Source organism: Filifactor villosus (assembly GCF_042652965.1).
GTDB lineage: Bacteria > Bacillota > Clostridia > Peptostreptococcales > Filifactoraceae > Filifactor > Filifactor villosus.
The window spans coordinates 1-45420 of record NZ_JBHSHL010000023.1 but is presented as its reverse complement, the minus strand read 5'-3'; the positions used below and the strand labels follow the sequence as shown (position 1 = coordinate 45420).

Annotated in this window: 30 protein-coding genes and 2 pseudogenes; 8 read left to right on the top strand and 24 right to left on the bottom strand. The window is 43.3% G+C overall.

The genetic code is table 11. The features are described from left to right. The 18 genes and pseudogenes from ACFO4R_RS06950 to ACFO4R_RS06865 form a co-directional block, all read right to left on the bottom strand. Positions 1-271: SipW-dependent-type signal peptide-containing protein (locus tag ACFO4R_RS06950; RefSeq protein ID WP_379788339.1), on the bottom strand; the 271-nt coding region annotated here is incomplete at its 3' end. A gap of 370 nt (positions 272-641) precedes the next feature. After that, positions 642-1136 carry an imm68 putative immunity domain-containing protein gene (locus ACFO4R_RS06945; protein WP_379788338.1) on the bottom strand — a complete coding sequence of 165 codons (495 nt, stop codon included), beginning with the start codon at positions 1134-1136 and terminating at the stop codon, positions 642-644. A 61-nt stretch (positions 1137-1197) separates the two neighbouring features. Beyond that, on the bottom strand, positions 1198-1701 hold the full coding sequence (locus tag ACFO4R_RS06940) for a GNAT family N-acetyltransferase (protein WP_379788337.1): 504 nt from the start codon (positions 1699-1701) through the stop codon (positions 1198-1200). Between the two features lie 224 nt (positions 1702-1925). Beyond that, positions 1926-3227: a TIGR02679 domain-containing protein gene (locus tag ACFO4R_RS06935; RefSeq protein ID WP_379788336.1), complete on the bottom strand. Its 1302-nt coding sequence runs from the start codon at positions 3225-3227 to the stop codon at positions 1926-1928. Next, on the bottom strand, positions 3220-7305 hold the full coding sequence (locus tag ACFO4R_RS06930) for a TIGR02680 family protein (RefSeq protein WP_379788335.1): 4086 nt from the start codon (positions 7303-7305) through the stop codon (positions 3220-3222). The genes ACFO4R_RS06935 and ACFO4R_RS06930 overlap by 8 nt, the downstream gene beginning before the upstream one ends. Continuing rightward, positions 7306-8436 carry a TIGR02678 family protein gene (locus ACFO4R_RS06925; protein ID WP_379788334.1) on the bottom strand — a complete coding sequence of 377 codons (1131 nt, stop codon included), beginning with the start codon at positions 8434-8436 and terminating at the stop codon, positions 7306-7308. Beyond that, a complete protein-coding gene (locus ACFO4R_RS06920; protein ID WP_379788333.1) occupies positions 8429-9934 on the bottom strand; it encodes a TIGR02677 family protein in 1506 nt (501 codons plus the stop codon). Before ACFO4R_RS06920 ends, ACFO4R_RS06925 begins: the two co-directional genes overlap by 8 nt. Positions 9935-10644: 710 nt before the next feature. After that, positions 10645-11577: a hypothetical protein gene (locus ACFO4R_RS06915; protein ID WP_379788332.1), complete on the bottom strand. Its 933-nt coding sequence runs from the start codon at positions 11575-11577 to the stop codon at positions 10645-10647. Positions 11578-11589: 12 nt separating this feature from the next. Then, positions 11590-12471 carry a hypothetical protein gene (locus ACFO4R_RS06910; RefSeq protein ID WP_379788331.1) on the bottom strand — a complete coding sequence of 294 codons (882 nt, stop codon included), beginning with the start codon at positions 12469-12471 and terminating at the stop codon, positions 11590-11592. A gap of 1249 nt (positions 12472-13720) precedes the next feature. Beyond that, on the bottom strand, positions 13721-15496 hold the full coding sequence (locus ACFO4R_RS06905; protein WP_379788330.1) for an NACHT domain-containing protein: 1776 nt from the start codon (positions 15494-15496) through the stop codon (positions 13721-13723). Between the two features lie 2531 nt (positions 15497-18027). Further along, a complete protein-coding gene (locus tag ACFO4R_RS06900; RefSeq protein WP_379788328.1) occupies positions 18028-19797 on the bottom strand; it encodes an NACHT domain-containing protein in 1770 nt (589 codons plus the stop codon). A 116-nt stretch (positions 19798-19913) separates the two neighbouring features. Next, positions 19914-20588, bottom strand: coding sequence for a hypothetical protein (locus tag ACFO4R_RS06895; RefSeq protein ID WP_379788327.1), 675 nt, complete (start codon positions 20586-20588; stop codon positions 19914-19916). A gap of 1316 nt (positions 20589-21904) precedes the next feature. After that, positions 21905-22150: a hypothetical protein gene (locus ACFO4R_RS06890; protein WP_379788326.1), complete on the bottom strand. Its 246-nt coding sequence runs from the start codon at positions 22148-22150 to the stop codon at positions 21905-21907. A 162-nt stretch (positions 22151-22312) separates the two neighbouring features. Next, complete coding sequence (locus tag ACFO4R_RS06885) at positions 22313-23458, bottom strand: CD0519/CD1768 family membrane protein (RefSeq protein WP_379788325.1); 1146 nt, start codon at positions 23456-23458, stop codon at positions 22313-22315. Positions 23459-24180: 722 nt separating this feature from the next. After that, positions 24181-25371 carry a YcjF family protein gene (locus ACFO4R_RS06880; protein ID WP_379788324.1) on the bottom strand — a complete coding sequence of 397 codons (1191 nt, stop codon included), beginning with the start codon at positions 25369-25371 and terminating at the stop codon, positions 24181-24183. 402 nt (positions 25372-25773) lie between these two features. Beyond that, complete coding sequence (locus ACFO4R_RS06875) at positions 25774-26013, bottom strand: hypothetical protein (protein WP_379788323.1); 240 nt, start codon at positions 26011-26013, stop codon at positions 25774-25776. Next, on the bottom strand, positions 26010-26621 hold the full coding sequence (locus tag ACFO4R_RS06870; RefSeq protein WP_379788340.1) for a hypothetical protein: 612 nt from the start codon (positions 26619-26621) through the stop codon (positions 26010-26012). The genes ACFO4R_RS06875 and ACFO4R_RS06870 overlap by 4 nt, the downstream gene beginning before the upstream one ends. Positions 26622-26708: 87 nt before the next feature. After that, positions 26709-26771, bottom strand: a pseudogene (locus ACFO4R_RS06865) (hypothetical protein); the annotation flags it as partial. Between the two features lie 9 nt (positions 26772-26780). On the opposite strand from ACFO4R_RS06865, the gene ACFO4R_RS06860 reads away from it, so the two are divergent. The 8 genes and pseudogenes from ACFO4R_RS06860 to ACFO4R_RS06825 all read left to right on the top strand — a co-directional run bounded on the left by ACFO4R_RS06860 (position 26781) and on the right by ACFO4R_RS06825 (position 32389). Beyond that, entirely contained in the window at positions 26781-27959 is a 1179-nt protein-coding gene (locus ACFO4R_RS06860; protein ID WP_465254260.1) for a DUF4368 domain-containing protein, read from the top strand. A 79-nt stretch (positions 27960-28038) separates the two neighbouring features. Beyond that, on the top strand, positions 28039-28230 hold the full coding sequence (locus tag ACFO4R_RS06855) for a hypothetical protein (protein ID WP_379788322.1): 192 nt from the start codon (positions 28039-28041) through the stop codon (positions 28228-28230). 87 nt (positions 28231-28317) lie between these two features. Continuing rightward, positions 28318-28578 (top strand): hypothetical protein, encoded by a 261-nt coding sequence (locus tag ACFO4R_RS06850; protein ID WP_379788321.1) that lies wholly within the window; start codon positions 28318-28320, stop codon positions 28576-28578. A gap of 115 nt (positions 28579-28693) precedes the next feature. Continuing rightward, the gene (locus ACFO4R_RS11970; RefSeq protein ID WP_465254259.1) at positions 28694-29332 is read left to right on the top strand and encodes a DUF3847 domain-containing protein; all 639 of its coding nucleotides are present in this window, start codon (positions 28694-28696) and stop codon (positions 29330-29332) included. A 127-nt stretch (positions 29333-29459) separates the two neighbouring features. After that, positions 29460-29948 (top strand): annotated as a pseudogene (locus tag ACFO4R_RS06840) (MobQ family relaxase); the annotation flags it as partial. A gap of 133 nt (positions 29949-30081) precedes the next feature. Continuing rightward, on the top strand, positions 30082-30846 hold the full coding sequence (locus ACFO4R_RS06835) for a class I SAM-dependent methyltransferase (protein WP_008694117.1): 765 nt from the start codon (positions 30082-30084) through the stop codon (positions 30844-30846). Positions 30847-30956: 110 nt separating this feature from the next. Then, positions 30957-31484 (top strand): GNAT family N-acetyltransferase, encoded by a 528-nt coding sequence (locus ACFO4R_RS06830; RefSeq protein WP_379788320.1) that lies wholly within the window; start codon positions 30957-30959, stop codon positions 31482-31484. Between the two features lie 530 nt (positions 31485-32014). Beyond that, complete coding sequence (locus tag ACFO4R_RS06825; protein ID WP_379788319.1) at positions 32015-32389, top strand: hypothetical protein; 375 nt, start codon at positions 32015-32017, stop codon at positions 32387-32389. A gap of 444 nt (positions 32390-32833) precedes the next feature. On the opposite strand, the gene ACFO4R_RS06820 is transcribed toward ACFO4R_RS06825, so the two are convergent. The 6 genes from ACFO4R_RS06820 to ACFO4R_RS06795 form a co-directional block, all read right to left on the bottom strand. Further along, positions 32834-34696, bottom strand: coding sequence for a vWA domain-containing protein (locus tag ACFO4R_RS06820; protein WP_379788318.1), 1863 nt, complete (start codon positions 34694-34696; stop codon positions 32834-32836). Between the two features lie 335 nt (positions 34697-35031). Then, entirely contained in the window at positions 35032-36579 is a 1548-nt protein-coding gene (locus ACFO4R_RS06815; RefSeq protein WP_379788317.1) for an AAA family ATPase, read from the bottom strand. 89 nt (positions 36580-36668) lie between these two features. Continuing rightward, positions 36669-36974, bottom strand: coding sequence for a restriction endonuclease (locus tag ACFO4R_RS06810; RefSeq protein WP_379788316.1), 306 nt, complete (start codon positions 36972-36974; stop codon positions 36669-36671). A 20-nt stretch (positions 36975-36994) separates the two neighbouring features. Further along, the gene (locus tag ACFO4R_RS06805; RefSeq protein ID WP_379788315.1) at positions 36995-38290 is read right to left on the bottom strand and encodes an ATP-binding protein; all 1296 of its coding nucleotides are present in this window, start codon (positions 38288-38290) and stop codon (positions 36995-36997) included. 686 nt (positions 38291-38976) lie between these two features. Then, positions 38977-41877 carry an AAA domain-containing protein gene (locus ACFO4R_RS06800; protein ID WP_379788314.1) on the bottom strand — a complete coding sequence of 967 codons (2901 nt, stop codon included), beginning with the start codon at positions 41875-41877 and terminating at the stop codon, positions 38977-38979. A gap of 568 nt (positions 41878-42445) precedes the next feature. Continuing rightward, positions 42446-44125, bottom strand: coding sequence for a nuclease-related domain-containing DEAD/DEAH box helicase (locus ACFO4R_RS06795; protein ID WP_379788313.1), 1680 nt, complete (start codon positions 44123-44125; stop codon positions 42446-42448). Positions 44126-45420: the final 1295 nt, after the last annotated feature.

The window sequence follows — 45420 nt, the reverse complement described above, 5'->3', positions numbered from 1 at the left end:
CGGTATTTCCTCTCATAAAGAACTCGTCTGCTACAAATCCGTCGTTATCCCCGTGCTTAATTCCGTCTACAATACTCCAGCCGTTTTGCAAGGTTTCGTTGTCATATTGTGCATAGAGTCCGAGATCTGCAAAGGTCACTCCGAAATCTCCTGTTGTAGCCTTTGTGCTGATGCTCAACGTATCTGTCCAATATGCATAACCTGTTCCTGCAAGCACCAAAGATAGTGCCAAGATACTTCCTACTAATGATTTTCCGCCCATTCTTTTCATGGTTTTTCCTCCTTTAATCATTAAATACATTTGGTTTTTGGATACCCGGCCTAAGAACATAAGAGTCTATGACCTCAGGCGATGAATTGAATCAGATTCTTTTTTAAGAGCCCTTGCTTTGTTACAAATAAAGTATAGCTTTTATTCCAAAATTTCAAAACCCTCTTAAGTCTTATTTTCTCTTCTTTTTTGGTTCCATATTTTTTTCTGTTTGACCCTGTACGTTCTCCTCCAAAGTGAATCCGCATTACCCCTACGGTTTAGTCGGCTATGCTTCCAAAGCGGTATATTCGATTTTCCCAAACAATTCTGCCTGTACCTGTGACCAAGTGTTTGCAAAGCACATTTTATATACCGTCACCTATTCGGATCATCGATACCGCCTCAGCTCCTGTGCGATCTCAAAGCATTGGCCTGCGATCTCCTTCATAGTCTCTTCATCACAGAGCTCTGCCAGTTCATAGTCCATATAGGAGCTTGCAAAGTCCTCAAGCACCTCCAGCAGACAATCGAACTCGCCGGGAGTCGGAGTTACCCGGATCTTTTTCTTCTTGCCGATACCGTCATTCAGGTCCTTGAGAGATACTTCTTCGTTGTGCAGACATTCCAAGAGGATGGCTGCAATATCAGTCATCAGGTTGATAACGATATCGATCTCGCTGTAATGCACCCCATCCGCACTCATATAGCGGATATCCGCCGTCGTTCGAAAACTCCCCTTCGCGATCTGTTCCTCAAGATAGAAATCCCGAAAAATCTTGGAGAGAGGATAATCCTTCTCTTCTCCTTCGTTGAAGTAGTCTATCAGGGTGTAGCTGTCTTCACTTTCTCCAAGGTATTCTCCCCACCACTTATCAATATACATTCTTCTTCTCCTTTCATTGAGGTTTCATATGTACTTCGGCAGGTCCTCCTGCCGGATTTTCCTAAGGCCTGAGCAAGCCGTAGATATAGAGGTCATAGACCTTCCCGTCCTTGATGACTCCGTTTCTCTTTATCCCTTCGCGGATAAAACCGTTCTTCTCCAAGACTCTGATAGAGGCAATATTGGGGGAATAGACCAGGGCCGTGATACGAAGGATGTCGAGTTCACGAAAAGCAAGGTCACACAACAGGCCCACCGCTTGCGTCATCACACCCTTGGATGCATATTCGTCCAGAAGAAGATAGCCGATCTCTCCATCACAGTGATATACATCCTCCTTCTTCTCGACCGACATATTGCCGACCACTCTGCCGTCCACTTCGACGGCACGAAAGACCCCTTCACGTCCCTCATGCTCCTGTACGAAGTTCAGCCACCAACTTGCATCTTCCTGTGTGTAGGGAAGGGGCAGGAGCCCCGAAAGATAGGACCTGTCCACCTCATTGCACACCTTGATCAGATCTTCCCTTTGTTCTTCCGACCACGTTTTCAGCTCCACCTTCATCTCAACAACCTCCCTTGTTTGATTTTTCTACGGAGATACCGCACAGTTCAAAAGCATGGCAGGCTCCGTTCGATTACGAAAGATATCATTCTTATACACATTGGGTTCTCAAGATCCCCGTCCTCTATGAAACGATAACAGGATCTTTCTTTGCACCCGCTTCCATTCCTATCTTGAAACTTCGAGTACACGGGCATCCGTTCTTTCCTTCGTTCTTCCTACTCTTATGACCTTGCCCCTTCCTCTTTCAGTATCTCTTCTATCTTGGCACAATAGAGTTCAAAGAGTTCCTCCTGATAGCCGGCGCACCGAAGCTCCTTCATCTTAACCACCGTTCCTTCCAGCTCCTCGGAATCCGTCCCGCCCAACTTTTTGAGCCTTGCATAGTCCAGCTCCTTCTTGGGTGAAGAGAGAAGATAACAGTCCTGCGTCATAAAATCGAGTCGGATCCTTGAAGGATATCTCTTCTTCAAAGTGTTCGCCATCCTCAACCCCTCCGGATCAAAGTCCCCGGTATAGTAGACAAGGCTGTCCCCGTCCAAGTGTTCCATCAGATACCAGAAGGCCTGCTTGAACTGTCCGTGGCTGCAAACCGCCGGAAGATCGGGAAACTTCGATATCAGCATCGAGTAGAGACCCGAGTTTTCGACCACGAAAAGGATCCTCCCCCGATACGGTTGAAACTTCGAGTTCTCGACAAGGTGCTTGAGAGGCACATTCCACGTCAGACGACTCTCACACGCCTGCTTCCAAAAACCGACACCTTCCTCCCCCTGAAAGGCGAGGAGGGCATTTACCGTCACAAAGTTGGAGATATCGTCGGCCAGGAGCCCGAAGTTCAACAACCGTTCGTGGCGTTGTTCCGCCTTGGACTTTCTCTCATAGTTCGCCCTGTCCTCGCCTTGGAGCCGTTCCTCGTATTTGAAGTTCAACAAGCGTTCGAACCACCTGCCCAAGGTGCTCGGACTGTCGAAGGCGTGAGGGTGGCCCGCGACCTGATTGACGTACAGGGGCAGGTAGACGAAATCCTCGAGAGGAAGTCTTGCAACTGCTCTCTCCAGGATCTCAAGTTCCCTGTCCCCGAGTTTGCCCTTGCAGGAGTCCATATAAACCTCATGAAGGATCTCCTTGGAATGGAGGCAGGCAAAAAGGTGCGGATACTCCTTCTCCAAGTTTTGAACATAGGTCTCTTCCCTCTGTTGTTCACGCAATTGAGCCTCCGTCCTCTTGATCAGCTCCGCCTTGGTGATCTCTCTCACGACCTCTCCGAAAGGAACAAAGGCAAATCCCGTTTTTTCATACTGGCGGATCCATGCTTTCAGAGAGATCCTCCTCTTTTCCAGAAGTTTGTAGTCCGCCTCTCCCAAAAAGTCCGCCAGGAGCCGAACCTCATCCTCCGTGTAACTCTCGAGCGAAATACTGCCTCGAAGTTCCCCGAAACTCTCATACTTCTTCAAGCAGGCTTCACAGAACCTTCGGTAGGCTCTCTCCCGCCTGAAAAACTCGATGACCTTCCTCCTATCCACAGTTCTGCTCTTCCTCCCTTCTCTGTCTTCCGTTCCAACGGTATTCACGACTGACCACGATGTCCGAGCCCCTCTCCCTGATCAATTGATAGATCATCAGATCCTTAACAGTCTCGTAGTCTCCCCACAGAGATTGGGAGTTGAGCACATAGTCGAACCCGAGGTCCTCCATCGCCTTGAACAGCTCGGCGATATTTCTCTCATCGACTCCGGCAAAGGCCTCGTCCAAAACGACAAGGTAGGGTGCGTTCTTGGAACCGTCCTCATAACGCGAATAGATGGCGGTAAAGAGGGGCAGGTACATACTGATCGCCTTCTCCCCTCCGCTGAAACGGTTGAAAACATGGTTGGAAAGCTCCTTCGAAGCTTGGTTGTCCTTCTCGTATCGGATCACAAAACGGAACCATCGTCGATAATCGAGGATTTGTTTCATGACATCGTGGAGGGATCTGACGTTCTCATCCTTTTCCATATCGATCTTCGCCTGTTCGATCTTGAGACGGAAGTGATTTACGATTCGCTCAAAATCGTGATCGGTAAGCGTTTCGGAAGGCCGTCTCAAAAGCTCGACCAGTTCCCTCGTGCCCACCTCCCTCTCATCTTCGGCGGTCTTGGGTTTCCACTCGATCAAAAGTTTGAGGCCTCGGTAGTTGTTCTGCCTTTGAAGGACATCGTTCATCTTCTTCGTCCACTTCTCCGCCGAGTTGATCAGTCCCTTGATGATACGCCCCGTCGAATCGAGGAGGATGTGCTCAAAGAGGTTTCGATCCTCCTGCCTGATGTATCTCTCCTGTTCTTCGATCGAGATTTCCAAGGAGCTGACGACGCGGAAGATATCCGTACGCCTGTTCTGTTCGTTGAGAACAGTCAGGAGGTTGCGTTTGGAGTTGCTTCTGAGCACCTCGATCTCGGAGGCGAATTCTCCCTGCACGTCCAATTCCTCCAAAGTCACTGTATCACAGGCGAAGGACTCTATGATTTCGGGACTGTACCCGCTCAATTCATTGGTGTGTTCACGCACGACCGAGCCCAATCTGTTGGTTTTTTTGGCCTCCTTCTCCGCCCGGGAAGGCTCGAAGGTCTTGGCATAGTCTCTGAGCACTTCAACGCTCTCGTCCTCCTCACTGTAGCGACGGTACTCCTTGTCGAAGAGGTCTTCCCATGTTTTGGACAGTTCTTCGAGGAAGACCTCCTTCCTCTCGCTCTCCTCCTGTTTCGCCCTTGTTGTCAAGAGCTGTTCCTCTTTTCGAATAGTTGAGGCATTGAGACGATCCTTCTCCTCGAGAAGGACTTCCTGCCTCGATCTCTTCTCTCGGATCTTGGCACGAACCTCCTCCACATCGGCAAGCTGCAGTCTCTCTTCCAAGGACAGGATTCTCCTGCTCTCGACATCGATGTCCGTCCTGAGTTCTTCGAGCTCGTCCTTGAGAGCGGAAAGAGTCTTCAATGTGATGGAGAGAGTCTGCTCCTTATCGCCCAACCTCCTGTTCCCGCTGACGATCTCCTTGAAGATGTCCCCCATATCATCGAGGACGTCCTTATACTCCCTCATCTTCTTCACGATCTCTTCCACGAGGACGAGGTTGCACTTGAGTTCGTTCTCCCTCTCAAAGATGTAACAAGCCTGCCTGAGTTCGGCGATCTCCTCTTGGAGAAGATTGTACTGACGTTCGTACTCCTGCCTGCGGATCTGCTTGAGCTCCCTCTTGGATACCGCCTCGCGAATACTTTGTCGTATGGTCCTGAGGTCGTCATCCTTGGGAAAATCCTTCAAACGTCTTTGCTCCGCCAAGATCTCTTCCTCTATGGCGGAAACCTCCTCCTCCAACGCGACGATCTCGCCCCGGATCCCTGTAAGAGAGTCTTCGATCTCCTCTATCTTCGTACGGATGTAACGAAGCCTTGCCTCCTTGCCGATGAACTTGGCACGGTGTTTCTTTGTTACCCGACCTTCCACCATTGCGAGAGAATACTCTCCTTCCTTCGTAATGCTGACGGATCCCGCCGTTCTGTCAACGGCAATCGAACTTAGGATCGCCTCGATATAGACCCTGCTCACCTTCTCATTGTCTACCGAAACCAAGTACTTCGAGAGATCATCCCCCATCAAGGGCGCAGAAGGAAAGATCTGTGCCGACTCCTTCAACTCGAGATCTTCCTCCGATACGAGGCAGTCCAAAATACCGCTGTCGATCAACGCTCCCTCGATCCGATCCTTCTCGTCCTCGCTCAGTCCCTCTCTGAAGTCCACGACCTCATACAGGTAGGCGAAGGCCCTTCTTTCTTCTCTCAAAAGACGGTGCTCCTCCAGTTTGTACTCATCACGGGGAGGTTCGGGGACGGTCCTGTTCTTCCACAGTTCAAGCTCTTTCTCGAGTTCCCGCTCCCTGAGACTCAGATTGTGAAGGTCCTGCTCCAACTTGAGTTTCGACCTGTGTTTCTCCTGTTCAAAACGGCTGTACTCCACCTCGACCAGACGTCTGATATCATAGAACTGTGCATCCTCCTCGTAGAGACGAAAGAGGATGGAGTTGATCTCCTGTGTGATCTCCTGCGAAAAAGGATAGGGAGCAAAATTGCACCACTGCTCAATCTTTGTACGAATCTTCTCGCGGTCTTCCGAAAAAGTAACATTCCAGTTTTTGATCTCGTAGTCGAGCTTATCGATCTCCCGGCAGACCTGCCCTATCTCGACCTCCTTCTTGAAGGACTCCTGTTTCTTCTTCTCTTCCTCCTTCAAAGTTCTGCTTATCTCCTCAAGACTTCGAAGATAGGAGGAGGCCTCCTCCTTCCATAGCGAAAGGTTCAGACCTTCTCCTTCTCTACGGTAGTCGATAAAGAAGAGTTCGTTCTTCGTCTGAAAACCCGTTTCGACACACAGACCCTCCAAGTCTTTGAGGGCATGGTCCCTGTCGAGGGCGAGACCCTTGAGATTCTCCTCGATCTCATACTTCTCACGTTCCGCCGTGCTGTAGTCCTTTTCGGTCTCCCTGTACTTCCCGTTCTTATCTTTTTCCTTTCCTTCCATATCCCTCAATTTCTTGCGGGTCTCATCGAGCCTTCTTTCGACGTCGAAGATATCGTGTCTGCGAAGTTCCTCCAATTCGGAGCCTAAGACAACGAGCTCGTTTTCCGCAGACTTAAGAGCTTGCTTCTCCTCTCGGATCTCCTCGCCGAGCCTTGTTATCTCCTCCCTGCGCGATCGGTTCTCCTCTGCGACGCTATCAAACGCACGGAGGGAACTTCGGGTATAGTAGGCGAACTTACTGAGGACGAGGTCGTGGTAGTCCCTGTACCTCTTCTGCACCTCCTTGAGGATCTCATAGTCCTTCTTCGCCGATTCCAGCTGATTTTTTGCCCTGTCGATGTTCTCGAGCGAATCCGATACGGAGATCAGATCCTCGTCCTTGAGGGCGGGGAGGGAGTTCTCCAGGATCGAATAGATCACCGTGGGCGTGAAGTCCTTGGACAGTTTGGGTTTTCGGATCTCAAGCTGGAGCTGGATCATCTCCTCAAAGACGTCGAGATTCTCGAAACGAAACAGGTTCTTGTTGACCCAGGATGCATAGTCCTTCTGTTTGTCCATCACCTCTCCACCCTTGTCGATACGGTTTTCGAGTTCCTTCTTGGAGTAAGGCTGAAACTGCCCCTTACCCAGGTTGTGTTGGAGTTCAAAGTCCATCCCTATCCTTCGGTTATCCGTCAGTACGAAGTACCACTTCTCCATCCCCCTCCCTCGCCTTGCGCGAACTCCAATCCCGGTCGTGAGATAGGTCTCCTGCCCTTCCTGCTTGTACTCCGCAAAAAGATAGCCCGTCCTGTCGTCGATCCCCGTGACCTCTTTTTCACCGAGAAGGTAGTCTTCGAGTTTTCGTGCCGAAGAACCGAAGGGATCCAAGCGGTTGGGCGCCGTATTGCCGTCGAGAAGAACGGGGAAGAGACTCGCCGTAGTAACGGACTTTCCGCTTCCGTTCGCTCCCCGAAACAGGATCTTCCCGTCCGCAAAGTTGAAATACTGCGTGTCGAAGTACCAATAGTTGATAAATCCCGCCCTGTTGATATGCCATTTGCCTTCCATCTACTTCCCTCCTTTATCTTCTCCGTATTTGCCTATACTGCGAACCATCACGGAGTTTACGACGATACCGTCCTCTTGTTCGAAGACGAAGTTCCAGTCCTTGCACCTTTCGAGGACGTCTCTTGAGATCTCTTCCACGCTCTTGACTTCCCTGTACTCCTTCGACCAGCCCTCTCCGTACTCCTCCTTGGTCTTGCGTACCAGCTCTTCCCACTGAAAACGGGTCAAAAAGACGCTGCCCGTTTCCTTCCTCTCGGGATCCTTCTCCCGCAGTGTCGCCGCCAGATGAAGGATGATGTCATCGATACCCAAGGCGGTGGGGAAGAGGTTGAGGTCCTGTTTTCGCTCCGGTGAGGACAGAAACGCCACATCCTTGTAAAGCTCAAAGTTGTAAGGTGTATACCTCTCCACAAAATCGAGGATGCTCTGCCTCTGATTTCTGAGATAGTAGAACTCCTCATCGGAAACCTCAGTCTTTTGGACCGCCGGTTGAAGAAAGAGCCTGCGATAGACTTTGTGGCGAACGAGGTTGGAATCGCTCTCCGACACCGCCTCCTCCTCGAGTAGGTCCCTCCACGTATCGTACTGATAGATGTCCTGCGGATAGGGGCGCATAAAGTAGTCCGAATAGACGGTGGTGCGATAGAGCACCTCGGCCTCCTCATTCTGCTTAAACTGTTCCAGATCTCCGTCCAAGGTCTCCAGCAAGTGGAGGTCAAGCATCTCCTGCATCGCTCGGACAAACGACTTGCGGTGGTTGTAGTTGACCCAGTCCACCCTCGACTCCGGAGGATAGATCAGCTGCACCTCTTCGCAGAGCTGACTGAGCAAAAAATACTCCCCCGCCTCCTTGCCCTCGAGGATGCTGAGCAGACAACTGAACAGGACGTAGTCCATGGTTTGGCTGAAACTGCGGATCCCCATCCAAGGTTCGGGAGAGACCGGTATCTTCTCGAGTTTCACAAACTCGGAGTGCATGGTCAGACGGAAACCGAACTTTTCGTTGATGATCCTACGCAGGTCTTTTTCCGCCTGACGTAGCAGTCTGTAGTGGTCTATCGAGTCCTTCCTAAGTATCCAATACTTCTCAAACAGAAGGATCAATGCCTCTTGAAGTTGTTGTTCACTCACTTGCATAGCCTCGTCCCTCCAATATCTCTACAGCGAAGGAAGACAGCTCCATGCTTCCGTCTTCCGATTCCAACTTTATCTTCTCTTTTTCACTCAGCCTTACCTTGACACGGTAACCGAACTCGGTAAGTACGGTGCCGTCCTCAGTGAGCATCGCCGTCGACATCCACTTGAGCAGAACCTTGCGTACGGAGGTCGAAACCTCCTGACCGTCATGCACAGATATCGTTGCGTCTCGGATGTAGCTGTCGATCTCCTCCTTGAGCCTCCTGTGCTCATCCTGATTGCGACGGATGATCTCCATCTTCTCTTCCATGTTGGAATGGTAGCGTTGAACCTTCGTCTTAGTCTGACCTCCCCTGACCCGCTTGTTGGTCACGATCTCATTGGGGGAAATATTCCAGATCTCCTCATAGATATTGGAGGTTTCGCTCTCCATGGCGTAGTAGTGGGCGGTGTTTTGCAAACCGAAAATCACAGAGGAGATACAATGTGCTTCCTCCATCGTTTCCGCCTCTAAAAACCACTTCGCCACATGGAGGTAGTCCTTCTTGCGACTTAGCTTCTGCCTGTTCCTCTCCCCGATCCTTCGAATGTTCGCCGTTATAGTGCGGATAGTCGCATTGGTCCTCTCCTGGAGGATGCGATACTGCGAGGGATGGCTGCCTGTCTGCACGAACCACTGAACGATGCTGAGCCACAGCTCCTTCAGTTCTTCCGTCTTGGTCTGCACATCCGTCTGCACATCCTCGAACCTCGGAGTAAAGTCGGGCACCCTCGCCAGGTAGTCGAACTTGATTTGGAGCTCGCCCTCCTCCTGTTTTTCCAAAAGTTCTTGGATCTTGACCGCCATCTGATAACTTCCTTGGATAAAATCGCGGAGATAGCTGATAAACTTCTCCTTATAGGCAAAAAAACTCTCCTTCTTCATCATCTCTCCCGCCTTCTCGCTGCTGAGGTAGGCGAGATAGTCCGCCGTGTTTTCGCGGACGGAGGTAAAGATCTCCATCACCCGGTGCCAGTGCTCGATGAGGTTGTCGCTCGGTCCTTCTTCCAAAAAATCTCGCAAGGCGAGGTAGAGTCTTTCAAAAGGTTTTTTGTCCAAAGAACCGCGAAACTCTTCTCCGCTTTTTTCAAGCTGTTCGAGCATCCTCTCGATCTGCACCGTGTAGGAAGTGATCTGATAACGAAAGACCTTGCGGTTGAACTCCGCAATAGTACGGGGGTTTTTGATCTCCTGACCGGGAACGATGTTCTTCCACTCCACCAACTGTTTGAGGTCCTGCGTGAGCTCCTCTTCGCTGTAATTGTCCCGCCCCAAAATGCCCTGCACATGTTCGAGCACATTCTCGGGGTAGATATAATCTCTCATCCTCTCGTGCTCCACGAAGAAATAACGCAGGATCATACGGTAACGCTCCGCATTCTTAGGGGCGACGAGGTAGTTCGCTTCGGTTATTTTTTTGTAATCTTCCACTCGGTTTGAAATTCGTGCCACGGTTCGTCCTTTCTTTCAACCAATTCCTATTCTTGTCTATATGCTTATTTTGCCTTTCCTTCAAAAATAAAAAACAGCTGTCTATGTACCTATCATACCACATAAACAACTGTTTTTTGTATAGAGAAATTTCCTTTTATACGATCGTCCCTGTAAGATTTTTTCCGGTCAGATCGACCTCTTGTGCAATCCGAAGTCTGTGCCTTATGACTGTTCTGCGTTTGAAATAGCATGCAGAACGGATCATTACCTAAAAACAATTTGAATCATCCTATGCTTCAAACGTTCCACCTGTCGACCTCCATAGATAAGGAAGCATTACACAAAGACAAACTTATGATTTTCCTTTGAGTTTGTAAAAGACGAAAGACTGTCAAACTGACACTTTCAAGAATTTCACCCTTTATATAAATCTGATCTTATACTACTATTCTTTTCAATAGCGGATATAAATAATCTGTGACCCATAGAAGACAACATAGTTTTTCGTCATCGAACAATAGATATATCCATACTTCTATTGAAAAACAGTATGAGTTATGGACATAAACGAGCTGTGATCTATAGAAGATAAAACAGTTTTTCGTGGTCGAAAAATAGGTATATCCATACTTTTGGAGAATAGTATTATGCAATATTTCCATAATAGCATAGACCGTTCTTGGCGATCACAGATCCTATTTGTGTAAGATCCCGGTCATATCACAGTCCTATTTCACCTTTAACAAGGGTGTCTCGAAATGCTCGGAATGTTTCGATATTTTTCCGTTTTCTTGCTCGATCTCAAAATCGATCGAGAACTGCGCGTCCAAGGTGCGGATATCTTCTCCCACATTTTTCTCTTCCGCGTCCGATATCAAAAGAGCCATCGCTTCCTTGGTCTTTTGTCCGGGATAAAGAGCAGTAGGGTAGAAACTGACCGTATCCATCGTGATCCCGTTGGCGACCACCTTATTCTCACCGACCCTGATCTTTCTGTCAGTATCGTTCTCGATGATGAACCAAAACTCCGGAGAGACGGTCCTTGCATCGGGAAGAGCTGTTTCCACCGCATAGATCTTGACTCCGTTTTCGTCATAGAGCAGCTCCTTAGCCAAGGTCGCATCCTTCTCCTCCTGCTTGAAGCTTCCATAGTGGTTGGTCTTAATCTCAAAAGGTCCTTCCACGACATGGTCGAAGTCATCCGAATCGGAGGTGAGCAAACTGAACTTGATATCCGTGATCCTATCGATACCCATCTTATTGAGCTCCGATGTGATCGAAAGGCCGACCTTCCTGCTCGAATTCGACTCAATCTTGTCGTGCAGGGCATTTTGTACTGCATAACCGTTGACTTCGACGGTGTCACACATCACTTGCTTCGCTCTGTCCGTCTTGTTTTCCACTTCTAAGACGAGGTCCTCTCCCTTCTTAACGCTTTGATCAAAGCCCTTGAAAGTCACCTTCATCTCCTCATTGTCAAGCAGGACCTGACTCTCCGCCTTGAGTGACTTGTCCGCCCCCTGCACCGCATATTCTTTGTTGTATGTGTTGTACATCGTATAACTGAAAAGCAGAAGGGTCCCCACCGCCAAGGCCGCTCCGAAAACGATGCCGCCGAAGAGGGACAAAAACCAACCCTTACCTAATTTCTGTTTCTCCATGTTGTCCTCCCTCTAGTTCCACTCCAGATCGATCTGTTCTCCGATAACCTCATGTGTCCGATAGTCCATGACCGCCCCGATCGACTTCAACTTGGGATCGCCCTCCTTCAACTCTCCGTCGGGGAGGATCAGGTGAACAACTCCGTACGGCATAACCACCGACTTGGAATGTGCACGAACGGGAATGAGGATCTCGGTCTTCGGTTTCTTGTCCCCGAACTGAAACTCACTCGTATAGAAGTACATATCGCGATCCGAGGTGTTTTCCGCAGTCATCAGGACCTGATGAGACTTGATCGGTTGACCGTCCTGTTTTACAAGGTTGACGACCAGACCTTCCTTCTGCACAAACAATTCTCCCTCCAGATCGAGATCGGGAGTTTGATTCTTACCGAAATAATTGGTGTGTAAGGTGATATCCTGTATCAGGATATGATCGTTCTCTTCGGACGCCTTGTCGATCAGGTAGAGGTCGAGTTTGATCTCTCCCATCTCTTCCCTGTTCAAAAACTCGGAGTAGGCGAGATCTCCCATCGAGAGTCCGACGACCCGTTTCTCCCCGGGCTCTACGATCTTCTTCTCACTCTCGGGAGGAGCCACCATAATGCCGTCCACCGCCATAAAGTAAGGGGTCACCTGATAGGCTGTCTGCGAATTGTTTTCGACCTCAAACTCCAACTGCGTATCGAGCAGCGAATTCACTTCGATGCCGACCGCCTTGACCCTGATATCGTCCTTGTCGTAGACCACCTGTTGCTCCAACTGAAGATCTTCGGGCATCGTCTGCCTCATCCTGTAGATAATGCCGAAAAAAACAGCTGCTACAACGAGGTAGGAACAGATCGTTCCTATCAAAAAAGCCCCTCGTTTTTTTCGAAGTATACCTTGTTTCATAATCCCTCCTGCAACTCTCTTTGATACAAATTTACACAGTTTGGTAATCCTGTTATCCGACAAGAACATCCACTTCAAAACGGCATCCATTCTGATGACACAGCGCACAAAGATAGGAACTTACCCTTCCGTCGTTTCACGGAGCACGAAACCTCTCTCAACTGAACATCTTTGAGAATCTGTATATTCCAAACCGGCTGAAGAAAAAACACTTCTCAATTCAACCTGTTCCTTCTGCCGCTTTGCAGAGTATAGCGATCTTATAAAAAAACTGCTCTCACAAACTTTATTCTTCGTATCGAGCCGTTCTCGCTCCGCCCATTCGAATTGTGCGGATCGCTCCGACAGACTTATTCCGTTGAAAAACAAACTCTATGAGATAGCGCACAATTCAAAAAATCAGCCTAATACTATTCTCCGTTTGAAATGCCTGATATACAGACTTATCACTGCCGAAAAAACAACTTGGATGATCCTATGCTTCGAAACATTCCACCTGTCGATTCCAACAGATAATAGTATAACATCGGTTTTAGAAGAATAAACTTCTTGAAAACCTTGATTTGACAAACCTTCGTGTTCTGCAAACTCATTATTCTTTCAAGTCGTGGATATCAACGATCTGTGACCCATAGAAGACAAAATGATCTTTCACGGTCGAAAATAGATATCCTTCTATTGGAGAATCGTATCAAAAAGAACTCAGCAGTTCGCTTTTGTGCGGTGTTTTCCTGACGCTTCGGATAACAGTGCAAAAACAGGCTTAAGCCCTTGCCGGCAACGAGCTTTGCCGTCCCCGGCACATAAAGGCTGTAGCCTTTTTCAGGATACCATTTTCGGGCAGGGATTTTCACGTAAGAACCTTCGTTATTGTGTGGTTTATTTGTAAAGGAGGACGGCAGTTCTCAACTTCCCTTCCCGACCGCCTTCTTGAGCAGTTCCCCATTCATACCGTTATCCATTCGAACCATTGGTATCAATACTCTTCGTTCCATGAGCGGCAAAATAACACTTCGCACTTAGGAGTGAAGATATAACCATACTTCCATCCGAGAACAGAATCAAATCCGATCACCCTATCATCCGAACTTCCTTCTTCCTTTATACGGTTCAAACCAGCGATGTTTCAACCGTATAATATCATCAAGAACCTCAAACGCACCCTCCTCATCAACTCTGTTTGTAGAAGGACATGACTGAAAAACCTTAACAAACGGATCGCGGGATAGATCTTCATACACAAGTTCCTTTAATCCCCTAACAGTTTGTCCAAGTCCATATCGATCTCCCTATGTTTTTGTTCGATCCTGTTTTTGAGGTCGGACAGCACAGAGATACGCACTCCGATCCACGTCTGCTTGATCCTCTCGTACAAAAGGGCATCTTCCATAACATCCTCGACCGTGATCTCCTTCATCGAGATCCGTTCCGATTCCGAAAGGCAGTCAAAGACCTTGTTTGATCCTTCACCGAATTTCTTGATCTCATATTCGGAGAAGTAGTACCACATAAAGCCGGAGAGGAAACATCTTCTCGTCAGAGGCAGCAGATGGAGGTTTCCTGTATTGGTCCTCTCCACGTCCTTAAATTCGATCAGATCAACGCCTCGAAGACAGTTGCGGAAGTAAAACTCATATCGGTCTCCCTCAAGTTCTTCTTCAAAGTCGTAAATGATCGGCAGAAGGATGTTTCGCTCAAACCTGTTCTCGTCCATATCGTAGAGCATATCGAAGACGCTGTCGTACATCGCCCTATTCATATCCTTGTCGATCAGCTGTCTGCCCGCCTGCTCCATCCTCTCGTCCGATAAGATTTTCAGGAAGAAGGCCGTGAAATACTCCTGAAACAGGCGATGAGTGAAGCGATAGTTTAAGCCGTCCTTATACAGGAGGCATACCGCACTGATCAGATCATCGATATAGTCGTCCATCCGAAAGTCCGACTGTTTGGAGCTCGCCTTCTTGAGATCTTCCTGCAACTCTTCATAAGAGAACTCGAGTTTCCCCTTGGCATAGGTCAGGAAGCAAAACCGTGCAAAGATATCCTTAAACACCTCCCTCGGCAGGTTGCTCCTAAACTCCCTCTTGTAGCCTCCCTTGGTTGCATCGTGCCTGGAATAGAGGGTGTCGAAGGCATCCGAATAGAAGATATGGAGTTTTTTGGGAATCTCCGCATAATTATCGTAGGTCAGGAGCATAATGTTAAGCAGAAGAGGGTTGGAGGCAAAGGATTCGTGCTTTTCGTACAGTCCGTTCTCCAATTCCGTAATAAAGTTCTGCTTGATATCGACATCGAACTTGATCTTGCTCACCAGCGAAATGGCCTGTTGTTTGGTAAGGGGGCAGGCCTTCAGGATGGTAAAACGCTGAAATGCAATAAAGTCGCTACACTCTCTCGAAGAGATCACATAGTGGTTCTCGGGATATCTGTCACAGAACGCATTGACTTCTCTGAAGAACCAATCTTTGCTTTTGCTCAGAATCTCGTCATATCCGTCCAATAAAAAGACAAACTTGCCCGATGCAAGAGCATATTCCAAACTGCTTCGTTCCAGTTCACACCCCAGAGTGTTGAGTTTGCTGAGGATGATGTCTTCAATGCTGCATCTCAGCTCCAGGGAATTGATATCTTTCAGTTCCAAAAACATCGGAATACAACTCTCGCTCTCCAAGCTGCTGATAAAAAGATGCTTCATCAGGGTGGACTTGCCGATACCGCCTGTTCCCTGTATGATGATAAACCTCGATATCTGGAGGACCTTGTTCGCATTGCAGGTCTTGAAGGGTTGGTCTTCTTGTTTTTCCAAGTAGGGAATCTCAAAAAAATCATAAATATACTGAGGTTCAATTCGATATAAAATAGTTTTGATCCTGCTGTATTTTTCACAGGAACGCCTTAAGTACTCGTGAAACGCAGATCCGAAGTCCACCTTGAACTTTTCCCACGCTTCTTTGGAAAACTCTCCCGCCTTGGTCGCAAGAGAATCCACTACCCTCCCCATCAGTGCCGTTATAAGATCGTTCATCGCATTCTCCTTTCATGCTTCCTTTTGATTTTTCCTTTCGGCAACACCTCACAAAGAGATATCTTGTTTTCGCCGTTGTTTTATATGCTACAGAACCCTTGTAACATCAACACCCCTAAAAAGTTTATGTTTGCGTAAAACCTGTTTCATTCTGTTTTTGGGACCTATGCGATATCTTCCTTGCATATCTCCGCAGGTTTAAATTTGATCCAAGAAAACACCGCACCCTTCCAAAAAGCAGAAGAAATTCAGTTTTTCTTGGACAAACACATTTCTGAAACCCCTCACTTTAGAGGTTTTCTATATCCCGAAAACAAAGGGAACATCATTTTGTGTCTTTGCGTGGGACCTCCCTAATACTATCCCAATAGAAGTATGGATATGTCGATTTTTCGACCGCGAAAAATCGTTTTATCTTCTATGGGTCACATATCCACAACTCAAAGGATAATAGTATAAAGCTCCCTTCCTGCTGTTCTCCAACTATACTGCTATCCGTTTGACTCTTGATATCGATGGCTTTGAATTCTTCAGACACGAAATATTTTAGGAAGTACCTCACAAGGATACAAGCTGAGTTCCAAGTTGTTTGAAAAAATGTAGAAATCCTTTCAAGCGAAGCTCTTCGACACAATGTATCCGCCCGAAAAAACCGGAATATTTTTTCAAATTATACACTCTTGTCCCGATTGTCGAAAACAGTTTGAACTGCTCTATATCCCCAACTATACAAGCGATCCGTTGAAGCAGATAAATACGCTTCTCCTGTTCAACTTATCGCCTATACAGTTCAAACTTTAAACCGCCATAGCCCGTATACGGTTCACGTTGACCGGTATGTCGATCGGATGGCGATATAAACGAAACTTGAGAAGTTCAATATGTTTTTACCTCAAAAACTTCCCGTATGCCCCGCTTCGATAGGAAAATGATTTATATTATTAGCTATTAGAATCGACAGGTTGAACACTTTGAATCATCGTCCTCCAAAAAATTGTTTTTTCGGCAATGAAGAGATGTTTCATACCCGGTATTTCAAACGGAGAATAGTATTACAACAATATAAACTTCGAGATCCTAAAACGCTTATGCGGATACAGTTCCGTATAAGCGGACAATCCAAACAGATGGTATTATTTTCTCTCTGAGCGGAACATCTAGAGGAAACGGGAACTATGATCACCGAAAACGGTGTGAACACAACATCCCGACTGAAGACCCGTATTTGAGTGAACATACTATCACTCGTTGGAATTATTGATATCAAGGCCCTTATTCTATCGACGATATAAAACAAATCTTTGTGCTTATAAGTATAGATATAGCTACACTTCTATCGAAGAATAGTATCAACCATCCTCCCCTGCATCTGCAAAAAATATCTCTGATTTTTTAGGGGATGGTTTATATTATACACTTTTTCTGTTCAATTTGTAAAATATTAATGACATATTTATTTAAATTTTTTGTTATTATTGGGATTTTGCATATAGAAAGATCTGATATACTACCGCTATCCGGTCGAAAAGGAGCTCCCTTACAGACAAAAAGAAATCCATCCGTCTAACGGAGGATATCAAGAATTCATACTACTATTCTTTTGAATAGTGGATATAAACAATCTGTGATCCATGGAGGACAATATGGTTTTTCGTCATCGAAAAATAGATATATCCACACTTCTATTGAAAAATAGTATCAAATGGAGGAGGTATCCTGCACAGAGACGATGGTTTTGTTTGATATTAAGGAGACACCGCATAATTCAAAGAATCATTGTAAAATCACTGTATATAAGTACTGAATTTCTCTAAAGTATTGATTTAACAAGGTTTCATTTCTTGCAAATCAATAGGAAAATCAAGATTTCATATTTGTGCGGTATTTTCTTAATACTATTCTCCGTTTGAAATGCCGGGTATGCAGAATATAATCCTATGCTTTCAAAGCATTAAACCTGTCCATTCTAATAGATAATAGTATAAGAAAGCATGAAAAACACCGTACAGAACAACATCCGGATCTTGCTGTTGTTTTATACCGTACAGAAATCTTGTAAAATAACCATTTTAAGCAGCACCTCACAATTAGAAAAATCGGCATAAAATCGACTTTTATACGAAGGATGAACCTCTCAAAAATGTTGATTTGATAAATCCTTACATTATTATAAACCCAAAGAAAAATCGAAATTGCCTCTGTGCGGTATTTCCCAAAGAAAGTACCACACAGAGGTATATCGCGCTTCTATTGTTGAAAAGATAGAGACCTTGTAAAATCAACGTTTCTAAACGTTTTATTTTTCATATGAAACAGAATTTACCGAGATTTTTAGAATTATTCGGTATTTGTTTTGTACCGATATCCGTTCGAGCTGTTTATATCAAGGCCCTCTGTTCCACGGACAACAAAATAAATTCCTGAACTTGCGAGTGTGGATATAATGATGCTTTTATCAAAGAACGGCATAAGGCTTTCTGCTTTTTGTATAAAACCGGTTTCGCTCTATTTTTTAATTATGCAACGTTTCCCTAGCCGTCCAAAAGACTGTCCAGATCCAAGTCCATCTCCCTATGCTTCTGTTCGATCCTGTTCTTCATATCCGACAACACGGAAATCCGAACTCCGATCCATGTCTGCTTTATGCGATCATACAGAACGTTGTCTCCCATAACATCTCCGGCCGGGATCTCCGTCATCGAAACCCGCCTCATATCCGAAAGACAGTCAAACACCTTGTTTGATCCGTCTCCAAACCTCTTAATCTCATAGTCTGAAGAATAGTACCACATAAAACTCGAGAGAAAACACTTTCTCGTCAGGGGAAACACATTGAGATCTCTGAAAGACTCCTGCTCGAGGTCATTAAACTCGATAAAGTCTACGGCTCGAATACAACGCTTAAAGTAAAAGTCGTAGCGGTCTCCTTCCAACTCCCTTTCAAAATCGCGGATGGTCGGGAGTAGAATGTTTCTCTCAAACCTGTGTTCGTCCATGTCATAGAGCATATCGAAGACGCTATCGTACATCGCTCGGTTGATATCTCTTTCGATCAATTGGCTTGCCACCTGATTCATTCTTTCGTCAGGTAAAGTTTTAAGAAAAAAGGCGACAAAGTACTCCTGAAACATCCGATGAGTGAAGCGATAGTTCAAACAGTCTTTATATAGGACGCATACGGCACCGATGAGGTCGTCGACATACTCTTCCAAGTGAAAATCGGTATTCTTGGTGGCCGCCTTGTTCAAATATTCCTGAAGTTTCTCGTAAGAAAACTCCAATTCTCCCTTCGCATAGGTCAAAAAACAAAACCTTGCAAATATCTCCTTGAAACGCTCTCTGGACAGGTTGCTCTTGAACTCTCTTTTGTATCCGCCTTTGGTGGCATCGTGTCTGGAATAGAGAGTATCAAAGGCATCGGAATAGAACACATGTAATTTTTGAGGGATCTCGGCATAGTTGTCATAGGTCAACAACATAATATTGAGCAAGAGCGGATTGGACGCAAACGACTCATGTTTTTCATACAGGCCCCTCTCCATCTCTGTAATAAAGTTCTGTTTGATATCAACATCGAACTTGATCTTACTGACCAACGAGATCGCCTGCTCCCTCGTCAGCGGGCAGGCCTTTAAGACGGTAAAACGCTGAAACGCTACAAAATCACTACACTCTCTCGACGAAATCACATAGAAGTTGTCAGGGTACTTATCACAAAACTTGTTGATTTCCCGAAAAAACCGATCCTTGTTTTTGGTCAGAATCTCATCATAACCGTCCAATAAAAAGAGAAACCTTCCCGACTCCAAGGCATATTCCAAACGCTCCTCATCCAAACCGCAACCCATATCGTTGAGTTTTCGATAGATCATCTCTTCCATCCCGTAGTCGAAGATATTGATGTCCTTGAGTTCCACAAACATCGGAATAAGGACTTCCTCATTCAGAGTGTTGATAAACAGGTGTTTGAGAAGGGTCGATTTTCCAATCCCTCCCGTTCCCTGCACAATGATAAAGTTCGAAATATCCAAAACATCACTGACCTTATTCGCCTTAAACGAGGGTTGTCCGTCTTTTTTCAAATAAGGTACTTCAAAAAAGTCATAGATGTACTGCGGTTCGGTCCGATAGAGGATCGTCTTGATCTTACTGTATTTGTCATAGGAACGTTTGAGATATTCCTGAAAAACCATGCCAAAATCCACCTTGAATCTCTCCCAAGCATCTCTGGACATGTCTCCCGCTCTGCTTGCAATAGATTCCAAAACCTTTCCCACCAAGTCCATTATCATTTCATTCATGCTTCTTCTCCTTTTGACCTAATCGTCTCCTGTAGTTTTCCATCTCCTCATCACGACTCACTCTTTGAATTTTCTTACCGAGATCACGCCAAAACCCGTAATCTCATCTTCTGTATCTATATACAAGACCCTACCTCTTTCAACATCGCAATCATTTCCCTGCACCTTCGCTCACTCTTCGCCTTCCTATCGGCAATGAAGCAAAGTCTGTCACACAGTTGCACCTCCTGCTCCTCACCGATGAGATCTCGCACACACCCTCCTGACATCACTTCTCTATGCAAAACCGATATTGCGACTTCGATATGCGAGAGAGTCAGAGCATCCCGTTTTTTGTCAAGGACCTTAGCAAACATATCCCAAGCCCTCCGGTCTCTGTAGCCCCACAGGAAGGAAGCTGTCGCGATCAAAACCTTCATGTCTTCACTGCGGACATACTCTTCGATCAAAAGTTTTATCTGCTCCTCAAAATACACCCTCCGTGCCGAATCCATAATCTCATCGGTGTTTTTTACAAGGTGTGCAAGTCTGATATATCTGTTACAGAAAGAATGGAGTGCGTAAATATATTCCCAAAGGATGTCGTTTTTGTCCTCCTGCCTGATCGTCTGAACAAGTTCATCCGTATGAGAGATGAACCACCTCATAACAGTCAAGGTGTTCTTCGTTCCAAGCTCCAAGCAGGACGAACGTCTAAGGACTCTCGCCCCCTTCTTTCGTTCATCCTCGTCACTGCTCCCGCATTGATTCAACGCGAGATCCAAAACCTCATCATTGTATTTGACCGCCATATCCCACCTTCTTCGATCTGTATTTCCGAAAAAAATTCTACACAAAAACAGAAGCTGCCTATATTTTTGACATCTTTACGTTCCCGGACGACCCCGCATCATTAAAAAAAGAGTGAAAGCGATTTTGTATGGAGGATGAAATTCCTAAAAAACGGATCTCAAAATCCTCCCGGATTTTGTAATACTATTCCGATAGAAATATGGTTATACTCACATCTGTAAGCATAACAATCTATTTTATTGCCCTCAAAATGAAAGGCATCCCTATCAATAATCCCAATGGATAACAGTATACACAAGAAAAAACATTTCGTGTCTTTGTCATTATTTATCCAAGACAAGATCCGAAACGAAGGAAAGAACTCCCAAACGGAAGTAAAAAGGTCAACCCCCTTACCATTGTCGCTCAAGAGAGATTCGGGTGGCTGCAAAGTGAAATTATAATTGAAGGAAGTTTTCCCGCTTGGTCCTCATCGCATTCAACGGATGCGGGATTTTTATATGATCGTTCAGACGCTTATCCTCCCTTACCCAAAGAAAGAACCTTGAGATCGGGGAACTCGAACAGTGACCGTTCGGATCATCCTTGCACTGACACTATTCTCCGTTTGAGATGTCGGGTATACAGATTTGTCCTTGCCGAAAAACAACTTGGATCACGAGATGCTTCAAGGCATCTAACCTGACATTTTAATTAGATCATAGTATGGGCAGATCCCGAAACGTTTGTTTGTAGATCCAGATAGTCCCGCCCCTTGGCCGGAGTACACGGTCATCGCTTTGATAAACTGATAAACAACGGGCAAACAGGGTCTATCTCTGCGGGACGGCTCCCCCGCCTTCCCGCTCTGCACTTGTCATAGGCTGCAAAAAGCAACCTTTTGTCCCATAGTTATGCGTTATTTCCTGAACAATATTACCATATTATATACGAGAATGAAGCAGAATTCAAATCCAACTGTACTTCCTTGATATAATTTTCGATAACTTTATTTGGGTTTAATAGCTGAACTGTAGATAATTAGACTAATATAACCAGTCGCATTTTGAAAGAAAAAATTTTTCGTTCGTTCATTTTTTATCGAAAAACGCCTTTTCCGAGGGAAAAACAGTCTGTTTTTGCCAAAAAAAATCTATCTTCCCTCAATTATTTGTGAAAAGGAGATTTTTATAGCAATAGTGCATAAATACAACTATTCTCTTACTGTTGTTTTGTAAGATATATCGATCTTGTAAAATTAACATTTTAACGAAACTTGCCTTGCCATTTATGAAAACCGCTTTTATACCGTTTCTTCAAATAATGCGGTATCTCATTAATAGTCAGAGTCTTCTTCATACGAAAAGCTGTAGAGTTCAGCATAGGTCTTATTTTCTCTCAGGCACTCTTCAAGGATCCGGATCCACTCCTCTGTAGGCCAAGAAGACGGAGAGGTCGGCGGGCTGTCCTTAAATATTTCCTGATACCTACGAACCAATTCCCCACATCGAAGTTCCTCCTGAGACAGCTCTTTTTCGGGCTTACTCATCAGCCACTCCAGTGCCTTGTTATTTGTTTGCATGCAACCCCTCCATAATTTTCATAATAGTCCCATATACTTTCAGGAACATTCCCTTGATCATATGAGAATTTCCCAAATCGTTTATCACCACTGCCATTAAAAACATGATCTTAATTTATGCCGATACAGCTTAAGGGACAGATCCCTCCGCCTCTCTTCTTGCTAAAATATCATAAACAACAGATGTGCCGCTATTCCCGCACAAAGTCCTCCTACCGTATGACTCAATATCGCCTTGGAAGTCACTACTCTCGTATTCAAGGCATCCATCATAGCAATATGGGTGGACAGATATCCGCTCCAACACATACAGATGGCGGTAAATACCGCGATATCGTTGCCCGTTACATTGCCGACTTCGCTCATTCTCTTGATCACGCCCAGAGCCGCTCCCGACGAGCCCAGTGCTGTGATCGGAACGGAGATCGCCTCATAGGAACTGAAGCCGAACAGAGGCTTGATAACAGGCGCGATCTTTTCTCCGATCCATGGAAGTACGGGAATACCTTGGTACTCCGCTCCCGTGTAGATCCCATCGGGTCCGGGTCCGTGAGTGAGGATCATAACGATGCTGCAAATGATCAAAACTCCCGGAATGATCGCCATTCCCATCTGTACTCCGGACTGTCCGCCTTCCAAAAGTGCCTCAAAAAAGCGTGAAAAATGCGAACCTTCCCGGATCCTTCTCATATTTTCGGGAATCCTCTCCACCCCTTTGACCTCGACCATATCGGTGGTCCCATAGACCTTCTTGGTAAAGTGGAGCATCATACGAACGCTGACGATACTTCCCGCTACCGCCCCTAAGTTTCCGACCAGAGCAGCTCCTACCGCACCTTCCACCGGCATACTCATCATCGTAGTCGTAACGATCAGTCCCATACCGAAGGAGGTCCCGAGATTGGTCAATGCAGGTATCTGATATTTTTTGAAGTAGCTGAGGAAGTTGTCCTCATTGGCAAGGGTCAAAATCGACGGATTGTCCGACAGATAGCAGTTGAGGATCCCCAAAGACGCCGCTCCCGGAAGACCGTACAGAGGTCTTACAAAGGCGGATAGAAGTTTGTTCACGGTAGAAATAAAGCCGAACTCGGAAAAAAGCGAAGAGATGGCTCCGGCGATGACCGACATCGCCATTATGTAGAAACAGACATCTATAAGCAGGCGATAACTTGTGTTGATAATCGTCATAATCATATTCGTGCCGCCCATCTTAAGGCCGAGGGCACTAAACAGACCGAAAAACAGAACGATAAATACAAAATTCTCCAAACTTATGTCTTTCTTAAACTGATTTTTTTGCTCCATATAAACAGTCCCCCTTGGATTTTTTGACTACCTACATCATAGCATAATTCTTTCGAAAAAAGGACTGTTTTTTTAAGACCGTCAGCCTTCTTCCTGTTATTTAAGGCGGTTCGAAACACAGATAATTGTCGACTGCAAGGCTTTGAAAATACTGAATTTTCTATATAGTTTGAGCGACCGGATACCGGAAGAGCCTATACAGGTACAGGAAGTTTTCTGATGCTGTTATCCATCCTGACTATGGATGACAATGACCTTTGTTCTGTAGATGATAAAATAACTTTTTGTGCTTGTGAATATGACCACACTTGTATCGGAGAATGGTATCAAACGCTTTCCAGGGAGAGACCGCACAAATATGAGTTCTTGAGTTCCCTATGAATTTACAAGAAAGGAAGTTTTTTCAAACCAATACTTTCAAGAAATTCAGCATTCCTATTACTACTATTCTCCGTTTAAAATGTCAGGTAAACGGAATATATAGGAAATACCGCATAACATAATTCGAACTGTCATCATAAAATCAACTCCGCCCAAAGGATGAGGTCCTCGAAGATATTGATTTGACGAGCTTTAGTGTTTTATAAGCTCGAAGGAAGATCAGGAATTTGCCTTTATGCGATATCTCTCTATGCTTTTTTTGAATTAGGCAGTATTTGCCCAACTTATTTTTCAACGATACAGCCTTTTAGGGAAACACTGTGCCGCGTTTCCCCCTTCTTCTATTTCGGGCCGAAGAGTTCCATAATCATCTTGGCAATCTCTTTGGTGCTCGCGGTCTTGGAGGTGTTCATCATAATCTTTTTGACTTTGGACAGAAAGTCCGCCGACAGCTTGGACTCGATCACCTTCGTGATCCAATCGATGTCCTCCGTCTTTTTGTTGCCGAGGTAAATCTGCTCAAAGGCATAGGCCGTACCCTCTCCGATAGCTGCAACAAAGCAGCCCGCAACAACGGCATTGATCACGCTCGCCGCCAGATTGATCCCCGGAATGGCCTTCAAAGCACTGATGGTCGCCTTTGCCACGGTTCCGACGGTCCCTACTTCGACGATGGTGTTGAGCAGTTTCTTGGAATCCTCTCTCTTGTTGAGCTCATAGATCTTGGTGATCGCATTGATCTGCATTACCTCGATAGGCGCAAGTATTGCCCCGTCCGCAAAAGGGATGGGCACTGCTCCGACCACCACCCCCGATGTCGTGGCTAGGCCGATAACGCTTTGGGCCATGACCCGCTTTCGGTTCAGCTTAAATTTGGAAATGTCCTTCTCCGCCGCCTTGATCCCCTCGGGAAGAAGTTCATTGGTCGCCTCGATCAGTTCCGTGATCCCCTCGGGAGGTGCACAGGCGGACTCGTTGAGAACATAGGCGGAGGCGACGACAGGCAGGACCTTCCTCAGGTTCTTCGAATGTTTCTTCTGCTTGGCAAACGCATTGTTGACCATTTCGATGTTCTCTTCCCTCTCCGGAACGGAGTACGACTTCGTGATTACCACGATGATCGGCACCGACTCCCACACCGAGGTCGCCCCCGACAGACTCTTGATTGTATCGGGAAAGAGCTTCCTGGAAGTTCCGTCGATACAAAACCAGATCACATTGATCTGACTGTCCTCATGCCCCTCTTTGGCACTGTTCTTCGACCACTTTTTGACGGCTTGGACCGCCTGCCTCTTCTTGAAGAAAGATGGCTCGAACCCGACCGTGTCGATGATACGAAAGGGGATGGCCTCCGACTCGTAAATCTCAAGCTCCTTCGTCGTCCCACTTGTTCCCCACCCGGTTTTTGCCACTTCCTCTCCCAGAACGGCATTGATCAGGGTGGACTTGCCGACCCCCGAATTTCCTATGACCAAGACATTCCCCTTTGTTCTCATCTTCTCCCTCATCCTTCCCCAAACTTCTCCTTGCATAATACATCCGATGTTTTCAGGAAACAACGCATAAAACCAAATTCCCAATCTTAATTTTTAGGCAAACACCGCTCAAAAGTATAGTTTGCTTTTGCTGTCGTTTTGTAAAGTATAGAAAGCTTGTGAAATAAGTACTTTCAAAAACTTTTCTTCCCCTATAAAAGCAGTTTTATACTGCCCCTGCAAGTTACGCGGTATCTCCTCGGTTTATAAAATACGAAACTTCGCCCTATTGACATTTTTAACAATTTCATCCTGCGTACAGCATCGATACTGATTTTTCGAATTATGCGGTATTGCCTTATGAATCTCAATGTGCGATTGCTTCAAATCATGCCGTATTACCTTATTACTCATACCCCGTTCGATAAGCTGAAAAACAAGGCTCACATCATCGATCTCTTACAGGCCTTCCGCAACAAACTCCAGCCTTCCTCCGCTCCGTCTCAAGCGTTTTTTGAGAATGAGGCTCTTGAGTGCCTCTGCAAGCCGATCCGCCATCTTTGCCGTCGTGCGACTGAAACCGAACGACTTTACGGTCTCCTTGATCAGATCGCCTTCTTCCAGAAGGACGACGAGGTTTTTCTGATTTTTCCAAGCGATGAAAAACATCCTATTGGCAAGCTCGCACAGGGAGATCATATCGATGTCTCTGCGATAATCCTCGGACGGGTTTCTCGAGCCTTCGTACTCCTGGGCGAAATATGGCCGAAGTAGACCGGCGCACCCTTCTCCTTGAGTTTCTTTCCCTTCATCTCCTCCAGAGCCTGCGTCACGATCATCTTCATATTCGTCGTGGTCTTCGCGTCCTTAAACTGCTCCATGATCCTTCTTACCAAAAGCTCCTCGATAATCGGTGCTTCTATTGAGATGATCTCTCCGGCAAGAAAGGCAATCTGCCTCGAATTAACCTCCGTGATCGACTTGTCTCTGAACAGGGGAGTGCCTTCGTACCTTCTGTAATCACTTATATCGAAGTTACCGAACAGATTGGGATCGATCCTCAGCTGCTCATAGGTCTGCGAAGTCGAGACCTCCTTGTCTCTCACTCGGTCGGCCACCTTTGCCCCTGTATAGGAATCGGTACCGGAAGTAATCTGAAGTTCCCTTCCCGTTTCTGTATAACCTATGGAAAGAGACACCGCCTCCTCGCGTTGCGGAACGATCCGGACCTCTTCGATCTCGCGAACTGTTCTTGCAGGCTCGTCCCGTGCGGAAACTTCAACTTCTTGAGCCTCGGTTGCAGGCACTTCATACGCCTCAACAAGTCGATCGAGATAGGCCTTCAGTTCCGACAATATCTTGGTCTTGTTCTCAAAGTATGCCAGGGACCATATCCGGTAGGTGTTCCAGCCCTTGGTGTCCAGAACGCGTGTCAACAGCCTGTTCCTGTCACGCATCGTGCTCATATCCGAATACTGCTTGGCATCGAGAAGGATCGCGCAGATATAAATGAAGAAAATCGCTATAACCGGAACAAAGCAACCCTAACACGCATACTGCAAAGGCAGGAGTATTGTGGCGATGTAGTCAACTTCAAAACCGAAAAGCATTACAAAGATAAGCGAAACCACTATGTCGATAAAGATAAGTGGCAAATCACCCCCGATGTGCATGAGCCAATCATCGACCGAGCCACCTATGAAAATGTACAACGGATATTGAAAAACGCACCCGTTAAAAGACCGAACGGAGATGGCGAAATCCACCCATTATCGGGATTGATGTACTGTAAAGATTGTGGAACGAAAATGCACATTCGCACCATACACAAGAACGATAAAATACAGCATGTAACCTATTGCAGCGAATATGCCAAAGGAAGATCCAAGCACCCGAAATGCCATTCGCCACACCGCATTGATGTTGATGATGTCATGGAAACGCTCAAAGAAGTTTTACGAAAGATAGGCAAGTTTTCATTCACAAACAAATCAGAGTTTGAAGCATTGGTAAAAAACAGTCTTGCCAAAGAACAGACCGAAGAAGTAGGGAAACAGAAAAAGCGTATCCCACAAATCACAGACAGACTTAAGCAGATAGAAAGAGTGATGAACAAGCTCTATGAAGATAACGCACTGGGAAATATCGAGCCGAAACGCTATGAACAACTATCGGGAAAATATGCAGAAGAATATTACAGCTTAAAATCGGAACAGGAGCAAATAGAAGAACGCTTATCCGAATTTGAAAATGCCAACCAAAGAGCAAAGAATTTTATAAGGCTTGCTGAAAGCTATTCAGATTTTGAAGAACTTACCCCCACCGCTATCAATGAGTTTATCAATAAAATCGTAGTGCATGAGCGAGATGTCAAAAGAGCAAAATATGCCGTTCAGCGTATCGAAATCTATTTCAACTATATCGGAAAATTTGAAAACGAACTCACAAAACAAATCGAGCCGACAGAACAGGAAATGATACAGATGAGAGAAGAAATCGAAGAAGCTAAGAAAGAAAAAGCACGAGCATATCGTAGGGAATATTACAAAGAATACCGAGCCAAAAATATCGAAAAGTGCCGAGAGTATGAAAAAGTAAAGGCAAGAGAGTATAGAGCAAAAAAGAAGCTACAAGCAACCACCTAAAACCAAATATCAACCAATCGAAAAAGAGGTTTCCTAAGCATGGGAAATATTTTTTTGTGCAAGTAAAAGGAGGAATCGAATGACCGAAAAACAAAAACCACAGACCAACGAAGAACGAGGCACACCACGAAAACCTGATGGTATTCTAACAAAAAAGATGAACGGAAAGACCTTTGTAACCGAGATATATTTTGATAAAAAAAGCAAAGATACCTTTCAAGAAAAGTTGTTAAAGATAGTGCAAGATGATGAAAGACTTGAAAGTAAGTAGGAAAGCATATAGTTGAAAAATTGAATAAAAAATGGTATAATATTTTATATATACAATAAAAAAATAAAATATAAAGGAGGATTGTAGATGAAAAAACTAATAAAAAAAATTCTGTTCTGGTTTGTGCTTATCGGTGTCATAGTAAATATCATTAGCATAACAGGAAATGATGATAAGAATATTATTTTAATCGGTCTAAATCCGCTTTTAAATTTGATTGAAGGTAATAGAATGATACGTGAGTTTATAAAAAGCAATGGTTTCTTTTTATGGAATATTCTCTCCATGTTGTCATTTATAATATATGGACTATTATTAGATTTTATTATCCATAAGAAAAATAAATAATATTTAGAATTCAGGTTATCAATTCAAACAACAATAACTAATAATTCAAGAAACAGTAAATCAAATCGGTTTACTGTTTTTTTATTGCTCAAAATCAAGAAGAAAGGAACGGAAAATGAAAAACATAGAAGAAAAAATTTTAATGGCAGAAGAAGAAATTAAGCAGTTACAAAACAAAAGAAAAAAGCTCATCAGTCAGCAGAAACAGGAAGAACGAAAAAAGAGAGATAGACGGCTTTATGAAAAAGGAGGAGTATTTGAAAGTATCTTTACCGAGAGCAAAGAATTAACCAAAGTTAAATTTTATCAGCTCATAAGTTCTCTAAATCATAAAGAAGAAATCCGACAAAAAATCAAGAAAATCATAGCAAAGCGAGAAGAAAACAGTATACAGGAAAAAGTCGATCACCGTTCCTATCAAAGACAAGGCATAGAACAAATACCGACCATTCATTTAGGCGTATCGGCAACTCAAATGGAAAAGAAAGGCATAACCACCGACAGAGGAAACATCAACCGAGAAATCAAACATCAAAATGCGATTTTAAGAGAGATTTCAAGAAGAATAAAAGCCTTGCTGAATTGGATAAGGGGAATTGGAAAAGAAGAAAACACAGAAAACGAAAATACAAAGTCCTCCCTCCCGGCAAAAGAAAATCTGTTATCCGTCTTTGAAAATCGTATCCGTAAAAACGCAGATAACTATAATACAGATTTAGAAAAATACATTGAAAGCTATGGAAACACCGCATAATTCAAAAAATCATCGTAACATCACTTTTAAAGGGATGATGAATTTCTTAAAAGCATTGATTTGACAGAATTTTATTTTTTACAAATCCATAAGAAAATCAAAATTTTGCCTTTGTGCGGTATTGCCCTATCAGTACCTAAAAGAGAAAAACATCACCTCCCTATCGGAACTGAAAGAAAGCATATCGACATTACGAGATAAGAACTATAAGACTACAAGAACCATCAAAGACACCGAGAAGAGCATTGATGATAAAACCAAACTTATTGACCAAGCAGAGAAATATTTGAAACATAAAGATACCTACAAAGCCTATACCAAGTTAAAGAAAAGTAAACAGGAAGATTTTTACAATGAACATACTGCAGAGATTATTTTGTTTGAAAGTGCGAAGAAATATTTGAAAGAATATTTAGGTGAAAGTAAGACCTTAACTATATCTAACTGGAAATCGGAACTAACCGCCTTGAAGAAAGAAAAAGATAGTTTGTATTCTCAAATCATAGACCTACGGAAAGAAGTCGAACAAGCAGAAAGTGTAAGAAGCTGTATAGAGAAGTTGCAACAAGAAAACAGAGAACTATCACAGGTAAAGAAGCAAGAATTAGACCTGTAAAAATTGGCTAAAAAATGGTATAATATTACGAACACCGGGTAAAACAAATTAGAATTTGTAGAGGTGAGAAAAATGTAATGGCAACATATTCAACTTAAATCGAAATAATATAAAATTACGAGGAGATTATAAGATGAACAATTATATAAAATTAAATGAAGATAGATGGAATAATGTAAAAAATGACTATACTGAGCCATTGACACATGAAGAATTAGAAGAAGTTAGAAATAATCCAATTTCTGTTGCATTAACTGTTGGGAAAAAAGTTCCAAAAGAATGGTTTGAAAAAGCAAACGGAAAAAAGATATTAGGTTTAGCTTGTGGTGGTGGACAGCAGGGACCAGTTTTTGCTATAAAAGGTTATGATGTAACCATAATGGATTTTTCTAAATCACAATTACAAAGAGATGATATGGTTGCTAAAAGAGAAGGCTTAAAAATCAACACAGTTCAAGGCGATATGACAAAACCATTTCCATTTGAAAATGAAACTTTTGATATTATTTTTAATCCAGTTTCAAATGTATATGTAGAAGATTTAGAAAACATATATAAAGAAGCCTCTCGAGTATTGAAAAAGGGTGGATTGTTAATGGTCGGATTTATGAATCCTTGGATATATATGTATGATGCTGACATTGTATGGGACAAACCCGATGAGGAATTACTTTTAAAGTTTTCAATACCTTTTAATTCAAAAGAGCTTGAAGAGGAAGGTAAGATAACCATAAATCCAGAATATGGATATGAATTTAGCCATACCTTAGAAACTCAGATTAGAGGACAACTTAAAAATGGTCTCGCTATGATAGATTTTTATGAGTCATGTGATAAAAGACATAGATTATCACGTTATGGAAATGATTATATAGCTACACTTTGCATTAAACTATAATGCTATAGAACATACTTCAAGAGAATAACCCGTTTTATTTTCCGTAAAGGTTAAAATCTAAATCCCAGTTTGTAGGTATAGCTAAAGTAGAATTTGAAAAGGAGAACAATATGCACTTAAAAACGGATCGATTGGATATTCGCCCATTTTCACATGATGATATCGAGGACACATACGAAATTTACTCAAACAAAGATGTTTGCAAGTATCTATTAGAGGATGCTTGGGAATATAAAAATAAAAATGAAGAGTTCAATAAAAAATTGGATAACAATAAACTGGAAGAGGATTCCCAATTGAATTTAGCGGTGTTACTAAATGGAAAAGTAATCGGCGATATATCAATCTGGTACACGAGTATGAAACAAACAGTTGAAATAGGATTTGTTTTTAATCTAAACTTTTTTGGAAAAGGTTATGCAAAAGAATCTGCAAAAGCAGTAGTGAAAGAGTTGTTTGAGAAATATAATGTTCATAGAATACAAGCGAATTTGGATGCTCGAAACATATCTTCTGCTAAACTATGCAGCAGCATTGGTATGAGACGAGAGGCTCATTTTATTAAAGATTATTGGAACAAAGGTGAATGGACTGATAGTTATGTATATGGGATGCTCATTACAGATATAACAAATTAGTATGTTTGATAATCCCGGTTTGTATAATTGAATATAACAATTTGAGAAACAGTAAATCGAAAGGTTTGCTGTTTTTTGTTGCTCAATTTTCCAAAAATCGTCCATAAACATAAAAATGAACACTTTCATAGATTCTATTCTTCATATAAAACCAACTCTATACTTATAATGCAAATTATGCCGTATCTCCTTAATAGATAATTCGGATATTTGAGGGGTTTACATACAGAGATAATTATAGTATGATTTAAGTAAAATATTATTTTTACAAATATTCGAGATGGTTATCGGAACATTTTTTTGAATTTGTAACAGAATAAATTTTTGAGTACAGGAACGGAGATGTCTCCGTCTTACACAAAAGATTATTCTTGATTCTTACATTTGTATATTAATACTATTCTCTGTTTGAAATGTCAGATATACAGAACATATCATCCCCCCAAACAATTGCAGGACGATGGTTCAGAGTATTCAATCTGTCAATTCTAATAGACAATAGTACGAAAATTGTAATTTGGAGGTGCATAATGAAACACTCATATGATCACGCATCCGCGATGAAGAAGAAAATGTTTATGGTATTGGATATACTCCTTCTCTTGCTATACAGCTTCCCGCTGATTTTTCCGCATATTCTTAAAACCTATGTCAATGATTTTATCGTGTTTTTTGAGTTCCTGATTCTACTTGTATATTACGGGATCCGTTCAAAAATATCACAGGAACCTTTTATGAATATAAGCAGAAAAAATGCTCTGGTCAGAGTGGTCGTCTATGTATGTTTGGTCGTTATTGACCTTATCTTATCGAGATTCGGGGACTATCCTCATCTGTTAACGTTCGAGATCATGGTCTCCATCATAGCAGGGGAGCTGTATCGCACCTTATTTGAGAAGAAGTGATCACTTGATCCTGTTATCCATTTAAACTACGGATATTACCGACTTGTACTCCGTAAGAGTTCGGACAAATTTGCATGGCTTGAAAACAAATACAACCACACTTCCATCGAAGAATAGTATGAGATCCTCTGTCGAAATTCGTACGGAAAGATCGCTGAATATATGGAATGAACAAGACTTCCGCCTTGATCTTTTAAGGCGGAAGTCTTGTTTTTACAAAATAAAGTTTTTATACTACTATCCGTTTGAACCGTTTATATCGATGATTTCAACTTCTTGAGATCTGAAATACTTTGTTTTGATGATTGATACTACTATTCCTTTGAATAATGGATATCAACGATTTGCACTCCTATAGAAGAGAACACGAATTTTCGTGGTTGCAAAACAGATATAACCATACTTCTATCGAAGAACAGTATGAGACGAATAGTTTCATATCCCCTACAAAAGCTTGGCGATCAGTTCAAGCAGTTGTCCGGTCAACTTCTCCAAGTTATTGCATGCGATCAGATGGGGATAGATTTCCTTCAAGTTGTCATAACAGGAATAATGCCCTTCTTCATCGAGAGAAATTGCGATCACCCGAGTCCCCCTCTTTAGGATCTTCCTTACAGTATTGGCTGTATCCTTGGTCGATACCGGGGGATAATAGTCATCGTACTCATGAGCCGGAACTCCGTCGGAGATCACGATCATCACCCTTGATTCGGACTGTGCCTTTTGGAGAAGATATCGCTCCGCCCAGAGAAGAGCCAGCGCATCCCTGTTATCTCCGTCAGCATCGATGTTCAACAAGTTGTATTTTTCTTCCTCCCGTGCATGGAAATCCACCAAAATATTCATCTCTATATAGGGCTCGTCAAATCCTCCCCTGTGTTCTACGATCGCATGCGCAACGCTCTGTTTGTTGAGGACTTCGTGCAGAATGATTGAGGCGTTCATCGCTTCTTGGCACTTTTTGCCCGACATGGATCCCGAACCGTCGATCAAAAGAAGAATCGAAACATCCGGAACATCGACGTCGGACACGGTTCGATACCAATACCTCTTGGACGGATCGGAGAGCCGTTTGGAAGAGATTCCCGCACCGAAGCGCAGTTTTTCTTCCCTTACAGAAACCTCACTTCGCAACAGTCGGTCAAACCTCGTATTGTAAGAATTGATCTTTACCTGATAGCGCCGGCAGATGTTCTCATAGGCTCTACGGAGGTTGTGATCCGGCTTAGGATGGTTTTCATGGACAGAGATGTTTCTATGAAGGACCGAAGCCTCATAATTTTTTCCGGAAAAAAACACAGTCCATGCTTCCCCCTCGAAACTCTTTAACGCCTCCTTCCTGTCCTTCGCAAAACCTGCCAAAATCGCCCTTACATAAGCGAGGGAAGGACGGTGTGCTCTTAACGAACCCTCCCTGTCCGTGAACAACCTCCTCGTTATTTCCTGAACTCTTCCGCCGGTCTTCTTGGAAGACAGGGTCTGAACCTCTCCCTCATGACTTCGATGTCCAAAGAGCAGTTGTTTGAGCCTTTCATCCTTCCACTCCTCTTGCGTCTCAGGGATCAGAGGAAGAATGCTCTCATATATCTTGACCGTATAGGCAAACCTCTCCTCCGCAGAAGGTTGCACACTCCCTTCGAGAAACAACGGCTTGGTCTCTTCTATGTAGGAAAGGAGCTCCGCCGAAGGCTCTTCTTGGATAAGCATGGGGTAGAGCAAAAAAACCGCCATATGTTCCAGATACGCTGTAATCTCCAAGGTCTTATCCTTTACATCCTCAAACACCCGCTCTGTCGTTGATTTTGGGGGATTCGAAACGAAGAGCCGCGCTATTCTGCCAAATTGGAGATAAACCTCCATATTGTCATATGCACTGCAACCTGCGGCCTCGATATAGGCATCTTCTATAATGTTCTCAATCATCCTTATGGTCTTCCTCTTAATCTCGGTATCACAGTTTTCTGTAATATAGGGTTTTAAAGAAAAATCCGTATACAGGATGTGAAGACACTCGTGGATCGTCTGTCCTCTTGTGACCAGACGAAGAACGTCCCACGGATCACAAAACATCTCCCGAGGCAGTTCCATATACTCCGCCGCCTTCTCCAAGGCGGGAACATCACAGAACAGACCTGCATCTGCAGGATCGACGACGATGTTGCGCCCATCCGTGAAGGCTCGGTTCTCGTTGATAAAAAACAGTCTTACCCCATCGTCTTCCGACAAGGTTCGTGCAAAGTCCTCCTCCAAGCTTCTATTGTAATCGCATTGAAACAGCTTTAACAGACTTCGATCCTCTTCTTTCACGGTTCTCGACCTCCTATTCCAACGCCGCTGTAATACTATCATCTATTAGAATTGACAAGGTTGAACGGTTTGAAACATATAATCAGTTTTTTGGTAATGATATATTCTGTATACCCGGCATTTCAAGCAGAGAATAATACAATGTCTTTCCGATATCTAAGGAAGCACCTCAGAAAGACAAACTTCCGACTTTCCTTTGAGTTTATAAAACACCAAAGTTCGTCATATCAATCCCTTCAAGAATTTCATTCCTCATATCACATCGGTTTTATACTGAATTTTTGAGTTGTATGCTATGTCCCTAATATGAATATCAACGGGGCGGACCAGCGGTATTACTCCCACTTATACAATCTAAGGATCCCACGGATCGTCTCTTCCAAAGCACGATCACACTTTGCAATCGGCAGAATCGTCTTCTCGGCAGCTTGGATGTAGCCCTCATACTTGGCGAGCCTCGCCCAGTTTTCGAGATTTCTGGGAGAGAGAACCACATCGAGTTCCTCCGCCTCCACCTTCTTCTTCAGTTTGTGGTAGACCTGTATCATCTTCTCCGAGACCGGTTCGCACTGCGGAACCCTCGTCCTCAGCATACGAAGAATGGCCTCGTCCGACAGGGCGGCGATTTCGACAATGGCATGAAAGCGATTGTATAGTGCCTGATTCAACTCCCTTGTACCGAAGTAGCCCATATTCATTGTAGCAAAAAATCGAAACGACTCATGCCGTTTGACAATATCTCCATTGTCCAAGCGAACAAACCCGTTGTCGTCGAGCAACGAATTGAGAAAGGAAAGGTATTGGGGCTTGGCGAAGTTGATCTCCTCAAAGACCACCGCTCCTCCGCTGCGAATTGCCTTTGTAACATAACTTTCTTTGAACACGATCCGATCTTCATAGGGGATATACTTGCCCAGTACGAATTCATCCAAATTCTCCGTGCAGTTGATAATCTCCATGATCGGAAGACCTATGGCTTGAGAGATTAGTTTGCAGGACATGGTTTTTCCCGTTCCGGAAGGTCCCTGAAACAATACGGTCCGCATATCTCCCGAAGAGATCGCGTTGCACAACGACCTGAGATTCTCCGGCAATACAAACTCCTCTCCCAAACAGGGGATCCAGCGTTTTTGCTCCTCAGAAAAGCGATCTTCGGAAAACGGCTGAATATCGACCTTTCGAACCTTGTTTGCCTGCTTTTTGTTTTCGAGGATCACCCGATAGGTTTGACGGTAGGAGAGGTAGTCCTGTGTCTGCATATCGTCGAGGTTTCGATATTCGATCTCATATCGTTTCATCTTATTGTTCTGATAGAAGTCCTCATGAAGGTTGACAAAGACATCGACCCCGGGGGTTTCGACAAACTCTTCCATCATCTTCCGAAACTCCTCGGAAGATTCCATCTCCCTTGCCAGCAGGACCATAAAAACCGGCAACAACTTATATAGCGGTCGAAGATGGCTCATATCGCCTTCCAACCACCTTCCCCTCTCATCGTAGGCGGAGATCTCCACCTTGGTTCCGATACTTCGGGCACGATACCGATGAATGCTTTGGGCAACCACTCCTTTTTCGCGATAATCCTCCGGGACATGAAGATCCAAACAAACGACTTCTCGATCTTCCTTCACAAAATAATCTCCAACGGCCTCCCCGCTCTCCATGCTTTGTACCATTGTGGCAAAAAGCAGGAGTGCCTCTCCAATCGGTTGACACAGGGTTGTCGTTCCCTTGAAGGATTCATTGTCCTGATGAACATAATACTGCGTCGCATCGGAAAGATGCTTGAACCCGAATCCCTTGTAGATTTCGTTGGAGTTTTCGCGAACCACCTTATAAGAGGTTTTGAACACATTGAGGCTCTTTGTTTGATGGACGGGCATTGAATCACCTCCTTGCTATGGTTTGTAAATGACGGAAAAGTATGATCTTGTATTTTCGCACCCTCCTTCTCCGTTCTTCCCTGCCTCCTCTACCTCATTACCTTGTCGAGGAGGGATTTGTAGCTGTCGACCACCTCATAGATGACATTGCCGTTACTGATGGCCTTGAAGTGTTCCCGTGCACAGTGGATCTTGGACTGCTCGATCAGACGCAGCTGCATGGAGTCCATCGAACCCTTGGTCTCCGCAACGAAATAAATATGTTTTACCGAGCCCTCATAGAAGGCGATCGCCCGATCCGGGAAGTTGACCATAATAAACCTGCAATTTCCTCCATCCGCCTCATTTAACTGTATGACTGCATGAGCGGTAGTGGCGGAATCCTCTCGTGTCAAGCTAATGACACAAAATATTTTTATAAATCTATGATTGCCTCATTAAGCAAAAAATCCTCTACTCCCATGTATAAAATACCATGGTTATCATGTTTAGGGATAATTCGATTTCTTACAATAACAATCTTTTTGAATGAATCATCTATTCTCTTAAGCGATTCCGTTTCACGCTCTCTTTTTTCTGTACTGTCTACATTCAAAGCTGATTGAATATAGTACCTTTGATGTCCTTTGTTTATAACAAAATCAACCTCAAGCTGAATCTTTTTTCTGTTCCCGTCTTTCTTAAAATCGTGTTCTACCACACCGACATCTATATTGTATCCCCTACGAAGCAAGTCGTTATAGATGATATTTTCCATAATATGTGTGTCTTCTACTTGCCTAAAATTTAATATTGCATTTCTAAGACCTATATCTGCAAAATAATATTTTAGTGGCGTTGAGAAATATCTAGAACCCTTAACATCATATCTGTTGGCATGGTATATGACATATGCCTCCTCAAAGTAACTAAGATATTTGGAAATTGTATTGGAAGATATTTTTATTTGTTTTTCTGACAGGAATCTTCTTGAAAGTTTCGTCGGATTAGTGAGTGAGCCAATGGCGGAAGATGTGAAGTCAAGCAGTAGTTCAAGTACCTCCTTCTCATTTTGTATGTTATTCCTTTCAAGAATATCTTTTATATACGTTTCTTGAAATAAATCTTTCAAGTATTGGTTCTTCTCTTCATCACTTTTTAGACTATAGATATATGGCATACCTCCATACACCGTGTAATGCTCAAATGCTGACTCTTTATTTTCATATAAATTATAAATTTCCGCAAATGATAGAGGATTTACATGTATCTCATCACCACGGTCTCGAAACTGTGTCAGCACATCAGATGAAAGCATTTTAGAATTACTGCCCGTTACATAAATATCCAAATTGCTCTGTTTCATAAGTCCAAGCAAAACATCAACAAAGGTTACATTCTTTTCTTTGCTATCAATATAGGGATTACTTACAGCTACAGATAATTGAATTTCATCAATGAAGATGTAATATATTTGTTTTTTATTTTTAGTTTTTTGCTTAATATATTCGTTCAATCTGAATGGATTTCTATATTCAAGGTTATCTATTTCATCAAGTGCTATTGATATCATTTGTTCTTCTTTGACCCCTTCAGATAATAAATACTCTTGATATAAATTAAATAACAGATATGATTTACCACATCTTCTTATACCTGTAATGATCTTTATCCTGCCATTCTCTCTTTTATCTATAATTTTATTTAGATAATAATCTCGTTTAATTATCATATAATTCATCCCCTCATAAGAATAATTCGGGTGGATTTCCGCCTTTTTATTTCGAGTTTATTTTATCATAAGTCAGCAAGCCAATCAATGACAGATAAAAAATTTGGGTGGATTTCCGCTTTTTTATTTCGAGGTTCGTAATTTCGTTCAAATCCAGAGATGTGTATAAACACTTGAAAAAGGTTAAAAAAGAGTGATTTCTCACTCCCTGTATGCCTCTATTTCCATATCCAGGATTATTCACAGCAACCTCTTCCAAGTATTCGAAAGCTTTGTAATTACTATGTTTTAGCTGAGAACTTCTCTCACTCGTCGGGAAAATGAAAAAAGAACCCCTTTTTATGGTATAATGAAAGTGCAAAATCTCAAAACCCATAGAAAAGGAGCCCTTTATGAGTATTGTAAACACTTTATCCCTAAATTGCAATAAACAGATCAAAATTAATTTCCATTGAGGAGATCTCTACTCCGATGCCGACTTACTCCTTATCGTCGATTATCACAGCTTGTAACACCTTATTCAAAAAGGTCAATCCGATCTGTTCAAAAACTTTTCATTAAGAAAACCTCTCTCAAAAAGACAACGGGTTTTTGTGCAATTTCACAAAACACAGACCCTTTGTTACCTGAATCCTTTAGGGATTTTTTCGTAAAAAACCGATCTTTTGAATTATTACTGCATCTTCTTAAATCTCATTGATTTTATATCTATGTGGAGGATAACCGCAACACTGTATATACAAACCATACGGTCCCAACTTTACCTCCAGCGGATTGTTACATCTTAAACAACGTTTCCCCTTACCTTCATAAATATAATCTTCAACCGTTTCTATATTGATCAACTCCGTCTTGTTGCATAGCGGATAACCTGTACAAGCCAAGAAAAACTTCCCTTTTTTACTCTTTTGAAGTTTCATAGCCTTTCCACAATGAGGACAACTTTTATTCGCCAGAACATGGGTTGCAAATGTCGTAGTTATGGCCTCTCCTCTATCATCTGTGACGACAGACTTGCTCTGATCCACAGTATTACTCATTCCCAAAAAACCGTATAGAGAGCTCGCTGTAGCCTTTCCAACAAAACGAATAATCGGACGATACTTGGTCGGAAGTACACTCCCTTCAGCCTTGAACTGTGCACCCGATTTCGGAACTCCGAACCACACTGTCTTTTTATCAATGATTACGATCGGGTTTGCAACAAAGGTGTTCTCGATGGAGATCCTACGAATACAAGACGGAACCATCCTCTTATCCTCTACTCTTACATATACCTTGACCCCTCTCTTCTTCTTCTCTTCCAAAACTCTCGAAATCTTTTCCAAAAACTCCTCTTCTACAGTCTCATCGGGAATATCGATCCTTATCTCATGTTTTGCCTTTACTATATCTTCTAAAAAATGAAGATTCCCCTTCTTTTCGTTGTAAAAATTAATGAAACCCTGTTTTGATGAGGATTTTTGTGAAAAAAGCGACTCTCCCTTTAAACAACCCTGCTTTTTTCCGTAATCATCCAAAAGATTCTTAAATACAAGATTACGAGACAGATTTTTGTTATCCATATACATCACATTTGCAATACCTATGAACTTTCCCTTCGCTCTGGTTAGTGCAACGTTGAACAGACGATTTGCATAATTGTTAGTGCTCGAAGTAAGCAACATTCCCGGATACGGCATTCTATAACAATCTACAGCATCATAGATGATATGGTCCTTTTCAGAGCCCTGAAACTGATGAACCGTTGCACAAGAAATGGGCTTTGATTCCGGAGTTACACTCGCGGCATCCCTCGCCATAGAGCGAAAGAGACGTGCCTGAGCGTGATAAGGTGTAATGATCCCAACCTCGTGTTTTTCAGCTGCCTGTAGCGCCAAAGAAAAGGATATCATTGCACTCAATACATTTATTCTGGAATTGTCTGTAGTTTTCATACATACTGACATCATTCCCGACAAGTCGGCGATACCCAGAGCATTTCCCGGCATCGGTCTTACAGAGACGATATCCTGCCGTTCTTCCCTCATCCCCTCCGCAGAGTGTAACAAACCGTTATACATCATCTTACTTGCAAAATTTGAAATGTCCGGATGCATACGGTACTGTTTATTTAACATACAAAGCCATTTATGACCTTGCCCTCCATCGATCGCTTTTGTTATTCCGCAATATTGAAATATGTCTCCATTTAAGACGGACCCGCTGTCACTTTGTACAATAGGAGGCAGTTGCCTGAAGTCTCCCATACAAATAAAACTCTTTTTAGCAAGACTCGCCGAAAAAACAACCTGGGGAATATATGCCATACTTGCCTCATCAAAAATCACTACATCAAAACCACCCTCTCGAAGGGTTTTATCTATCACTGCCTTCGATACGGTAGTCGCTACAAAACTTGCCTTTTTCAGTGCAGCCTTTTCTTCTGACAATAGTCCTTTTCGTATATCCGAAAGCCTTCTTTCTAATTTGATATACTCTTGAGAGTCCCTCGACAATTTTTTTCGCTCCCTCATCAGTCGATCACGCTCTTCTATCAGCTCAGGATGATTGTGAATTGCCAAGTTGTAAGAAGTTAAGTACTCATGTTCAAGCAAAACGCTTTCTCTCGCATGACCATAACGCAATAATTTCCCTGCACGTTTTTCGGGAAATAACTTATATGTACGCATGACCGCCCCATCTACAGACACGTTGCTGTAAGACAACATCAAGACCTTGTGCCCTTTTTGAATATGGTGCACAGCGATCTTTGCCAATGTTTGTGTTTTTCCTGTACCCGGAGGCCCCCAAACAAAGGTAATAGGTTGGCTTTCCGACATCCGAATCGCATTTTCCTGCCCCATTCTTACCTTTCCCGATCCATAGTCTATAGACCGGGGTCCGTCGCATATTAGGGATCGGACTATCTCACCGGGATTGGAAAGCACCTCATCCAGTCTCTCTCCGAGAGAATTCAACAAACGCCAGGATTCTGCCGAAAACTCCAAAGACGGAATGTCCTCTCCCAAGTCCACCCCTGTAGAAACAATGATCGTAAACTCCTCACAACCCAAAACAGTCCCTGAGATACTTGTATTGTTCTTCCAAAGAAAGATCTGCGTTCCTTCGGGGTAATTTAACTCATCATCCGTTTCAAAGGTGTATGTGTATCTTCCGCTCTTAAACTCTATCCTCTTCCCGTCAAAAATATTATAACGCTTTCCGCCTTCTTTACGTAAATATTTAACTTCAGAGAAAATCTCTCTCTTATACTCTCGACAAAACTCATCTACCGTATCGAAAGAACGAACCTTTATCGCTTTTTTCAATCTCGAACTTTCAAGGTCTCTTCCGGTCATAAAGAGCTCAACCTTCTCTTCTTGGCGTTTCCTCTCTTCTTTTTCGTATTCTTCTATAACCTTGGAAATCTGTGTAGCGGTATCTTCATCCTTAAGTTTAATGTGCTCTTCAAAACAAGATGGATATTTGAATTTTTTTAATTCATCCTTCTTCAAAAATTGTACTGTAACATGAGAATCGTCATAATCCAAAACAACTCCCTCTCCAAAAACTTTATGTATCACTTTCTTTCCATTCAAGTTCATAATTCCAAATCTCCTTTTTACAACAGTCAACCGAACCTAAGGCGATATCGCACAATTCAGAAAAACAGCCCAAAATCAATTTTGTACGAATGATAAAAATTTTGAAAACATTGATATGACAAACTTTTTTATTTTTTCCCGCCATCAAAACGCTCCGGTTTTTATTGCTTTGTTATTTGATTTTTCCAAAGACAGCAGTTGAGTTCTTGCCAGTTTTCTAAGCTCTATCATTCGTTCTTTTTATCTCATACCCTTACCAATAAGAACGACATTACAGCTTTTCATGTGGACAAGTACCAAAAGTTCATTCAAACTTGCATAATCTCTAATATTGTCTTTAATCTCCGAATTCTTCCAGGACAGGGTATGGCAATATGCTTCCTCGGTACAAACGATGTTTCGAATGTACGGGCCGGATATTGCCATACTTTGATCGGATCTCATGCTATTATCCGTTAAAATTAACCGCTTGAATACCTTGGAGTATAGAACCCTCCGAATCGTTTTTCGTGAATGGTATATTGTGCATACCCGGCATTTCTATCGGAGAATAGTATCCTCACGGATCCTACTTCGCCATCTCCTCATGCTTCTCCCAAAACTCCTCCGAAGCAACGACGTAGAGCAGGGTTCTTGCCCGCGTTATCGATATATAGATGTACTTTGAGTATTCCTTGTCATAGATACTGTCGAGTTCACATAGGATGATGATCTTGGAGTCGAGTCCCTTGTAGCCTTGAATCGTCGAGAACTTAGGCAGGTTCTCGCCCCTGATGTCGACTCCGATTTCCTCCACCTTGATGCCTCCCCGATACAAGGCGGTGTTGGTGTATTTTCTCGGTGCCAGGAAGGTAATATCGGTCATGGGGATGTTTTCCTTCCTTAGCTCCTTTAGGACTTCCTTGATCTTTGCGATATAGTCGTTTTCGTCCGAATAAGACCGTTTGTTGACTTCTTCTCCGTTCTCCCTGATAAACTCCTTCAGATCGACTCCGCTCGCCTCGGATGCGTAGGTACCGATCTGGACGGTGTTGCGACAGTTGATAAAGAGCTGAAACTTCGTATGGGGAAATGAGGACAGCAGTTCCGCCCCTTCCTGATATTCGGAGTTGTATATATTTTGTTTTTCATCGTAGAAGATGGCCCATCTTCCCTTCTCGAACCCGCCCTTGAGCAGAAGGTCCAAGGCATAGATATAGGAAGGACGGATGATGTCCTGGCCTTCGTCCATCACGATGAGATCGAAACGCAGATCTTCCAGTTCTTCTTTTCCCAAGGAACTGAGATGCAAGAAGCATTCTTCGGGAAGAATGTTCGAAAAATACGTTTTCGCATTCTTCTTCACTCTTTCGGCATCGACTTCCACATATTCTCCGAAAAGAGCATGGATGTTGACGACCTTGAGATCTTTTCTCGTCCCGACCCTGTCCGAGATATGTTTGGCCAAGTTTTTGTTGAAGGTAAGGTAGAGGACCCTGTTGCCTTCCTCCGCCTTCTTCACAGAGAAGTCCAGAGCCAAGAAGGTCTTGCCTGTACCTGCGTCGCCCTCGATCATCAGCCTTTCGTTAAACCTCAGAGCATCGAGCAGCCTCGCCTGCTCGGCTGTCAGTCGAACGAGGCTTCGGTCCACAGTGTCCAGCCTGTCCAAAAGACTCGGAATAAACGAAAATTCCCCTCTTAGGTAAGCGACGATCTCTTCGATTGCATAGGGAGGCAGTTTCATCGTACTTCTGTGTTCCCTCCCCTCCCAATAGTCGAACACCCGATGGAGGTAGGCGGTGATGTCCTCCGTCCTCCTGTCATAGATGATCTCATCGATGATCTCCTGTGAACGGGAGCGAAACTCGATATCGGGAAAGACTACACCGGATGCAACAAGAAGGTTTTTCATCTGAGGAATCGATGAGAACCTCTGCTTGAGAAGGGTCTTCAGACTGAACATATTGCCTATCACTTGGGCAAAAGGCCCCTCCATCTTTGTTCTCTCGACACCGTATCTGTCTGTAAAGATCCATCTTCCGTCCTTACATTCAATCCTGCCGCCCTTGATTTCCAGACAGGCGACGCCTCTTTCGCAGACCACGACAAAGTCGATCTCTCCATAGATCTTCGATCTGTGCTTGGGAAGACCCAAGGAGTGAAGGACATAGGCATTTTTCATATTCAGGTTTTTCAGGACTTCGAACATTTTCTTCTCGGCTCCGCTTTTGACCTCATCGCCGGCAAAAGGCGGTATCAACTTGACCATATAGCACCTCTTTCTCTGTTTGTACACCGTGTATGATTGTTGAATGATTGCTTCTTTTACAAATGTCGTACAAGGACAAACGTCCGATCTTCCTATCAGTTTACAATATACAAACTCTTGTCAAATCAATATGTTGAATAAACTTATCATTTGTATGACATCGATTTTATTCTGATGTTTTATACTATTATTCCTTTGAATAATGGATATCAACGATTTGCACTCCATAGAAGAGAAAACGAATTTTCGTGGTTGCAAAACAGATATAGCCATACTTCTATCGAAGAATCGTATTAAACAATGCAATACTTCCATAACTTGTTTATGGTAATATAACACTACAAAAAATAATTGCCGGTACCACCAAAATCCGTTACCCTTTTAAGAGAACACAAAAAACTTATACTACTATTCTTTTAAATAGTGAATATAAACAATCTGCGATCCATAGAAGACAACATAGTTTTTCGTCATCGAAAAATAGGTATATCCACACTTCTATTGAAAAATAGTATTAGAAGGGAGCAAGAGAGGAAGCGCTGACAATATCACTGTTAAGGAAACACCGCACAAAGGCAAACTTCCGATTTTTCTTCGACTTTATAAAACACAAAGGTCTCTCATATCAATATTTTCAAGGATTTCATCCTTTGTACAAAATCGATTTTATGCTGATTTTTTGAATTATGCGGTATCGCCTTAAGTATATACGAGAATTGTATTTTAGGGAAGGAAAATCGCTCAGTGAGATTATAAAACTTGCCGGGAAAAATCACCGGACCATCAAAAATATATAGGGGAGCAATGAACAAAGGCAAACTTCTGATTTTCCCTCGCTCTTATAAAACACAAAGGCATTCACATCAATACTTTCAAGAATTTCGTCCTTCTTATGACATTAATTTTACGCTGATTTTTCGAGATTGTGCGGTATCGCCATAGAAGTAGATGATTTCAACGAAAAAGAACAATCCCTCAACAGAACAAGAAACTCCGATGCCATCCGATCCATTATTCATCAATAACTTTGTGGAGATCGGTAAAGATATCACAAGTAAAGACATACGTCAAAAAGGATCTACGACCGATTAATACTATTATTCAATAGATGTATTGATATATCCGTTTTTTTCAACCTGCGAAAAATCTCTTTATCTTCTATGGTCACATATTATTTATATCCACAACTCAAAGGAAAAATAGTATAAAACAAGAGCATCTGGACTAGAGCGTGTCTACGCAATACTTTACAAAACGTAAAAAATGTGAGATACTCGTATAAAACAGAGGAGGTT

Coding starts and splice junctions, on each gene's coding strand:
- ACFO4R_RS06945 (WP_379788338.1), bottom strand. CDS start 1,136: ATGTATATTGATAAGTGGTGGGGAGAATACCTTGGAGAAAGTGAAGAC.
- ACFO4R_RS06940 (WP_379788337.1), bottom strand. CDS start 1,701: ATGAAGGTGGAGCTGAAAACGTGGTCGGAAGAACAAAGGGAAGATCTG.
- ACFO4R_RS06930 (WP_379788335.1), bottom strand. CDS start 7,305: ATGGAAGGCAAATGGCATATCAACAGGGCGGGATTTATCAACTATTGG.
- ACFO4R_RS06915 (WP_379788332.1), bottom strand. CDS start 11,577: ATGGAGAAACAGAAATTAGGTAAGGGTTGGTTTTTGTCCCTCTTCGGC.
- ACFO4R_RS06910 (WP_379788331.1), bottom strand. CDS start 12,471: ATGAAACAAGGTATACTTCGAAAAAAACGAGGGGCTTTTTTGATAGGA.
- ACFO4R_RS06905 (WP_379788330.1), bottom strand. CDS start 15,496: ATGAACGATCTTATAACGGCACTGATGGGGAGGGTAGTGGATTCTCTT.
- ACFO4R_RS06900 (WP_379788328.1), bottom strand. CDS start 19,797: ATGAATGAAATGATAATGGACTTGGTGGGAAAGGTTTTGGAATCTATT.
- ACFO4R_RS06895 (WP_379788327.1), bottom strand. CDS start 20,588: ATGGCGGTCAAATACAATGATGAGGTTTTGGATCTCGCGTTGAATCAA.
- ACFO4R_RS06890 (WP_379788326.1), bottom strand. CDS start 22,150: ATGCAAACAAATAACAAGGCACTGGAGTGGCTGATGAGTAAGCCCGAA.
- ACFO4R_RS06885 (WP_379788325.1), bottom strand. CDS start 23,458: ATGGAGCAAAAAAATCAGTTTAAGAAAGACATAAGTTTGGAGAATTTT.
- ACFO4R_RS06880 (WP_379788324.1), bottom strand. CDS start 25,371: ATGCAAGGAGAAGTTTGGGGAAGGATGAGGGAGAAGATGAGAACAAAG.
- ACFO4R_RS06875 (WP_379788323.1), bottom strand. CDS start 26,013: ATGATCTCCCTGTGCGAGCTTGCCAATAGGATGTTTTTCATCGCTTGG.
- ACFO4R_RS06855 (WP_379788322.1), top strand. CDS start 28,039: ATGACCGAAAAACAAAAACCACAGACCAACGAAGAACGAGGCACACCA.
- ACFO4R_RS06850 (WP_379788321.1), top strand. CDS start 28,318: ATGAAAAAACTAATAAAAAAAATTCTGTTCTGGTTTGTGCTTATCGGT.
- ACFO4R_RS11970 (WP_465254259.1), top strand. CDS start 28,694: ATGAAAAACATAGAAGAAAAAATTTTAATGGCAGAAGAAGAAATTAAG.
- ACFO4R_RS06835 (WP_008694117.1), top strand. CDS start 30,082: ATGAACAATTATATAAAATTAAATGAAGATAGATGGAATAATGTAAAA.
- ACFO4R_RS06830 (WP_379788320.1), top strand. CDS start 30,957: ATGCACTTAAAAACGGATCGATTGGATATTCGCCCATTTTCACATGAT.
- ACFO4R_RS06825 (WP_379788319.1), top strand. CDS start 32,015: ATGAAACACTCATATGATCACGCATCCGCGATGAAGAAGAAAATGTTT.
- ACFO4R_RS06815 (WP_379788317.1), bottom strand. CDS start 36,579: ATGCCCGTCCATCAAACAAAGAGCCTCAATGTGTTCAAAACCTCTTAT.
- ACFO4R_RS06805 (WP_379788315.1), bottom strand. CDS start 38,290: ATGATAATTAAACGAGATTATTATCTAAATAAAATTATAGATAAAAGA.
- ACFO4R_RS06800 (WP_379788314.1), bottom strand. CDS start 41,877: ATGAACTTGAATGGAAAGAAAGTGATACATAAAGTTTTTGGAGAGGGA.
- ACFO4R_RS06795 (WP_379788313.1), bottom strand. CDS start 44,125: ATGGTCAAGTTGATACCGCCTTTTGCCGGCGATGAGGTCAAAAGCGGA.